Source organism: Streptomyces radiopugnans (genome assembly GCF_900110735.1).
Classification (GTDB): domain Bacteria; phylum Actinomycetota; class Actinomycetes; order Streptomycetales; family Streptomycetaceae; genus Streptomyces; species Streptomyces radiopugnans.
On record NZ_FOET01000002.1, the window covers coordinates 424583 to 482253 of the forward strand.

Sequence of the window (57671 nt, forward strand, 5' to 3'; positions counted from 1 at the left end):
CCGGCGGTGAGGATCGGGATGTAGGGCATGTCCTCCTCGATCCGGGTCTGGATGACGTCGTACTGCCTCTGGCGCTGCTCGGCCGCCTCGGGCGAGATCCTCTTCAGCTCCTTCAGCGCCCTGTCCACCCGCGGGTCGCTGTAGCGGGCGAAGTTCGGGTTCGCCGTCTCGCCGACCTTGGCGGTGGTCTCGCTGCTGAAGAAGTAGCTGTAGGTGTAGTAGGGGTCGGGCGTCGGCCCGGGGTACAGCGAGTCGATCAGCAGCTGGTACTTGCCCTGGCCACGGGCCTCGGACCACTCGTTCCAGGAGGACTGCTGGGAGGTCAGCTTGATGCCGGCCTTCTTGAGCTGCTCGGCCATGGTGTCGACGGCGGTGATGTAGTCGGTCCAGCCGGAGACGACCCGGACGGTCAGGGAGAGTTCCCTGCCGTCCTTGGCGTAGATGCCGTCCGGGCCCTTGGTGTAGCCGGCCTGCTCCAGCAGCCGCGTGGCCTTGGAGACGTTCGGCTTCATCGGGGCCAGGTTCTCCTTGAGCTTCTCCGAGACGAGCTCCTCGTTGCTCTCCACCAGCGCGAATCCGGGCGATATCTGGCTGGAGGTGCCCTGGAAGGCCAGCGAGTTGATCTGGGAGCGGTCCATGGCGTAGTAGATCGCCTTGCGCACCGCGGGGTCCGTCTGCGGGCCCTCGCAGCCCATCTCCGCGTCGGAGCAGGTCATCAGGGCGGTCTGGTTGATCGGGACGGTGACGGCCTTGTAACCCGGGTAGTTCTTCTCGACGTTCTTCATGTCCGGGACCGGGCCGGTCTGCCAGTCGATCTTCGCCGCCTTCAGGGCGTCCGCGCCGGCCTGGTTGCCCGACAGGGCGATGTAGCGGACCTGCTTGACGGCGGGCTCGCCGTCCCAGTAGCCGGGGTTGGCCTTGAGCGTGAAGGCCTGGCCCTTGAAGTCGCCCAGCAGGTAGGGGCCGGTGCCGACGGGCTTGGTGACGGTGTTCTTGGAGGGCTCCTCGAACGCCTTCCAGACGTGCTCGGGGACGATGAAGATCTTGCCCAGGATCTGCGGGCCGTCCATGTAGGACGGCTCGTCGAAGGTGATCTTCACATGGGTGTCGTCGACGGCCTCGGCCCTGCCCTTGTAGCCGGTGCCGTTCATCTCCTTGTACTTGGAGATCATGTCCAGCGTGAAGACGACGTCGTCGGCGGTGAACGCCTCGCCGTCCGACCACTTGACGCCCTCGCGCAGGGTGACCGAGAGCTCGGTGCCGTCCTCGTTCCAGGAGTACTCGGTGCCCAGCAGCGGCTCGGCCGGCTCGTCGCGGACCTGGTTGAAGTAGAAGAGCGACTCGAAGATCGTGCCCGCCCCCTCGTTCATGGTCGGCGAGAACGGGTTGAAGTTGGCCTGGTAGTCGCCCGCCTGCCCCGTGAAGACCACCAGGGTCTCGTCCTTGGCGCCGCCGCCGCTGCCGCCCGATCCCGAGCAGGCCGTGGCCAGCAGGGCGATCGCGGCCATCCCGGCCGCTGCGACGCGCGCGCGGCGGCGTCTTGCTTGCTGGAACATGGTGGATGGTTCCTCTCGTCCTGGAGGGGCACGTCCGTGTGCCGTTCGACCGCCTCGGGGGCGGCGGGTCGCTCAGTGGGGCGATTCTTAAGTCGCCGAAGAAAGAAAGTCAATACTCCTGCGGCGCCCCAGGGGCACAGAGACGCAAGTGAGACCAAGAGCTGGACGGGGCCCGGGAGGCGGCCGCCCCGGCACCGGGAGAAGTACGGGGAAGAATACGAGGGAAGACGCCTGGCGGGGGCCGTTCCCGGGAAGAGGCGCCGGGCGCCAGGGGTGTGCGGACGCCCGTCCGGGCGGGCACTTGCCCGTGTTCGATAGGCAAATAAACTAACGGTCCGTACACGCGCGGCGCGGACCGCGCGGAGCACATCGACAGCGATCCCGCCGCGGCGGGGCCGCGGGTGGAGGAACCAGTGAGCGGACCGGCTCGGGCCACGGCCCACGCGAGCAGCAGGGCGGCCGTCCTCGACGTGATCCGCGCGGCGGGCACCATCAGCCGGGTCGGCCTCATCAACGCCACCGGGTTCACCGGCGCGACGATCTCGACCGTCGTACGCCGCCTCATCGACGACGGGCTGGTGGTGGAGACCGGGCGCGCGGAGTCCACCGGCGGCAAGCGCCGCGTCCTGCTCCAGCTCAACCAGTCCTCCCGGTACGCGGTCGGAGTCCACCTCGACCACGCGGGCATCACCTACGTCCTCACCGACCTCGGCGGCTCGGTCGTCGCCCGGATGTCCCGGGCGGGCGCGGGGGCCGAGGACCCCCCGGCCGTCGTCGAGCGCATGGCCGGCGAGGTCGGCGCCCTCATCGAGGGCGTCGGCGTCGGGCGCGAACGGGTGCTGGGCCTGGGCCTGGTCTCCCCCGGCCCCCTGACCCCCACCAGCGGCATGCGGCTGACCCCGCCCCTGATGCGGCACTGGGAGGACTTCCCCCTCGACCGGGCCCTGAAGGAGGCCACCGGGCTGCCCGTGGTCTCCGACAACGACGCCACGGCGGCGGCCCTCGGTGAGCACTGGTCCGGCGGCGTCGGCGCGGCCGCGACCTTCGCCGCGCTCTACATGGGCACCGGCATCGGCGCGGGCCTGCTGGTCGACGGAATGACCTACCGCGGCGCCAGCGGGAACGCGGGCGAGATCGGCCACAGCTGCCTGGCCGTGGACGGCCCGGAGTGCTGGTGCGGGGCCCGGGGCTGCGTCGAGGCCCTGGCCGGGCCCTCCGCCGTCGTCGCCGCCGCCCGCGCCGACCGGGCACTGGCCCGCGCGGCCGGGCTGGACGGGGACTCCGGGCGCCGCCGGGCGTCGGTGACGGCGGACTTCGCGGCCGTCACCCGCGCCGCGCGCCGCGGCGAACCGGGGGCACGCGCCCTGCTGGAGCGCTCGGCGCGCTACCTGGCGGTGGCCGCCCGCACGCTGGCCAACATCATGGACCTGGAACTGCTGGTGCTGACCGGCCCGAGCCTGGCGATCGCGGGATCGGTGTACCTGCCGGTGGTGCGCGAGGAGCTGGACCGCGCGTTCTTCTCCCGCGCGGCGCACCCGGTCGCCGTCCGGCTCTCCCGGTCGGCCGCCACCGCGCCCGCGATCGGCGCCGCCGCCATGGTGCTGCAGTCGGAGCTCGTACCGCTGCGCCAGGGGCTGCGCCTGCCGGAGAACCTCAGGGACTCCGAGCCCGCCCCGGTGGAGCGGTCCAGCGCCTGAGACGGTCCGTGCCGGTCCGTACGCCGCGGCGCGGCCGGGCCCCGCGGCGGTCCCGCGGAGCCCGGCGACGGCCGTACCCCTCAGGCGGCGGTGACCCGCACCCCCTCGCCGCGGCCGGCGCGCGCGGTGCGCGCGAACAGCGAGCCCAGCGCCCACGCGCCGGGGCCGAGCGCGGCGATGAGGAGGAAGGCCCAGCAGAACATCGCCGCGGCCTCCCCACCGTTCTGTATCGGGAAGAGCGCGTCGGCCTGGTGCTTGACGAAGTAGGCGTACGCCATCGAGCCCGAGCAGAGCACCGCGGCGACACGGGTGCCGACGCCCAGCATCACCAGGCCGCCCCCGACGAGCTGGATGACGGCGGCCCACCAGGCGGGCCACTGGCCGACCCCGGGCACCTGGCCGCCGTGGGGTCCGCCGAGCACGTTGAAAAGGGTCGCCGCTCCGTGGCAGGCGAACAGCAGCCCCACCACGATCCGGTAGAGCCCGAGCACATGGTCCCTGTACCTGTCCAGCAGTTCCATCAGGTGTCCTCTCTCGGCCGTCCTGCCGCCGCTCACCGCGTCCTCGCGGGTGCCGCGACGGCCATGTCGTAAGCGAGCTGGGGGATGAACTGCCCGGCCGGCCCGGCGCAGCCGTCCGCCTCGCCGGGGAGCTTGACCCACAGGAATGCGGCGATCCTCTCGTCGCCGGTCCGGTCGGTCGTCGGGGTGCCGATCGCCCGCCCCGACGGATCGCACCACTGGCCTCCGGCGGGCCCGTTGCCGTTGCGGCTGGTGTCGATCACCGCACGCAGGTCCGGTGATCCGATCGCGTCCAGGACCGCCTTGGCGTAGGCGGTCTCGTCGGCGGTGCGGTTGTAGTTGGAGACGTTGGTGGAGATGCCGTCGGCGCTCTCGGTGATGCCGGCCGCCCTCAGCCGGGAGGCCATCTCCGCAGGCGGGTGCCAGTTCGAGTGCGCGGCGTCGAAGTACACCTTCGCGCGGGACGAGGCCGCCTTGAGCGCCTTGCCCGCGTAGGCCATCGACTCCCGGGTCCGGGCCTGCTGCTCGGCGCTCTGGCAGTTCGTCATCAGGGCCAGGACGTCCGGCTCGACGACGATGGCGGCCGGCCGGCCCTCCAGCCCGGCGGCCAGCTCGTCGATCCACTGCCGGTAGGCGGAGTGGCTGGAGGCCCCGCCTCCGCTGGCGCCGCCGCAGTCGCGGTTGGGCATGTTGTAGACCACCAGGATCGGGATCCCGCCCGCCTCCTCGGCGGCCGTGACGAGCGAGTCCACCTCGGCGCGGACCGTGCCGGTGTTGGTCGTGGTGAACCACTGGCCCTGCGGGACGGAGGCGATCCGGTCGCGGATCACGGGCGCGCGCGAGTCTCCCGGATTGGCCACCACCCAGCGGGCGGCCTGGGTGTCGGGATTGACGTAGTAGGGCGAGGCCGCGTCGGCGGTCGCCTGCGCGGCCTCGCCCGGCAGGAGCAGCGCCGCGCCGGCGGCCGCCAGCGCTGCCGCGGCCAGCGCGAGCGCGCGACCGGTCGGTGGAAGGGTCTTGCGGAGCATGCGTACTCCTCGGTGGGGGGACACGGACCGCTGTTCGCCGGCGGCCCGTCGCGACTCCGGACAGTCCGGTCCCCGCTTCCGCACGACCTGGACGGAGTGTGTCCATGCCATGTGGAAGCCCGGGGCTCGGCCGGGCGTGGGGGCCGGGAGAGCACGGTCACCGGATCGGCGGTGCGGTGCCGCGGTGGACGCCGACCGTCGGCGGCCGACCGCCGATCCGGAGCATGTGATCTGGACCACTGCATGGGAGCGCTCCCAAAGAGAGTAGCGACACTGGGGTCCGAGTCAAGGGAAACTGCACGGTAGCCGAACGGCGACGCCCGCCTGAACAGGCATGCGGCAACAGAAGGGGCATCGCGACACCTCCCGGGGACGCCGCCCCTCGCCGACACCTCCATGGGAGCGATCCCAAAAGCAGGTCCGGAGCGCCCCTCCGCCCCGCCCGGCACTTCCGGCTCCCCCCTCCCCTCACTTGTCAGGAGGAGTGCGCCGGGGGCAGGGTGGCGGTGTCCCTGACCGCCGCCGGCCGTCGCGGGCGGGGCGACCGGCGATGCGAACACGAAAACGGAGTGGTTCGTGGAAGCGATCGACCCGGCCTACGGAACGACGACGCTGCTGCTGATGGCCGCGGGCGCCGTGGCCCTGCTGCTGTTCCTGATCATGAAGGTGAGACTGCACGCCTTCGTGTCGCTGGTCCTGGTGAGCGCGGTGACCGCTGTCGCGGTCGGTTTCCCCCTGGCCGACATCCCCGACGTCCTGATGTTCGGCTTCGCCGACACCATCGGCTCGGTGGCCCTCCTGGTCGCCTTCGGAGTGATGCTCGGCCGGCTGCTGGAGATCACCGGCGGCGCCCAGGTACTGGCCGACACCCTGATCAACCGCTTCGGGGAGCGCCGGGCCCCGCTGGCGCTGGGAGCGGCCGCGCTCCTCTTCGGCTTCCCGATCTTCTTCGACGCCGGGCTGGTGGTGTTCCTGCCCATCATCCTGACCGTGGCCCGGCGCTTCGGCGGTTCGCTGCTGCTGTACGCCCTGCCCGCGGCCGGCGCCTTCGCCGCCATGCACGCCATCGTCCCGCCCCACCCGGGACCGGTCGCCGCCTCCGAGGTGCTCGGCGCGGACATCGGCCTCACCCTGCTGGTGGGCCTGCCCGTCGCGGTGGTGGCGTGGTACGTCGGCGTCCTGCTGGTCTCCCGCTTCCTCGGCTCCCGCGTCCACGTCTCCCTGCCCGACGTGGTCTTCGGCGAGGCGCGCGACGCCCACGGGCGCGGTGCGGGGGATCGCGCGGACGGCACCGGCGAGGAGCGGCTCGGCGAGCGGCCGCCGTCCTTCGGCACGGTCCTCGGCCTGCTGCTGATCCCGCTGGTGCTGATCTCCTTCGACACCGTCCTGAGCACACTGGTCACCGCGGGCGCCATCGAGGAGGGCGAGGACTGGGTGGAGTTCCTGGGCCTGCTGGGTTTCACCCCGATCGCCCTGATGATCACCGTCATCGCCGCGATCCTCGTGCTGGGGCGGCCGCGCGCCCCGATGGGGAGGGTCGGCGACATCATCGACGGCGCCCTCGGGCCGGTCTGCTCCATCATCCTGATCACCGGCGCGGGCGGCATGTTCGGCGGTGTGCTGGAACTGTCCGGCATCGGGACCGCGCTCAGCGACTCCCTGTCCGGTCTGGGCATGTCCCTGATCGTCCAGGCGTTCGTGATCGCCACCCTGCTGCGCGTCGCCCAGGGATCGGCCACGGTCGCCCTGACCACCGCCTCCGGCCTGATCGCCGGGGCGGCCCGCGCCGCGGACCTGAGCGATCTGAAGCTCACCCTGCTGGTGGTGGCCGTCGCGGCGGGCGCCACGGTGCTCTCGCACGTGAACGACTCCGGCTTCTGGCTGGTGAGCCGCTTCTTCGGGATGGACGTCAAGACCACCCTGCGGACCTGGACGGTGATGGAGACGACCCTGGGCCTGTCGGCGTTCCTGATCGCCCTGGGGCTGTGGGCGGTGGTCTGACCCCGGCCCCGCACCGGCCCGCCGCCGGTGCGGGGCCGCCACCGGTCCGTCACCCGGCCGTCACCGGTCCCCACCGGCGGCGGCCAGGTCGTCGTAGACCAGCAGGCCGTCCTCCCGCAGCCGTACCCCCGGCGTCGGCCCGTGCGGCGTGAGCCTGCCGTCGTGCATCAGGTGCAGGACGTCCGCTCCCGCGGTCAGGACCGCGGCGTCGGCGATCAGCCGGCGGTGGCAGCGCCACCACACGGACTCGGAGCACATGACCGCCGTGGCGGTCCGCGCGGCGTCCCTCAGCACCCCCTCCAGCGCCTCCCGGAAGGAGGGGTCCCGGGTGTGGGCGGCGTATCCGCGGAAGGAGGCGTTGCGCCACACGGTGTCGGGCGAGTCGGCCGGGGGCCTGCGGAAGCCGCCCAGCGATTTCTCCCAGCGGTAGCCGATGCCGTGCTCGGGCAGCCACCGCGCGAGCCTGTCGCGGGCGAGGTCCGGGTCGCGGCGGCTGCCCGGGGCGGTGCGCACGTCCACCACCAGGCCGATGCCCGCCTCCTTCAGCAGACCGGCCAGCCTCTCCCGTCCGGCCGTGCCGTGCCCCACGGTGTACAGGAGCGGAGCCGGCTTCGGGCCCTCCGCCATGGCGCCTCCCGACGTCGTCCGCCGCTCCCCACCGTCCCGCGCCGCCTTCGGCGGCCCGCGGGCGGCACATGAGCGGCACTGCGATTCCCACCCGGCTCACGGGGTAACCGTCTGTCCTCACGGTATGCGCCCCGCCGGGCCGGTACGCGGACGGCCGTCGTCATGCGCACGGGCTCCGGTCGGGGTTGAATGGCCGAAAGTAGCGTCGCACTTCCATGGAGCGAGGCAGCCGAGTGAACCCGACCACAGATCGCCACGACGCCGGCCCCGGCCCCGCGTGGGGCGGCGCGGTGGTGTTCGTGCTGGACGGGGACGGGACCGTGCTGCAGTGCACGGCCGGTGTGCTGGACCTGATCGGCCGCCCGGCCGACCAGGTCCGCGGGCGGCCGATGACGGATTTCGCCACCACCCCCGGTCCCTGGGACGGAGCGGCCGGGCACGTCGGCACCGAGCCCCTGGAGCTCTGTACGGCCCTGCGCCACCGGGACGGCACTGAGGTCGAGGTGGACGCCGAGGTGCTGCCGCTGCCCGCCGACGGCGGGGCGCGGTTCCTGGTGTGCGCCATCCCGTCCGCCGCCGGGCGGCGCTGGACGGAGGACCAGTCCCTCATCCGCGCTCTGTTCGACCAGAGCCGCATCGGCCTGGTGGTCCACGACACCGAACTGCGCACGACCCGCGCGAACCTGGGCCGGGAGTTCTTCGGCATCCCCCTGGCCGCGGACCCCTGGCAGCACGTGCCCGGCCGGAGCCTGCGGGCGATCCTCGTGCCGGAGGACGCCGCCGCGATCGAGGAGCAGTGGCGGCGGGTCCTGCGGACCGGCGAGGCGGTCATCGACTGGGAGCACTCGGCGCGGCGCCTGAACGCTCCCGACCAGGAGCGGATCCTGTCCTCCTCGGCCTTCCGGCTCGACGACAGCCGCGGCCGCGCCATCGGGGTCGCCGCGGTATTCACCGACGTCACCGAGCAGCACACCGCGCGGCGGCGGCTGGCCCTCCTGCACGCCGCCGCCGCGCGGCTGGGGCAGACCCTGGACGTCACCCGCAACGCCGAGGAGCTGACCCGCGTCCTGGCGCCCGACTTCGCGGACCTGGCCTGCGTGGACCTGGTGGAGAAGATGATCCAGGGTGACGATCCCGGCGCCTTCTCCCCCGGGACGCCGTTGCGCCGGATCGCGGTGGCCCCGGCGGGCGGCGCCTGGCCCGCCGAGATGTACCAGCGCGGGGACTCCGTCTACGCCAGGGACCTGGAGAGCGACGCCCTCCGCGACGGCCAGGCCATCCTCGTGCCCGATCTGGCCGACCTGGAGAAGCGGCTGGCCCCCGACCGGGAGCGGCAGCGGCTGCTGTTCCCGAAGTCGGCCACCTCGGCGCTGATCGTCCCGCTGCGCGCCCGTGGGAGGGTGCTGGGCGTGCTGGGCCTGTGGCGCGACCGGAGCCGGATCCCCTTCGGCGTGAACGACGTCCCCCTGGCGGAGGAGATCGCCTCCCGGGCCGCGCTCAGCGTGGAGAACTCCCGCCGCTACACATCCGAACTGCGCACCGTGGAGACCCTGCAACGCAGTCTGCTGCCCCCGGCCGGAGTGGAGTTCAGCGCGGCCGAGACCGCCGGCACCTACGTACCGGCCGGCACCGCCGCGGGGATCGGCGGAAGCTGGTACGACGTCATCCCCCTGTCCTCCACGCGGGTCGCGTTCGTCATCGGCGACGTGGCCGGGCACGGGCTGGGCGCGACGGCCACCATGGGCCGGCTGCGCACCGCCGTGCAGACCCTCGCCGACCTCGACCTCGCCCCCGAGGAACTCCTCACCCACCTCGACGACCTGGCCACCCGCCTGGCCTACACCGAACCGCAGTCGGACGGCAGCGCGGGCGGCGTCGTGGGCGCGAGCTGCCTGTACTGCGTCTACGATCCGGTCACCGGGCGCTGTGCCATGGCCAGCGCCGGCCACCCACCGCCGATCCTGACCAGCCCCGAGGGGCACACCCGCCGGGTGGACCTCAAGCCCGGTCCCGCCCTGGGGGTGGGCGGCATGCCCTTCGAGCCGATCGAGCTCCATCTGGGACCGGGGAGCGTACTGGCCTTCTACACCAACCAGTTGGTGGCCCATGACGAGGCGTCGTCCAAGGACCGGACGCGGCGGCTGCGCGACGCCCTGCACGCCGCGGTCCGGACCGGCGGCTCCCCCGCCGACATCGGACGCGCCGCCGTCGACCGCGTCCTGACCGAACCCGCGGCCGACGACATCGCCCTCCTCGTCGCCCGGGTGCGGGCACTGCCCGAAGGGGCCACCGTGGCCTGGCGGTTCACCGCGGACCCCACCGTCGTCGGCCAGGCCCGCGAGCTGGTCACCTCCCAGCTCGCCGCCTGGGGGCTGGAGGAGATGGCCTTCACCACCGAACTGATCGTCAGCGAACTGGTCACCAACGCCATCCGTTACGCCGGTTCCCCCATCGGGCTGCGTCTGATCAAGGACAAGACCCTGATCTGCGAGGTCTCCGACCCCAGCCAGACCCAGCCCCATCTGCGCCGCGCCCGTCTGACCGACGAGGGCGGCCGCGGTCTGTTCCTCATCGCCCAGCTCGCCCACCGCTGGGGCAGCCGCTACACCCCCTCGGGCAAGACCATCTGGACCGAGCAGGCGCTGGGCGCCGTCCCCGAGATCCCCCTGGACGTCTTCTGACGGCCGGAAGTGTCCCGGCCGTTCCCTGACGCGGCCTCACGGGCGTTCTCCCCCCCGGTCGTTCGGGTGGCGGCCCCGCGGGCGCCTCCGCGGGGCCGCGCGGCCGGCGCCGCACCGGAATACCGCCCTCGCAGGTGTCGGCCGCCCGTGACCGGCTACTCGGAAAGGAGAGAAGTCCCAGCAGTCCTCGACAGCGCGGCCATCCGCCGGCGCCGACGTACGGGAGACACACCCGTGGCCCACATCCCGCCGAACACCACCGCGGCCGGTCCGGTCCGCCGCCCCGCGCGCACCGCCGGCGCGCGGCGGGCCGAACGCGACCTGTGGGGACTGCTGCTGGTGGCGTGCGCGGTGCCGCTCACCGGGTCGGCGCTCGACTTCGCCCGGCTGTCCGGCGCACCGGTGGACGGCTGGTCCGGCGCGGTGCTCCCGTGGCTGCGGCTGCTGTGCTCGCTGGCCGCGGGCTGCTGGCTGGCCGGGCTGCTCGCGGAGCGCCGCGCGGCGCGGCGGCGTACCGCACTCGCCGTGGCCGCTGCCGCCTGCGCCGCACGCGTCGCCGATCTGGTGCGGGCCGGCGAGGCTCAGGGGGTGGTGGGCAGCGTCGCCACCACCGTCCTGCTGGCCTGGCTCTGCGGCGAGTTGGCGGTGCGGCACGGGGCCGGGTGGCGCGGGCTGGGAATCGCTCCGCCCGGTGCGCGCACCGCCGCCGGACGGCTGACGGCCGCGATGGTCCTCGGCGCCGTCTTCGTCCTCGCCTACACCACCGTCACCTGGATGGCGGGCCTCCAGACGGGTCTGCCGGCGGCCGCGCCCTGGCTGCCCGTTCTGGACCGCGCCCAGAGCGCGGCACTGGGCTGGAGCGGCCCCGCGGACATGGTGGCCAACATCCTGTTCACGGGCGTCGCCGAGGAGATGGTGCTGGTCGGCGCCGTCGTCGTGCTGGGCCGGGCGGCGGGCCGCCCGCTGTGGGCGGCCTGTGCGATCAGCCTGCTGCTGCGGGTGGCGGCGCACCTGTACCTGGGCGTGCCCGGCATCGCCCTGCTGCTGCTGGGATCGTGCGCCCTCCTCCTCTACCTGCGCTGCCGCAGGCTCACACCGCTGGTCGCCGGGCACATCGTCTACGACCTGACGGCCTCCTTCGCCCCTTCCCCCGAAGCGCTGAGCACCTGCGTCCTCGCCGTCCTGCTGGGCACCGGCGCCGGGTTCGCGGCATGGCTGCTGTGGTTCGCCCCTGCCGGCCCTTCCGAGGGCGGAACGTCCGCCGCCGCCGGAGGGGACGCGGTCCGAATACCCGCCTCCTCGGGTTCCGGCCGCGGCGCCGAGGCCGCCGCGGAGGCCGGACGCCCGGACGGCGCCGTTGCCACCGGCGGTCCGCGCACGTAAGACAGAAGACAACAAAAGGACCATTCTTCATACACGCCCACCGAAGGCTCAAAAGCCGGTGGAGCCGGGCGGCGGTGTTATCCACGTCGGGGCGGCCCGTCGGATGAGACCGCCCGTGGAGAGGACGGGAACCGGGATCGCGGGTGCGCGCGCCGGACAGGCGGCGCGGCCGGGGCACCGGTCGGAGCTGGTGGGTCGAGAGGACACGGGCATGGCAGTGCAGACGGACGAGCCGACGCCGGAGCAGGAGAAGAAGAAAACCGTGGGGGCGGTGGTGGTCGAATGGATGACCACCACCGACCACAAGAAGATCGGCACCCTCTACCTCATCAGCTCCTTCGGCTTCTTCACGATCGCCGGTGTGCTGGCTCTGCTGATCCGGGCCGAACTCGCCCGCCCGGGCACGCAGATCCTCTCCAACTACCAGTACAACCAGTCGTTCACGATGCACGGCGCGATCATGTTGCTGCTGTTCGCCACCCCGCTGTTCGCCGGCTTCGCGAACTGGATCATGCCGCTGCAGATCGGCGCGCCCGACGTGGCCTTCCCGCGCCTGAACATGCTTGCCTACTGGCTCTACCTCTTCGGCGGGCTGATCGCGGTCTCCTCCTACCTCACGCCCGACGGCGCGGCCGATTTCGGCTGGACCGCGTACACGCCGCTGTCGGACGACACACGCACCCCCCAGGTCGGGGGTGACCTGTGGATCATGGGCTTCGGTCTGGGCGGTTTCGGCACGATCCTCGGCGCGGTCAACTTCATCACCACGATCATCTGCATGCGCGCGCCCGGCATGACGATGTTCCGGATGCCGATCTTCACCTGGAACGTCCTGCTGACCAGTGTGCTGGTCCTGCTGGCCTTCCCGGTGCTGGCCGCCGCGCTCTTCGCCCTGGAGTCGGACCGGGTGTTCCAGTCGCACATCTTCGACCCGTCCAACGGCGGCGCGCTGCTGTGGCAGCACCTGTTCTGGTTCTTCGGCCACCCCGAGGTCTACATCATCGCGCTGCCGTTCTTCGGCATCATCACGGAGGTCGTCCCGGTCTTCAGCCGCAAGCCGATCTTCGGCTACATCGGCCTGATCGGTGCCACCCTGGCGATCACCGGCCTGTCGATCGCGGTCTGGGCGCACCACATGTTCGCCACCGGCGCGGTGCTGCTGCCGTTCTTCTCCTTCATGTCGTTCCTGATCGCGGTGCCCACCGGCGTGAAGTTCTTCAACTGGATCGGCACGATGTGGAAGGGCTCGCTGAGCTTCGAGACGCCGATGCTGTGGGCGCTCGGCTTCCTGGTCACCTTCCTCTTCGGCGGTCTGACCGGCGTCCTGCTGGCTTCCCCGCCGCTGGACTGGCACGTCACCGACAGCTACTTCGTGGTGGCGCACTTCCACTACGTGGTCTTCGGCACGGTCGTCTTCGCCATGTTCGCCGGCTTCCACTTCTGGTGGCCGAAGTTCACCGGCAAGATGCTCGACGAGCGGCTCGGCAAGATCACCTTCTGGGTGCTGTTCATCGGCTTCCACACAACCTTCCTGGTCCAGCACTGGCTGGGCGCGGAGGGCATGCCGCGCCGGTACGCCGACTACCTGGCGGCCGACGGCTTCACCGCGCTGAACACGGTCTCCACCATCGGCTCGTTCCTGCTGGGCATGTCGTTCCTGGTGTTCTGGTACAACGTCTGGAAGACGGCGAAGTACGCGCCGAAGATCACGGTGAACGACCCGTGGGGCTACGGCCGCTCGCTGGAGTGGGCGACCTCCTGCCCGCCGCCGCGGCACAACTTCGTCACCCTGCCGAAAGTTCGCTCGGAATCCCCGGCGTTCGACCTGCACCACCCGGACGTCGCGGCCATCGACCAGGCCGAGAACGTCGGCCGCAGGGACATCGCCGACGTCACTCCGGAGCGGAGGGGCGACATGGGGTGACCGCCGGGCCGGATCAAAAGATCCTCAAACGGTGTAATCCAGGCATCCCCGGGAACGCGATCCCCACATGGGCGCACGCCGCCGACCAGCGCTTCGACCTTTCGGGAGGACGAGATGGCCACGCACGGGAAGAACAAGACCGGCGCCGCCCGGGACGACGAGCTCAAGCAGGAGATGGAGGGCGAGCTCCGCGCGGGCCGGTCCCTCCGCATGGAGGAGGACCACGAACTCCAGCCCTCGGGCGAGGACCAGCCCGACGTGGACCGCGCGCCGAACACCGTGCTCACCGGCGGCACCCCTCCGGGGATGGACCAGAACGACGTCGAGGTGCGCAGCGAGCTGGCCCGGCACCTGGGACTCGGCCTCTACCCGGCCGACCGCGACGCGGTGCTCGACAAGCTGCGCGAGAACAACGCCCCCGACCGCCTGCTGGGCCTGGCCGGGAGGCTGCCGGCCGGACAGGAGTTCCGGAACGTCCAGGACATCGCCCGGGCGCTCGGCCTGGGCGTCGAGGACACCAGCCACCGCACCTGACGGCGACGGCCCGGGGGCGACTCCGGCCCGGGGCGGGAGGACGCCGCGTTCACCCGGAGACCGCATCCGCCCGGAGCCCGAGGGCTCCGGGCGGATGCGGCGTCTTCCGGGAGGGGTGACGGCGCACCGCGGCCGTTGCCGGCGATGCCGGCGGTGGCGGTGGCAGTGGCAGTGGCGAACAGAGCCGGGCGACCGGTGACACCGAGACACGGAGAGACGGAGGAGAAGGGCGGACATGAGCGACCAGGAGCAGCAGGACCCCACCCGGCAGCACCCGCAGCCGGAGTTCCCCCAGCAGGACCAGCCGCACCCCGGCCTGACCGGGCGGATGGAGCCCGAGCCCGACCACGGCGAGTCGTCCTACCGGGGCAGCGGCCGTCTGACGGACCGGAAGACGATCATCACCGGCGGCGACTCGGGCATCGGCCGCGCCGTGGCCCTCGCCTTCGCGCGGGAGGGCGCGGACGTGCTGTTCACCTACCTCGCCGAGGAGGAGAAGGACGCCCGGGAGACGGCTCGGCTGGTCGAGGAGGCCGGCCGGAAGGCCGTGCCCCTGCTGTGCGACATCCGCGAGGAGTCCGAGTGCCGCCGGCTGGTGGACCGGGCGGTGGCGGAGTTCGGACGCATCGACGTCCTGGTGAACAACGCGGCCTTCCAGATGGCGCAGTCCGAGGGCATCGAGGGCATCAGCACCGAGCAGTTCGACCGGACGATGCGCACCAACCTCTACGGCATGTTCTGGCTGTCCAAGCTGTCGCTGCCCCACATCCCGGCGGGCGGCAGCATCATCAACACCACCTCGGTGCAGGGCTACAAGCCCAGCCCCCACCTGCTCGACTACGCCACGACCAAGGGCGCCATCGTCGCCTTCACCCAGGGGCTCGCCCAGAACCTGGCCGAGCGGGGCATCCGGGTCAACGCCGTCGCGCCGGGGCCGGTGTGGACTCCGCTGATCCCCTCGACGCTGCCCGACACCTCGGAGTTCGGCAAGCAGTCCCCGCTGGGCCGGCCCGCCCAGCCCGCCGAGATGGCCCCGGCCTATGTCTTCCTGGCGTCCCAGGAGGCGAGTTACATCACCGCCGAGATCGTCAACGCCACCGGCGGGACCCCGCTGCCCTGACGTTCCGTCGGCAGGGCCCACGGACCTGACGGGTATTCGTCAAGTGCACCCGCATGGCCGTATTCCTTCCGGGTAGGCGTGAGACAACGACACAAAGCGTCACATACCAGTCATCACAGCGAGAGAAGGGATGCTGGATGTCTCACGTCGAGGAGTCGATCGAGGTCCGCGTACCGGTGCGCACCGCGTACAACCAGTGGACCCAGTTCGAGAGCTTCCCCGAGTTCATGGAGGGCGTCGAACGGGTCGAGCAGAAGAACGGCACGCTGACCCACTGGGTGACGAAGGTCGCCGGCGCCGAGCGGGAGTTCGACGCCCGTATCACCGAGCAGATCCCGGACGAGCGGGTGGCGTGGACGACGGTCGACGGCGAGGCCAAGCAGGCCGGTGTGGTCACCTTCCACCGGCTGGACGACAGCACGACCAAGGTGATGCTCCAGATGGACCACGACCCCGAGGGCGCGACGGACACCGTCGGCGACAAGCTCGGTGTGGTCCGCCACCGCGTCAAGGGCGACCTGAAGCGGTTCAAGGAGTTCATCGAGAAGCGTGGCGCGGAGACGGGCGCCTGGCGCGGCCAGGTCTGATCCGGTCCTCCGGACCGCGAGAGGGCTCCTCACCCCCCTGTCATGTGGCCGCGGCCCGTGACCACCTCCCAGGTGGTCACGGGCCGCGGTTTTCCCGTGCGCGGGGGCGTCACGCGTCCCGTCCGTCCCGGCGGGGACGGAAAGAGGAGAGGAAGGGAGAAGAGGGGGGACGGGGGACGAGAGGGAAAGGAGAAGGGGGCGTACGGCATGCCGTACGCCCCCTTGGCACTCGGGCTCACTCCCCCGGCCGCTCCGGGGGCTCCGCGTCCCCGGCCGGCTCCGGCGGGGACCAGTCCGCCGGATCGGGCGCCAGCCTGCGCACCACCGGGGCCGCCGCGGCCCCCAGCAGCGTCGCCGTGGTGATCGAGCCGAGGGTGATGCCCCAGGCGACGGGGCCGAGCGGGGTGCAGCCGAAGAACTGGCTGACCCCCGGCGTCTGGATGACCCCCACCAGGGCCGCCGCCGAACCGATCCCGGCCGTCAGCACGTTGCGGTCCAGCCCGCCGGTGAGCAGCGTCTGCGCGAGCTGGGTGCCCACCACCGAGGCCAGGGCCACCGTCCCGGCGCGCCGGCCCCGCCCGGTGAGCCTGGCCGCGCCCCAGGCCAGCCCGGCGCCGAGCGTGGTGGTGGCGCCGCGCAGCAGCACCTCCTGGCTCAGGCCGGCCCCCAGGGAGCGGTCCGGGCCCTCGCTCAGCAGTCGCTCACCGGCCTCCGTCGCCGGTTCGCGCACCGCGATGGCCAGCGCCGGGGCGAGGTCGGTGAGGAGGTTGACGAGCATGATCTGGCGGGCGTTCAGGGGGGAGCTGCCGGTCAGGGCGGCGGCCAGCACGCTGAAGGCGACCTCGCCGAGGTTCCCTCCGACGAGAATGGCCAGCGCGTCGCGCACCGAGCCCCACATCGCGCGCCCCTCCAGCAGCGCGGCGATGATCGTCTCCAGCCGGTCGTCGCCGACGACCAGGTCGGCGGCCGCGGTCGCGGCGGGCGTGCCGCGCCGCCCGAGCGCGATGCCCACGTCCGCCAGCCGGATGGCCGGGGCGTCGTTGGCGCCGTCCCCGGTCATCGCCACCACGCGGCCGATGCGCTGGTACGCCTGGACGATACGGACCTTGTGGTGAGGGCTGCACCGGGCGATGACGTCCAGTGTGGGCAGCAGTTCGTCGAGCTCCTCGTCGCTCAGCTCGTCGATCTCGGCGCCCGTGCACACCTTCTGGTCGGGGTCCTCGCTGACGGTGGCGGCGATGGCGTCCGCGGTGGCGGGGTGGTCGCCGGTGAGCATCACCGTCTGCACGCCGGCCGCCCGCAGCCGCGCGGTGGCCGGCGCGGCCGAGGAGCGCACCGGGTCGGCGAGGGCGACGAAGCCGAGGAACGTCAGGTGGGCGACGGCCTCGTCGGTGAGGTCCTCCCCCTCGCGCAGCGGGCGCTCCGCCACGGCCAGCACCCGCCGCCCGGCGCCGGCGAGTTCCTCGGCCGCGCCGGTCAGGCGCTCGCGGGCCGCCGCGTCGAGTTCCTGCTCCTTTCCGCCGTCCTTGCCGCCGCCCTCCCGCAGCCGGGTGCAGCGCTCCAGCACGTTCTCGGGCGCGCCCTTGACGCTGAGCAGCGTTCCGCGCGAGGTGCGGCCCACGGTGGCGTGGTAGGCGCGGGACGGCTCGAACGGCAGGGCGTCGGTGCGCCGCCACTGCGAGGCCCCCTGGCGTACGGCCACCTTCGCGCGCCGGGCCCCGGCCACCACCGCGCGGTCGGTCTGGTGCTCCATGGGTTCGGAGGTGCGGGCCGGCGGGGTGGCGCGCAGCGCGGCGCCCAGGATCTGCTTGCAGGCGGTGTCGAGCCGGTCGGCGGGCAGTTCGCGCCGGCCGTCGCTGACGGCGGCGAGCTGCAGGTCGCCCTCGGTGAGGGTGCCGGTCTTGTCGAAGCAGAGCACGTCGGCGCGGCCGAGCGCCTCGATGGTGCGGGGGTTGCGCACCAGCGCGCCGTGGTCGGCCAGGCGGCGGGCGGCGGCGAGCTGGGCCGCGTTGACCAGCAGCGGCAGCCCCTCGGGCACGGAGGCGACGGCCAGGTTCACCGCGGAGGCGAGCGTGTTCGCCAGGGGGCGGCCGTGCAGCAGCCCGGACCCGGCGACCGCGGCGGCCGAGCCGAGCGCCAGCGGCAGGCTGGTCTTCGTCAGGGCGTGCAGCCGCGACTCCACCCCGGTGTCGGGGGCCTTCTGACGGGCGGTCGCCAGGCTGCGCCCGACCTCGGTGGCCGATCCGGTGGCCACCACGACGGCCACCGCGGTGCCCGCCGAGACGGTGGTGCCCTCGTAGAGCATCGAGCGGCGGTCGGCGATCTGCGCGGCGACCACCGGTGCCGGGTCCTTGGCCACCGGCAGGGACTCACCCGTCAGCGAGGACTCGTCGACCTCCAGCCCCTCCCCCCGCAGCAGCCGGCAGTCGGCGGGCACGACCTCCTGGGAACGCAGCACCACCACGTCCCCGGCCACCAGGTCCCCCGCGGCCACCAGGCGTTCGACCCCGCCGCGCCGCACCCGCGCGCCGATCGCCGAGCGGGCGAACAGTTCCTCCAGCGCCTTGTCGGTCCTGACCCGCTGGACGGCGCCCACCAGGGCGGACGCGCCGGTGATACCGGCCACCAGCGCCGCGTCGGTCCGCGAGCCCACGGCCGCCGACAGGGCGGCGCCCGCCGCGAGCACCGGGGTGAGGGGGTTGGCCAGCTCCTCGATGAACGCGGTCGGCAGGCCGATGCGGGCCGGCTGCTCGGAGGTGGTGTCCCGGCCCGCCCGGCGCTCGGCCTCCTCCCTGCTCAGTCCCTCGTCGGCGCTGCCCAGCCGCTCCAGTACGCGGGCGGCGGGCATCAGATGCCAGGGCGTGGTCTCCACCGGCGGGGTGACCGGGCGGGACAGCAGCTGCCGGGCCCGCCAGGTGCCCAGGCAGAACGCGGCGGTACCGGCGGCGGTTCCCGCCGCCGCGCCGCGGGCCGTCGCCCGGTTGGCGGGCCCCTGGAGGGCGGCGACGGCGCCGACGCCGCTGCCGCCCGCGGCCAGGAACCGGCTCTCCCGGTCGACCTGGGCGGCCACCCCGACCGCCTCCACGATCAGGCCGGCCGCTTCCAGGTCGGTGCCGATCAGGATGTGCGCGCCCCAGGCCGGCGGATCGCCGTCGCGGTGGACGCCGATTCCGCAGTCCGAGGCGGCCAGCGCCCGCCGGTCGCCCGACAGCAGCAGCACCACCGCGCCGTCCGCCTGCAGCCCGCGCAGCGAGGCGGTGAGGCGGTCCCCTCCGGGGACGACGGCGTCGGCGAAGCCGAAGGCCGGCTCAGGGCGGGCACTGGCCAGGACCACGCGGACCCCGGCGCGGCGGGCCGCGGCCGCCACGGCGTCCGCGCCCGGAGCCTTCTGCCGGGCCAGGCCCGCGACGGCCATCAGCCGCCTGCCCCGGGCCAGGCCCAGGACGCTCTCGCTGCCCTGTCTGCGCAGCCGGGCCGCCGCCCGCGCTCCCCTGCGCCCGGTCAGCTCCAGCTCCTCCAGCGGCCCCAGGACCCAGCCGTCCTCGTCGCGGTGGGTCCCGCCGACCCTCTCGGGGACGAAGAGCGCGAAGAGCCGCTCGGCGGCCTCCTGGGGATCGGCCCCCTCCAGCGGCACCAGGTCGGCCAGTTCGTGGTGGCTGCCGCTGAGCGCCTCCTCGTCCAGCACGACGGTGTCCGTCTGGCCCAGCCTCCGCAGCACGCTCCGGTCCATGACGGTCGTACCCCGCAGGGCCAGGGCGCGGCCGAGCGTGGTGGCGAAGCCCTCCCGGCCCGCGTCCGGGGCCTTGGGCACGCCGGAGAGCGCCACCGCCAGCCCGCGCCGCGGTCCGGTGAACGGCGCGGCCGCCGCCCCGGCCGCGGCCGTCAGCGCCATCGAGCGCTCGACGTAGCGGTCGACGGCGTCGGGGGGCGGAGGTACGGGCCGCTCCACCGCGACCGGGCCGGCCGCCGCGTCCCCGGGGCTGCCCACCAGCCTCGCCTCGGCCTCCTCCCACGCCCTGCGGTAGGCCCCGGCCTCCCGCCACTGCGCCATGCGCTCCACGACGTCGAGCACGAGGCCGCCGCCGCGCGTTGCCACGCCCTGGGTCAGGGCCGTGAGGACCGGCAGCAGGGAGTCGGCCTGCTGCGGGTCGTGCAGGCCCTGGGCGACAAGCCGCCGCAGCCGCGGGTGGCGGGCGACGGCTCCGGTGAGGGAGGCCACCTCGGGCGGCAGCGGCGTCCAGGGGGCCACCCGGTTGAGCGTGGACAGTCCCAGCCCCACCACGTCGGCGGCCAGGGCGGTGACGGACTGGCCGGTCCGCGGCCCCTCGCAGGGGTGGTGCGGCTCATGGCACCACTCCTCGTGCTCCTCGTCCGCGCAGGGGACGTGCCCCTCGGCGCGCTCCACCAGCGCCACCAGTTCGCGTTCGGGCGGCGGCGGGGACTCCAGCGCCACCACCACCCGCCCCGACGGCGCGTTCACCCGCGCCCACAGCACCCCGGGGTGCCGCTCCAGGAGGCGTTCCACACGCCGGGCGGTCCGTTCGCCCTCGGGGGTGTTGATCCCGTGGACGGTGATGTAGCAGCGTCCCGGCCGGGACCACACGGCCCGCCGCGACACTCCCACAAGCTGTCCGGCCAGCCGGCCGGCGGTGCCGACCGCCTCGCGCGCCCCGGCCGTCACCCCCTCCGGCACCAGACCGACCAGCGGCGGCACCGGCAGACGAAGACCCGACACACCCGGCAGACCCGACAGCAACGACATCGACCGTGCCCTTCCGACCGCGGTTTGGCAGACACCCGGCACCACCGGCGGGAGCCGGGTGCGGCCGGACGGCTGGACCCGGGCTCGCGCCGCGGGGGGTTACAGGCTCCGGATAACCCCTTCCGCCCTGCTCACACCTGCCGGTTCCGGGGCGGCCGCCGCGGCCGGCTACTCCGACACCGCGGTGACCGCCGCGAGGAGACCGGCGTAGAGGACCAGGCCGGCGAGGAACCAGGGGAAGCTCGACCTGCGCCCGGAGGGGATCTCCTCCTTGAAGACGTTGAGGAGGATCGATCCGGCCAGCGCGGCGGTCAGCACACTGACCAGCAGGGTGCTGGTGGGCGCCAGAACCGCCGACAGACCCCAGCCCAGCAGCAGTGCGGCGGCCAGGGCGTACCGGCCGCCGCGCCGGAACCGCCCGTGGTAGTGCTCCTCCAGGGACCGGTCGGTGAGGACGAAGTGCAGGCCCATCGCGACGGTGAACAGCAGCGCGAACACCACTCCGGTCCGCAGCCGCAGGGCCATGGTGTAGGTGATCAGCGCGTTGTAGACGAGGAACGAGCCGAGGTGCAGCCGGTAGACCCAGGCGCCGGGCTCGCGCCCGCCGCCCACGCTGCTCCCCGCGTCCGCGTCGCGCCGCTCCCGCGCCCCCCGCCCGCCGTGCCGGTCGGCCAGCCGCTCCAGACCGTAGAAGCAGGTGAACCCGGCCAGGGCGACCGTGAAGACGCCCAGGTCGGTGAGCGGGGTGGGGCGCAGCACATCGCTCAGCGCCTCGCCGATCGCCTCGCTCCCCTCGGCGAGTTCGGGCAGCAGGTGCAGGAAGACGTACGCCACGGCCAGACCGCCGGCGAACGAGCCGGTGGCCCGTTCCGGCACCAGGGGCAGCTTGCGGATCCGCGGAGCCGTCAGGTGCAGGAGCGCCAGGAGCAGCGCGATGCCCAGCGAGGCCGCGACGCTCTCCCCGATCGACAGCTCCACGTGTACCTCCCTCTCGCCCGGCTTCGCGTTCCGTCCCCGGCTTCCCGGCACCGAGCAGGACATACACGGGCAAGTGGGCACCTCGGCGACGTGTCGTCCCGCCCCGAGGGGGAACCCCGGTGCGTCGAGACAGACGCACCGAGACTGCAACCGAGACAGCAAGCGCGGCCCGGTCCGCCGGGCCGGCGGGATGGACGTCTATGACCAGCGGGTACATGGGTCCCGAGGACTTCGGCCGGGATCCGCTCGGAGAGTTCCTCGCGCGCTTCCTGGGCGCCTCGTCGTCGGGCGGGCAGCGGCCGGGGCCCCGGTACTTCGACTTCGTGCGGCTGATGAGCGAGCCCGCCCGGCAGCTCGTCTCCTCCGCGGCGTCCTACGCCGCGCAGCACGGCAGCACCGACCTCAACACCGAGCACCTGCTGCGGGCGGCGCTCACCACCGAGCCGACCCGCGCCATGGTCTCCCGCGCCGGCGGCGATCCCGACACCATCGTCTCCGAGATCGACCGGCACGCCGGGGACGGTCCGCCGCGCTCCTCCATCTCCGTCAGCCCCGCCGTCAAGCGCGCACTGATGGACGCCCACCAGGTCGCCCGCTCCTCCGGTTCGTCGTACATCGGCCCGGAGCACGTGCTGGTGGCCCTGGCCGCCAACCGGGACTCCGCGGCCGGCCAGATCCTCAACGCCGCCCACTTCGATCCGCGCTCCGGGCTCCCCGAGGGGCCGCAGCCAGGCGGCCCGGGCCCGGCCGGCGAGCGCCAGCCCGCTCCCGGAGGACGCCCGGGGGGAACCGGCACACCGAACCTGGACAAGTTCGGCCGCGATCTGACCGAGTTCGCCCTCGAGGGACGCATCGACCCGGTGATCGGCCGCGACGAGCAGATCGAGCAGACCATCGAGATCCTGGCCCGGCGGGGCAAGAACAACCCGGTGCTGATCGGCGAGGCGGGCGTCGGCAAGACCGCCATCGTGGAGGGCCTGGCCCAGCGCATCGCCGACGGCGACGTGCCGGACAACCTGCTGGGCCGCCGCGTCGTCCAGCTGGACTTCGCGGGCGTGGTCGCCGGCACCCGCTACCGCGGCGACTTCGAGGAGCGGCTCAGCGGCATCATCGAGGAGATCCGCGCCCACACCGACGAGCTGATCGTCTTCATCGACGAACTGCACACGGTGGTGGGCGCCGGGGGCGGCGGCGAGAGCGGCGCGATGGACGCGAGCAACATGCTCAAGCCGGCCCTGTCCCGCGGCGAGCTGCACGTCATCGGCGCCACCACGCTGGAGGAGCACCGCCGCCACATCGAGAAGGACGCCGCGCTGGCCCGCCGCTTCCAGCCCGTCCTGGTCCCCGAGCCGGACACGGCCGACGCCGTGGAGATCCTGCGGGGGCTGCGCGACCGCTACGAGGCGCACCACCAGGTCCGCTACAGCGACGAGGCGCTGCTGGCGGCCGTGGAGCTGTCCGACCGCTATCTGACCGACCGCTTCCTGCCGGACAAGGCGATCGACCTGATGGACCAGGCGGGCGCGCGGGTGCGGCTGCGCTCGTCCACCCGGGGCACCGACGTGCGCGCCCTGGAGCGCGAGGCCGAGCAGCTGCGGCGGGACAAGGACCAGGCGGTGGCCGACGAGGACTACGAGCGCGCCAGGGAGCTGCGCGACCGACTCGCCGAGGTGGAGCGGCAGGCCGCCGAGGGGGGCGGGAGGCAGCCGGTGGGCGACCGTATCGCCGAGGTCGGCGTCGAGGACATCGCCGACATCGTCTCCCGGCAGACCGGCATCCCCGTCAGCACCCTCACCCAGGAGGAGAAGGCCCGGCTGCTGGGCCTGGAGGAGCACCTGCACCAGCGGGTCGTGGGCCAGGACGAGGCGGTCTCCGTCGTCGCCGACGCCGTGCTGCGCTCGCGGGCCGGGCTGTCCAGCCCCGACCGCCCGATCGGCAGCTTCCTCTTCCTCGGCCCCACCGGCGTGGGCAAGACCGAGCTGGCCCGCGCGCTGGCGGAGGCGCTGTTCGGCACCGACGACCGGATGGTGCGCCTGGACATGAGCGAGTACCAGGAGCGGCACACCGTCAGCCGGCTGGTCGGCGCTCCCCCGGGGTACGTCGGCCACGAGGAGGCCGGCCAGCTCACCGAGGCTGTGCGCCGCCACCCGTACTCGCTGCTGCTGCTGGACGAGGTGGAGAAGGCGCACCCGGACGTCTTCAACATCCTGCTCCAGGTCCTCGACGACGGGCGGCTGACCGACTCCCAGGGCCGCACGGTGGACTTCACCAACACCGTCATCGTGATGACCAGCAACCTCGGCTCCGAGGCCATCACCGGACGCGGCGGCACGCTGGGCTTCTCCCCCGGCGCGGCGGGGGGCGAGGCCGAGGAATCGGCCCGCCGCGAGCGGGTGCTGCGCCCGCTGCGCGAGCACTTCCGCCCGGAGTTCCTCAACCGCATCGACGAGATCGTGGTCTTCCGCCAGCTCTCCGACGAGCAGCTGCGGCGGATCACGGACATGCTGCTGGACGAGACGCGGCGGCGGCTGCACGCCCAGGACGTGGAGGTCGACTTCACCCCGCAGGCCGTGGAGTGGCTGGCCCGGCACGGCTACCAGCCGGAGTACGGGGCCCGGCCGCTGCGCCGCACCATCCAGCGGGAGGTGGACAACCAGCTCTCGCGGATGCTGCTCGGCGGCGAGCTGGCGCCGCACACCCGGCTGCGGGTGGACGTGTCGGACGGCACCCTGGTCTTCCACCGGGACCAGGCCGCCGCGCCGACGGTGCGGTAGGCGCCGCCCACCGGAACCCCTGCGGCGGCCGCCGTCCCCACCCCGGGAACGGCGGCCGCCGCAGGGGTTCCGGTGGGCGGCCTCAGTGGCCCTTGCCCCGGCCGGTGAGGGCGTCGCGGAGCCGGTCGACCATGCCCGCGCCCGCGTCCATGACCTTGTTGGCCGGCGGGGTGTCGGGGGCCGAGGGGTGGGGGCGCGTGGGGGCCGTCTTCTTCGCGGTGCGCGCCTTGTCGCCCAGCTTGTCCAGCTGCTCCTGGGTCGCCGCCTGGCGCAGCCGCGGGAAGAGGTTGCGCTCCTCGTCGGCGATGTGGGAGCGGATCTCGGTCATCAGCTCGGCGACGAGCCGGTCGAACTCGGGGTCGTCGGCGCCGCGCCCCTCCATCGCCTTCATGGTGCGCTCCGCCGCGGAGTGCTCCTCGATCTCCTTGTCGGCGATCTCGTCGCCGTCCGGCAGGAGTTCCCGCACCGCCGGGTACAGGTACTGCTCCTCGGCGACGGAGTGCCGCACCAGCTCCATGACGGCCTGGTCGGCGAACTCCTTGCGCCGCGCGTCTCCCACGGGCATGGCCTCGATCCTGCCGAAGAGCTCCTCGACCTCCCGGTGGTCCGTGCTCAGCTCCTGGATGATGTCTCCGCCGTGTCCCATGGCCGGTGTCTTCCTTTCGCCGTCTGTCACAGGCGTCCGCCGAGGAGGCGGACACAGGCAACGTGTGCCCGGAGTCCGAGGTGGCTAACGCCCTGTGACCCGCCGCCGTGCGCTCCCTGCCCCGCCGGGCCCCGGACGCGTCCGGACACGCCGACGCGGGGCCTGCGGCCGGGAGGCCGGGCCCCGCGTCGCCGTGCGCGCCGCCCGGGGCGGACGCCGGCCGTCCGGCTCACTTCTGGGTCAGCATGCCCTCGCGCAGGCGCGCCAGCGCCCTGCTCAGCAGACGTGAGACGTGCATCTGCGAGATCCCCAGCTCGGCCCCGATCTCCGACTGCGTCATGTCGCCGCCGAAGCGCATCTGCAGGATGCGCCGGTCGCGCTCGTCGAGCTGCTCCATCAGCGGCTTGAGGGCGTGGAGGTTCTCCACCTTCTCCAGGGCCGGGTCGACGTCCCCGAGCTGGTCGGCCAGCGGGGTGTCCTTGCCCTCGTCGCCCACGGGGAGGTCCAGGGAACCGGCGACGTAGCCGTTGCTGGCCACCTGCCCCTCGATGACCTCCTCGACCGTGACGTTCATGAACTCCGCCAGCTCCTCGGTGGTGGCGGAGCGGCCCAGCCGGCGGCCGAGTTCCTCGTTCGCCCGGGCCAGCTCGATGCGCAGCTCCTGCAGCCGCCTGGGTACGCGTACGGCCCAGCTGGTGTCCCGGAAGAAGCGCTTGATCTCCCCCACGATGTACGGAACGGCGAAGGAGGTGAACTCCACCTCGCGGCTCAGGTCGAAACGGTCGATGGCCTTGATCAGGCCGATGGTGCCGACCTGGACGATGTCGTCCATCGGCTCCGCGCGGTGGCGGAAGCGGGAGGCGACGTAGTTGACCAGCGTCAGGTTGAGCTCGATGAGGGTGTTGCGCGCGTACTGGTACTCGTGCGTCCCCTCCTCCAGCACGCGCAGGCGCTCGAAGAACAGCTTCGACAGCTGCCGGGCATCGCGGGGGGCGACCTTGCCCGCGTCCTCGATTCTCGGCAGTTCGGGCAGATCAGTGGAGGCGGTCTCCTGCTCCTGGTCCGGCAAGACGTCACCGCTCGTCAGCTGAACCTCGGGGCTCAGGCTACGCATCATGCCCTCCTCTTTTGATCTGTCATGTGCAGCACGGCGCGTACCCGGCCCCGAACAACTCACACGCCCATCCGGGTGAGGTTTTACCTACGTACACACGATGTCTGTTAATCACCCGGGGTAAATGCCACCATAACGGATTTACTTCTCACAGCATATAGCCGTGAATGGCATGTTCCCGGTGGCGGACGGGCCGCCGGAGCCGCTCGGCCTCCCGTCCGCTCGCGTGACCACCGGCGCACGGAGGGCGAGAGGTCCTAGGTTGTGCATGGCGGCCGGCCCGGCCGCCGCCACACAGGGCACAGGATCAGGAGGGTCCCATGACCGACGGCCAACCCCGCACCGACCGGGACGCGCTGTCCGCGATCGACCGCAGCATCCCGCACTCGGCGCGGATCTGGAACTACTGGCTGGGCGGCAAGGACAACTACACCGCCGACCGCGAGGCGGGCGACCAGTACCAGGAGATCTTCCCCGGAATCGTGGAACTCGCCCGCGCCTCGCGGGGATTCCTCTCCCGCGCCGTGACGCACCTGGCCGGCGACCTGGGCGTGCGGCAGTTCCTGGACATCGGCACCGGCCTGCCGACCGCCGACAACACCCACGAGGTCGCCCAGCGGACCGCCCCCGAGTCGCGGATCGTCTACGTCGACAACGACCCCCTGGTCCTGGCCCACGCCCGGGCCCTGCTGACCTCCACACCCGAGGGCGCCACCGCCTACATCGACGCCGATCTGCGCAGCCCCGACACCATCCTGGCCGAGGCCGCCCGGACCCTGGACCTCGACCGCCCGGTCGGCCTGATGCTGATGAACATCCTGGGCCACATCGAGGACTACGACGAGGCCAGGTCGATCGTGAAGCGGCTGATGGCGGCGCTGCCGTCGGGCAGCTGCCTGGTGAGCAACGACGGCACCGACGGCAACGAGGCGTTCAACCGCGCTCAGCGGTTCTACAACGAGATGGCCGGGGTCCCCTACATCCTCCGCGCCCCCGAGCAGATCGCCGGGTACTTCAGGGGCCTGGAGGTACTGGAGCCGGGCGTGGTGCCGGTCTCGCAGTGGCGGCCGGAGGCCCCGCCGACCGGAGCGCCGCTCTCCGGCGGCCTTCCCCCCGCCGTGGACGAGTACGGCGGGGTCGGCGTCAAGCCGTGACGTGCGGGAGGGGAAGCCGCGGCCGGGGCTGGGCGGCGGCTCAGCGCCTGGCGTGGCGGCCCCGGCCGCGCCTCGCCTCCGCGGGCGTGTCGGCCGCCACCGCCTCGGCCACGCCCCGCAGGGGGATGGTGGCGTCGTCCAGGAGGGCGTCGGCGGCGGGCGCCGCCCCGCCCGGCCCGCGCCGGGCACGCAGGTACTCGACGACGATCGGGAGCACCGAGAGGAGCACGATCAGGATCAGGATCAGGTCGATGTTGTCGCGGACGAACCGCACCTGTCCCAGCGCCGCGCCCAGCAGCGTCACGCCCGCGCCCCACAGCACCCCGCCGAGGACGTTGAAGATCAGGAAGCTGCGGTAGTCCATCCGGCTGACGCCGGCGATGACCGGTGTGAAGGTCCGCACGATCGGCACGAAGCGGGCCAGCACCAGGGACTTGGGCCCGTGCTTCTCGAAGAACTCGTGGGCCTTCTCCACGTTCTCCCGCTTGAAGAAGCGGGAGTCCGGCCGCCTGAACAGAGCCGGCCCCACCTTCCGGCCGAACAGGTAGCCCACCTGGTCCCCGGCGACCGCGGCGATGACGATCAGGGTGCACACCAGCCACAGCGGATAGTGCAGGTACTGGTTGGTGGCGACCAGCAGACCGGTGGTGAACAGCAGCGAGTCACCGGGCAGGAAGAAGCCGATGAGCAGCCCTGATTCGGCGAAGACGATGCAGAGGATGCCGATCAGACCGAAGGTCTGGATGAGGTGGTCCGGGTCCAGCCAGGCCGGACCGAGCGCGAGAGGGGTCACTGGGGACGTGCTCCTGAGACGGTTGCATGCGCCGGGGCGAGACCTCGGGCGCACGCGCCGCCCGGGAATCGTGGTGCCGGACGGCACCTGTGGCTGGAACATACAGCGTGTTCGGCGGCCGTCCGGTTCCCGTCCCGGGGGACGGACGGCCGAAATCCGTCCGGAGCACAGGGGCCGGTGACCGGCGACGGCACCGCCCGCACGGGGCGGGCGGTGCCGTGGAGCGGGCCGCGGGAGGCCTCCCGCGGCCCGCTCGGCCTGCTAGGGGAGGTACTTCTCGACGGCGGCGGCTCCGTGCTCCTCCAGCTCCCTGCGCGCCTTCTCGATCCGTTCCGGCGTGGGCTCGCGGCCGGACAGCATGACCAGATCCTCCGGGTCCACCGGCTGCTCGCTGCCGGTGCGCAGGTGCGTCGGCCGCGGCGCGGAGGACTCTTCCTTGTCGTGTTCACCCTTCACAACGAGCCTCCTCTGCTCGGTTCCACCCCCGTGAGCGGGGTTGTCTGCTGCGTACCCCCACATTCCCGGCTGATTCGCCCCGGGCGGTACGCACGGTCACGGGCCGGTCCGCTCCGGGCTCGCCCCCGAGGCGCGCCCGACGGCCCTGAGCCGGTCGCGGCCCAGTCTCGCCAGCGCCCCCGCCCCCGCGGTGTAGGCCAGCGAGAGCACGGCCGCCGCCTGCGCCGGGTGCAGGGCGGACTCCAGGGTCCGCAGCGCCGCCCGGTGGGCGGAGCCCACCGCCAGCAGTGCGCACACCCCGGCGCCGCCCAGCAGGGCGCCGCCGGCGCCCGCCTGCCGGGCGGCGGTCCGCAGCCCGTCGCCGAACCCCTGGAAGCGGTCGCGGAAGAGCTCGGACGCCTCCCGGGTCACCTGCTCCACGGCGTCGGCGATGTGCTCGCCCGCGGTTCCGCTCTGCGGCATGTCTCCCTCTCCCTCCGGGCCCGGTCCGCCCGGTGCTCGTGTTCCCGCCGCGCCCGGCGGCGCGGCGTCCCCACGACGCCCCGTACCCGCCGCGGTCCGTCCGATGCCCGTCCCCGCCCGGGCGTGCGCCGGGCCCCCGGCGGCTCCGGCCGGGGGCCCGGCGCACGCGGTCCCGGGCTCAGTCCCGGCCGCTGGGGTTGTCCTCCGGGAACTTGCGGGTGTCTCGCGGCTCGACGTAGGGCTCCTCGTCGGCCGGATGCCCCGCCTCGATGGCCCGGCCGCGTTCGATCTCGGCGTTGAGCTCCTGGCCCAGCAGGATCACGATGTTGGTGATCCACAGCCAGATCAGGAAGATGATCACGCCCGCCAGGCTGCCGTACGTCTTGTTGTAGTTGCCGAAGTTGGCGACGTAGAAGGCGAAGGCGGCCGACGCCAGGATCCACAGCAGCACGGCGAGCAGGCTGCCGGGGCTGACCCAGCGGAAGCGGCGCTTGACGTTGGGCGCGGCCCAGTACAGCAGCGCGATCATGAAGGCGACGAGCAGGACCAGCACCGGCCACTTGGCGATGCTCCACACCGTCAGGAAGGTGTCGCCCAGGCCGATGACGTCGCCGGCCCGCTGTGCGATGTCGCCGGTGAAGACCACCGCGATCGAACTCAGCGCCAGGATGACCAGCAGGACCAGGGTGATGCCCACCCGTACCGGCAGCGTCATCCAGATCGGGCGCCCCTCCTCGATGTCGTAGATGGCGTTGGAGGCACGCATGAAGGCGGCGACGTATCCGGACGCGGACCAGATCGCCAGGGCGAGACCGATGACCAGCGCGAACCCGGCGGCCCCCTGGTTGTTCTGGAGCTGCGTCAGCATGCTCTCGAGGATGTCGCGCGCGGCGCCCGGCGCGATGCCGCCGAGGTTGTCGATCAGTGGCTGGATCGCGGACCTGCCGATCACGCCCAGGATCGACACCAGCGCGAGCAGCGCGGGGAAGATCGACAGGACTCCGTAGTAGGTGAGGGCGGCCGCCCAGTCGGTGACGTTGTCGTCCTTGAACTCGGCGACCGTACGCTTCAGCACGCTCTTCCAGGACTTCTTCGGCAGGTCGGTGGGCTCCTCGGGGGTCTGCCCGGTGGAACCGCCCTGCTGCTGACTCTTGTGCTTCGACATGTGGTGGCACCTCACCGGCTCCCGGCCCGGCCGCCCCCCCCCCCCCCCCCCCCCCCCCCCCGCGAGGGAGGGGGGCGGCCGCCGCGGGGCCTGTCTCAGTGCGCCGAGCCGGGGCTCTGGCGGCGGGTCTCGTCGGCCACGCTCTGCCCGGACTGGCGGGCCTGTCCCTTGACCTCCCCCGCCTGCCCGCGCGCCTCGTCGGCCGTGGTGCGGGCGGCGTCCGAGGCGGTCTCCTTGACCTGCTGGGCCGCCTGCTGGCCGGACTGCCTGGCGTCCTCCTTCAGGTGCTCCACCGACTCCATCGCCGCTTCCTTGACCGGCTCGGCCAGTTCGCCCGCCTTCTCGGAGAGCCGGCCCACCGCCTGCTCCTCCTTGTGCGAGCTGCGCAGCATCGAGGCCGCCAGCATCCCGGCGCCGAAGGCGATCACACCGGCGGCCAGCGGGTTGCCCTGGGTCTTGCGCGCGGCGTGGTGGGGGGCGGCCTTGACGGCCTCGCCCGCCTGGCCGGCTCCCTCGCGCGCCTTGTCCGCGGTGTGTCCGGCGCTCTCACGGACCGACTGCGTCGTGTCCGAGGTGGTTCCCATGACTCGCTCCCGTACTACGGTCATCCTGCCCTTCGCCCGCTCCTTGCGGCGGCGGACGGCGTGGCGGGGGTTGGCGTGGTCGGCAAGCCTGCCGACATCCTCCGACAGCTCCTGCCGGGTGGTGTCGATCTGAGCCCTCAGCTCGTCGGGTGACGTGCCCATTCGGCGTCCTCCTTGAGGGTCTGGACGGTGCGTTCCGGCTTGGGGTGGACCTGCTTCATCCTCGAGCGGCCCATCACGTACATCACGGCCGCCGCCACGCCCCACAGAACGGTGACGATGAGCGCCGCCCAGCCCCAGTCCATGACGTTGGCCAGACCGAAGGTGAGCGCCAGGGAGGCGAACAGGATCGTCATGTAGCCGGCGAGCCCGGCGCCGCCGTACATGCCGGCGGCCTTGCCGGCCTTGGCCGCCTCCTCGCGGATCTCGGCCTTGGCCAGCTCCACCTCCTGCCGGAAGAGCTTCTGGGCGTCCGAGGTGACCGCGGAGAGCAGCTCGCCGATCGAGGCGTCGTCCTGCGCCCTCCTGTCCCGGACCTCCGGCTCGGTGTCCGGCCGATGAGCGGTGTACGCCATGTCAGCCCACCTCCGGACGGCGGGGGACGTCGGGGGTCCCGTAGGTGCCGGTGGCCCCGTAGCCACCGGTGCCGGTGGTGCCCGGAGTGCCGCCGTAGGAGGGCTCTCCGTAGCCCGGCATCTGCCGGATCTCTCCGCCCGGGCCCGTGGCGACCGCCGTGCCCTGCGGCGGCGGGTAGGCCTCGTAGCCCTGGGCCTGGGCCGTACCGGAGCCGTCCTGCCCCTGCTGGGCCGTCTTGGTGCCCGCCTTGGCCACGCGCCCGATGGCGAAGCCGGCCAGCGCCGCACCTGCCAGGAACGCGCCCGGGCGGCGGCGCGCGAAGGACTCCACGCCCTCGACCAGGCCGCCCACACCCCGCTCCTCCAGCATGTCCGCCGCGCGGCGGCCGCCGTCGGCGGCCTGGGCCACCAGATTCCGCACCGGGGAGTCGGACCGGGTGTTCTCCGCCATGCCCGACAGGTCGTCGGCCCACTGGCGTATGGTGTCGGCCGTCCTCCTGGTCTGCGTGTCCGCCTCCTGCGTGGCACGCTCCCTGAGGTGGCCCGCCACGTTGACGACCTGGTCGCGGGCCTCGCCCGTCACGTTGCGCGCCTGCTCCTTGGCGCTGCCGGCCACGGTGCCCGCGGCCTCCTTCGCCCGGTCGGCCGTGGCCCGGGTCTCCTGCTTCGCGGCCTGGCCTGTCTGCTGTGCGGGGCCGTTGCCCGCGGTCGGAGATTCACTCACCGGTGCCTCCAGTTGGTCTTACGGAATTTGCCTTTTGCGTTATATGTGACTAGTGGCTCACAAAGGGCGAAGTACCCGGCCTTCGACCCGGCATTCACACAACATTCCCTTTTGACTGGTGCACCGGCGGCACACCGGCGCGACCAGGGCCCGCGCGGAAGGGACATCTCCGAACGGGCCCTGGCGTGAAGGCGGGAGCCGGCGGCTCAGCGGCGGCGGCGCCGCTTGTCGTCGGCGGTCTCCTCCTCGATGCGCTCCTTGCGCACCTGCCCCTCGACGGTCTCCTCCTCGGTGCGCTCGTCGGTGGTCAGGCGCACCCGCTCCACCGGGTGCACCTCGGTCTCGACCACCGGGCGCTCCTCGTGGAGGGTCACCTCGTGCTCGGCCTCGGTGATCTCCGGGCCGCTCAGGGCCTCGTCCCTGTTCTCCGCGGTGATGGGCTCGCGCTCCACGCGGACTTCCTCGCGCCGCACGGGCACCGTCTTCTGGACGTCCTCGGTGACGACGTACTTGCGCAGCCGGGCCCTGCCGGTCTCCTGGCGCTCGACACCGACGCGCATCTCCTCCTCGGAACGCGTCATGGCGTCGTCGCGGCCACGGGTTCCGCCCGCACCGGTGCGGTCCCCCGCCGTGCCGGCAGTGCCCGCCGCGGCGGCCGTACCGGCGGTGCCCGCCGTCCCCGTGTCGGTGCGGCGGGTCTCCTCCCGCCCGTCGCCGCCCCAGGCCACGCCGTAGTAGTCGTACAGCCGGCGCTCCTCCTGCTCGGACAGGTGTCCGCCCTGGTCCACGTCGACGTGGGGCGCGCCCTTGACCTGGTCCTTGGAGTACGGCACCTCCAGGTGGTCCTCCACCATGGCCGCGTCGTGGATCGGAACGAAGGTCTCATGGCTGCCGAAGAGCCCGGTGCGGACGCTCGCCCACTCCGGCTGGCCCGTGACGTCGTCGAGGAAGACGTGCCCAGCCTCTCCGATCTTCTTGCCTTCGGCGTCGTAGACCTGGTGGTCCAGCACCTCGGGTATCTGCTCCTTGGTGATCATGAGGCTCTCCTCGTTGCCGGTTCCTCTGACTCCAAGGCTGCGGGTAACCACCCGAAAGGCCCTGGAAACCGGCAAAAAGAGCAAACATGGACAAAGATGAAGAGTTCTCCTTCCTCTCGCCGAAGCGCCGGAACTTCCCCTCACCCGCCCGTGTAGCGGCGGGAACGCCGGGTACACCGACCGCCGTCGACCCGAGCGGGCCGAAGGGAGACGCCGAGTGCCGCTCCGGCTTGAGGACTACGCCCTGCTGGGCGACACCCGCACCGCCGCGCTGGTGGGCTACGACGGCTCGGTGGACTGGCTGTGCCTGCCCCGGTTCGACTCCGAAGCGTGCTTCGCCGCCCTGCTGGGCCGCCCCGAGCACGGCCGCTGGCTGCTCGCCCCCCGTGACCGGGCCCGGCCGCTGGCCCGCCGCTACCGCGGCGACAGCGCGGTGCTGGAGACCGAGTACGCCGGCCCCGAAGGCCGGGCCCGGGTGATCGACTGCATGCCCGTCGACGGCGACCACCCCTCGGTGGTACGCGTCGTCGAGGGCCTGGAGGGGCGGGTGCGGATGCGTTCGCTGATGCGCCTGTGCTTCGACTACGGCAACACCCCGGCGTGGCTGCGGCCCGAGGGGCGCAGACTGCGCGCCTACGCGGGACCGGACGTGGTCGTCCTCGACTCCGGTGCGGACTTCACCGTGGAGGACGGCGACTGCACCGCGGACTTCTCCGTCGACGCGGGCGAGAAGGTGGGCTTCCGGCTGGCCTGGAGAGGGCTGCGCCACGGGGAGCCGGAGCGGCCGGACACCGCCGGGCTGGTCCGGACCGTGGCCGCCACCGAGCGGTGGTGGCGGGAGTGGGCCGGCCACTGCACCTACTCCGGCGAGTACCGCGAGGCGGTGGTGCGCTCCCTGGTCACGCTCAAGGCGCTGAGCTACTCGCCCAGCGGCGGCATCGTGGCCGCCCCCACCACCTCCCTGCCCGAACAGCTGGGCGGGGTGCGCAACTGGGACTACCGCTACTGCTGGCTGCGCGACGCCACCTTCACCCTCATGGCGCTGCTGGGCTCCGGATACGAGCGGGAGGCGGTGGCCTGGCGCGACTGGCTGCTGCGCGCGCTGGCCGGCGACCCGCGGCGGATGCAGATCATGTACGGCATCGAGGGCGAGCGCATGCTGCCCGAGACGGAGCTGGACTGGCTGCCCGGATACGAGCACTCCCGCCCCGTGCGCATCGGCAACGCCGCCTCCGGACAGCTCCAGCTGGACGTCCACGGGGAGCTCATGGACGCCCTGCACCAGGCCAGGGTCCGGGGCGTACCGCCGGACCCGGACGCCTGGCGGGTCCAGTCCGTGCTGATGGATTTCCTGGAGTCGCACTGGCGCGATCCCGACAACGGCATCTGGGAGGTGCGCGGCCCCCGACGGGACTTCACCCACTCCAAGGTGATGGCCTGGGTGGCCGCCGACCGGGCGGTGAAGGCGGTGGAGCGATTCGGCCTGGAAGGGCCGGCCGACCGGTGGAGGCGCCTGCGGCAGGAGATCTTCCGTGAGGTCTGCGCGTACGGCTACGACGCCGACCGCGCGACCTTCACCCAGTACTACGGCTCCGCCGAACTGGACGCGTCGCTGCTGCTCATCCCGTCCGTGGGCTTCCTGCCCGCGAACGACCCCCGGATGAGGGGCACCGTGGCCGCGATCGAGCGGGAGCTGCTCAGGGACGGCCTCGTGCAGCGCTACACGATGGGCAGCCGCACCGACGCCGTGGACGGCCTGCCCGCGGGCGAGGCGGCCTTCCTGCCCTGCACCTTCTGGCTGGCCGACAACTACATCCTCCAGGGCCGCGTACGCGAGGGGCGGGAGCTGTTCGAGCGGCTGCTGGGCCTGCGCAACGACCTGGGCCTGCTGTCGGAGGAGTACGACACCGGGCACCGGCGGCTGGTCGGCAACTTCCCCCAGGCCCTCTCCCACATCCCGCTGATCGACACCGCGCAGAACCTGGCCGGGGGCCTGGGCCCGTCCAGGTTCCGCTCCGGCGGCGAGGGTCCCTGATCCCGCCCCGGTGAGCCCGGCGAGCCCGGCCCCGTCCGTCCGGCCGGTTCAGTGCCGGGTGAGCTCTATGACCGTCTTGACGTCGTCCGGCCGCCGCTCGAAGGCCTGCGCGAAGGACTCCAGCGGCACCCGGCGGGTGATCAGCGCGTCCAGCCAGCCCCGGTCCGCCTCGGCGAGGGCGGCGGCCGCGGCGGCGTAGTGCCGCCGGTTGGCGTTGACCGAGCCGACCACCGCGGAGTTGTCCAGCACCAGTTCGCGGTTGAGGTACCCGGCGTCCACCTCCAGGGTGCGCCCGGCGGGCGACAGCCCGGTCAGGCAGAGCACGCCGTAGGGGTCCATGGCCGACATCACCCCGAAGACCACCGGTGCGGCGCCGGTCGCCTCGATCACCACGTCCGGCCGCACCCGCTCCATGACCCGCTCGGCGTCCTCGCAGTGGTACTCGGCGCCCAGCCGCCGGACCAGTTCGGGCTTGGGTCCGCTCTCCACCCGGTCCAGGACGTGGACCTCCAGACCGCGCTGGTGCCCGAGCAGCGCGGCGAGCAGCCCGATCGGCCCCGCCCCCGTGACGAGCACCGAGTGCGGGGCGAACCAGGACCTCCCGCCGATCCGCTCCACCTGGTCCCAGGCCTTGGCCACCACGGTGGTGGGCTCCATGAGCACCCCGACGTGCTCCAGTCCGGGGTCCAGGCGCACCGCGTAGTCGGCCTCGACCGTCCAGGAGGTCGAGGCGTATCCGTCGAGCCCCTTGATGCCGCGCTCGGTGAACATCCCGTTGCGGCACATGTCGAAGTAGCCGTGGGCGCAGGCCCCGCACGGCACGGGGTCGGGCCGGCGGACGACACCGACCACCAGGTCGCCCGGCACCCAGCCGCTGTCCGGCGGCGCCTGGCGCACCCGGCCCAGGGACTCGTGGCCGATGACCAGGCGCTCACGGTCCGGCGGCGGGGCTCCGTGACCTCCCGAGACGATCTCCATATCGGTGCCGCACACTCCGACGGCCAGGCCGTCCACCAGCAGCTCCCCCTCTCCCGGTTCGGGATCGGGGAGGGTGTCGAGCCGCAGGGAGTTCTTCCGGTCGGGAGCCACGGTCAGCGCCTGCACGTCCACTCCATCCGTCGGGCGGGGTCCGGTGCTTCTCGCTGTACCCCCGGCCGCGGCGGGCACGCGTCACACTGGGGGCATGTGCCGCAGCATCAGGACACTCCGACCGCCCATGGCGCCCGAGGTCGGCGACGAGGACATCCGCGCCGCCGCCCTTCAGTACGTCCGCAAGGTATCGGGCTTCCGGGCGCCCGCCGCCCACAACCGCGCCGCGTTCGAGCGCGCCGTCGAGGCGGTGGCCGAGGCGACCCGGGAACTCCTGGACGACCTGGAGGTGCGCGGCGGGGGCGGCGGCCCGCCGCGCACCTCCACGCGTTCCTGACCCCTGGTCACGCCCTCCCGGAGCGGGGGACGCCAACGGCCGTTGGCCTAGACTCGCCGCCATGCAGCCGACCGACACCGCCCCCGGCGGCCGTCCCCGCCGCTCCGACGCCACCCGGGCCGCCATCCTGGATGCGGCCCGTGAGCGCTTCGCCTCCGACGGCTACGAGCGCGCCACCATCCGCGCCATCGCCCGTGACGCGGGCATCGACCCCTCGATGGTGATGCGGTACTACGGCAACAAGGAGGGGCTGTTCGCGGCGGCCAGCGAGTTCGACCTGCGCCTTCCCGACCTTGCCGCCGTGCCCCGCGAGGAGGCCGGGGCCGTGCTGGTCGGGCACTTCCTGGAGCGCTGGGAGGAGGACGGCGCGCTGACCGCGCTGCTGCGCGTCGGCGTCACCAATCCCGCGGGCGCCGAGCGCATGCGCGCGGTCTTCCAGGAGCAGGTGGCCCCCGCGGTGGCGGCCGTCTGCCCCGACCCGGACCGGGCGGGGGTCCGCGCGGCCCTGGTGGCGTCGCAGATCCTGGGCATGGCCGTGAGCCGGTACGTGCTGCGCTTCCCGCCCGCGGCCGGAATGCCGCGGGCGGAGGCCGTCGCCTGGCTGGCGCCGACGGTGCAGCGCTATCTGACGGCGGGGTCGCCCTGACGCACCCATACGTCAACACCCGTTGGCCAACATCTGTTGACTTGGCACCGGCTCGCGCGCCATGCTGTCACCAGACGTTGGCCAACGAGTGTTGGCATCAAGCGGAAGAGGTGCTGCCCCATGAGCGGACCCGCCCGGACCACCGTCCCCGCACTCCCGGACCGGACCGACGTCGTCATCGTCGGCGCCGGCCCCACCGGCCTGGCCCTGGCCGCCCACCTGGCGTCCGCGGGCGTCGGCTTCCTGCTGCTGGACCGGCGGCCGGAGGGCGCGGGCACCTCGCGTGCGGGCGTCGTCCACGCCCGCACGCTGGAGACGCTGGAGCCGGTGGGGGCCGCCGCCCCGCTGGTCGAGCGCGGCCTGCGGCTGACCCGGTTCGGCATCCGCCGGGGACGGCACCGGCTGGCGACCGTCGCGTTCGACGGCCTGCCGACCCCGTACCCCTACGCGCTGCTGCTTCCGCAGTACGAGACCGAGGCCGTCCTGCTGGACCGCGTACGCGCCCTCGGCGGCTCCGGCGCCGTACGCCGCCCGTACACCGTGACCGGTGTCGGACAGGAGCCCGGCGGGGCGGTCGTCACGGTGGACGGCCCGCGGGGGACGGAGACGGTGCGGGCGGCGTACGCCGTCGGTGCCGACGGGATGCGCAGCACGGTCCGCGAGGCGGCCGGCATCGGCTACCGGGGCGGGCGCTACGCCCAGTCCTTCGCGCTGGCGGACGTGCGGATGGAGTGGCTGCCCGGCCGCGAGGAGGTGTCCATGCTGCTCGGCCCGGACGGGCCGATCGTGGTGGCGCCCCTGCCCGGGGACGTCTTCCGCGTGGTGGCCGCCGTGCGCGAGGCGCCCGGGGAACCGGACGCCGCGTTCGTGCAGCGGGTGCTGGACGAACGCGCGGGCGGGCAGGGGCGGGTCGGCGAGGTGCTGTGGAGTTCGCGCTTCCACGTCCACCACCGGATCGCCGACCGCTACCGCGCCGGCGGGATCCTGCTGGCCGGCGACGCCGCCCACGTCCACAGCCCGGCCGGGGGCCAGGGCATGAACATCGGCATCCAGGACGCCTGCGCCCTCGGCCGGGCGCTGGCCGACGTCCTCACCCGGGGCGCGGACCCCGACACCCGGCTGGACGCCTACGAACGGGAGCGGCGGCCGGTGGCCGAGCGCGTCATCTCCTTCACCGACCGGCTCACCCGGGCCGCCACCGTCCGGTCCCTGCCCGTCCGCGCCGGCCGCGACGCGACGCTGCGCCTGCTGGGCCTCGTCCCGGCCTGGCGCACCCGGCTGGCCGCCGAGCTGGCCGGGCTCCGCTCCTGACGGGGCCCGCGGACAGGGGCCCGTCAGCGCTCCCCGTGGCCGCCGTGCTCACCGTGCTCACCGTGCCCGCCGCACTCGCCGTGCTCACCGTACGGGACCAGCCGGGCCAGTGCGCCGGGCAGTTCGCCGGTGTGCACCACGCCCAGCCGCCGGGTGGCGCGGGTGAGGGCGACGTAGAGGTCGTTCAGGCCGCGCGGCGAGGCGGCCGCGATCTCCTCCGGTCCGACGAGCAGGACGGAGTCGAACTCCAGGCCCTTGGCCCGCGCGACGTCCAGCACCGCCACCGTGCCCTCCAGCCGCACATCCCGCCCGGTCTCCGCCCCGGGCACGGCCGCCGCCACCGCGCGGCCCAGCTCCGCCAGCCGGGCGCCGGGCACGATCACCGCCAGCCGCCCCTCCCCCACCGCGACCGCCTCCTTCGCCGCCAACTCGCCCAGCCGACAGGGCAGTTCTTCCGGCGACACACGCAGATGCCACGGCCGGACACCGGTGGAGCGCACCGGCCGCGGTGGCTCGGCGGCCGTACCGAGCGCGGCCAGCACACCGGCGGCGACCTCCGCGATCTCCGCGGGGGTGCGGTAGTTGACCTCCAGCCGCTCCAGCCGCCACCGGTCCCCCACGTGCGGGGCGAGCGCCTCGCCCCAGGACGCCGCCCCGGACCGCGCTCCCGCCTGGTCGACGTCGCCGACCAGGGTCATCGACCGGCCGGGGCAGCGCCGCATCAGCAGCCGCCAGTCCATCGCGGACAGCTCCTGCGCCTCGTCCACGACGACATGGCCGAAGGCCCAGGTCCGGTCGGCCGCCGCGCGCTCGGCCGGAGTGCGGTGATCGCCCTCCTCGTGGCGCTCGGCCAGCAGCCCGGCGTCCAGCAGGTCGTGGGCCGTGAGCATCTCGGCCTCCTCGCCGGCCTCCAGATCGGTGGAGCGGGAGCCGTGGGCGGTGTCCAGCGCCTCCTGGGCCAGGGCGGTCCGCTCGCGGCGCTCGGCCTCGGCGGCGGCGCGGGCGGCCCGGTCGTCCTCCCCCAACAGTTCGGCGGCCTCGTCCAGCAGCGGTACGTCCGCCGGGGTCCACCGGCTTCCGGGGGCGCGCTCCAGCAGCGCGCGTTCGGCGGGCGCGAGCCGGGGGGCGGCGGACGCCAGCCGGCCGGGCGAGGCGTACAGGTCCGCCAGCAGGCGCTGCGGGGTGAGGGAGGGCCACATGGCGTCGACCGCCGCGCGCACCCCGGCGTCCGCCGCCAGTTCCCGGCGGATGCCCTCGATCTCCTCCTCGCCCAGCAGCTCGGCGTCGAGGTCCTCGCCGGGCACGGGGGCGGGCTCGGCGAACGGCTCGCCGTCGTCCCCGAGGACACCGAGCACCGACTCCGTCAGCTCCTCGGCGACCCGTCGGGCGAGGGCGTCGACGACGAGCCGGACGAACACCGGCCGCGCCCGGTTGTGCGGCAGGCCGGTGGCGCGGGCCCGCTCCAGCGCCCGCAGGCACTCGGCGCGGCCGAGCCGTACGGTCTCGCGGCCGTGGACGGCCTCCAGCCCGCCCTCGGGAACGTGCTGCCGGTCGCGCACGGCGGCGGCCACGACCTCCGCCATGACCGCCCGGCCCTTGACCTCGGCCGTGCCGGGCGGCTCCTCTCCGCCGGCCGTGACGCCGGGGTAGAGCTCACCGACCGTGGACAGCAGCACGCTGGTCTCGCCGAGGGAGGGCAGCACCTCCCCGACGTACCGCAGGAAGACCGGGCTGGGGCCGACGACCAGCACCACGCTCCGGGCCAGCCGCTCCCGGTGGGTGTACAGCAGGTACGCCGCCCGGTGCAGGGCGACGGCGGTCTTCCCGGTGCCGGGGCCGCCCTGTACGACCAGCACGCCGGCGTGGGGGGAGCGGATGACCCGGTCCTGTTCGGCCTGGACGGTCTCGACGATGTCGCCCATCCGGCCGGTGCGGTCGGCGCTCAGCGCGGCCAGCAGGGCGGCCTCGCCCACGAGCGCGCCGTCACCGCCGTCCGGCCCGAGCAGCTCGTCCTGGACACCGGTGACCGTCCGGCCGCTGGTCCGGATGTGACGGCGGCGCCGCACACCCTGCGGGGAGATTCCGGTGGCGGTGTAGAAAGGGCGCGCGGCGGGGGCCCGCCAGTCGATGAGCAGCGGTTCCCCGTCCGCGTCCTCGCCCGGAATTCCGAGCCGTCCGACATAGCGCCGTCCGCCGTCGAGCAGATCCAGCCGGCCGAAACACAGCCCGTTCTCCGCGGAGTCCAGACGGCTGATTCCCGCCCGGTGGCGGGCGGCGGCCACATCCCTTTCCAGCAGGGCCTGGTGGCCGGTCCCGGCCTGCGACAGAGCCGTCTCCAGCCGCCCGGCCTCCCGCTCGCGCAACTCGTCGAGCCTGCGGTACAGGCGGGCGACGTAACGCTGTTCCCCCTCGATTTCCTGCCTTGACAAATTACTCCCCCATTCGCTATTATCAAATCAGTCGAGTCTCGCCTTTTCTTCTTCGAAAAAGACGCGAGTCCGCGAATATAGCGAATGCGGGGTTCGTTCATCAACCCCGGTCGCTTTCCTTTTCCCTTTCGTGCGGAGCGGCACGGATCCCCGCCCCTCGGCTCAGGCCAGCAACGCGTGCAGTGAGGCGGTCATCGCCGCGACGAACGCGTCCCCGGTGGCACCGTCCACCCGGTCCAGCGACAGGTAGGGGTTGAGGTCCTCCAGCTCCACGAGCAGCAGTTCCCCCTCCGCCGTGCGGCAGGCGTCCACCCGCTGGATGCCGTGGTCGATGGTGTTCCAGTCCACGAACCGCTGGGCGAAGGCGAGGTCGCCCGCCGTGGGGGCGTACGGCTCCAGCTCCCACCGCCGCGCGGGGTCGGGCGCGTAGAGGGCGTACTGGAAGGAGCGGTCTACGAAGTAGAACGAGACCTCGTGGCGGAAGCCGATCCTCGGCTGGACCAGCAGGCCTGCGTCCAGTCCGAGGGCGAGCCCGGCCAGCCGGTCCGCGGGAACGACCTCCATTCCGATGGAGTCGGCGCCGAGCTCGGGCTTGACGACGTACTCGGCCGCCGGCGGCAGCCGGTCCAGGTCCTCGCGGCGGTCGACGGTGGGGATGACCGGCTCCCCCGCCGCGCTCAGCTCGGTCAGGTACCGCTTCCCGACCATGTCGGCCCTGCCCGACAGCTCGTTGAAGACCCGGGCGCCCCGCTCCAGCGCCCGGGCGCGGAAGTCCTCCCAGGCGTCCCGGTGGTGCAGGACGGGACCGCTGTTGCGCACGACCACCGCGTCGAAGGCGTCCATCAGCGCCGCCGCGTCGCGCGGGTGGCAGAGCGCGATCCGGAAGTCGTCGCCCAGACGGGCCGACAGGCGGACGTCCTCGTCGCCGTAGCGGCGGCCCCGGGCCTCGTAGGAGAGGTCGGTGACGTAGAGCAGTGCGGGCTTGCGGCGCATGGTTTCCGTTCCCTGTCGCGTGTCGGCTCCCGAGAAGCTACCTCCCGGCCGCCGGAGGCCGGCCGGCCCCCCTCCGCCCGGTGCGTACCCCGGACGGAGCAGAGGAAATGTGCTGAATCACCCTTCCGCCGCTTTCGACACCCCGGACGCTCTGTGAAGCTTGAGGGACACACGGTGACAAACCCATCGCCACACAGGGAGTTGACCCATGGTGCTGTCGATCTCCGGTGTCCTGCTGTTCGGAGTGATCGTCTTCCTGTTCTTCCGCAAGGACAACCTCAAGCTCTCCCACGCCATCGTGTGCGCGCTCTTCGGGTTCTACCTGGCGGGATCGGCGATCGCACCCGGTATCCAGGCGGGCGGGGCCACCCTCGCCAACCTCATCGGGAACATCCCCTTCTAGGGCCCTTCGCGGAGCGGCCTCCCCCGGCGCGGCCTCCCTGGTACGCCCACCGGAACCCCCACACCCACGACCCTCAGGACTTCGAGCCCCAGGGCTCCGGACGGCAGGAGATTCGGCGTGGCCTGGCGGCCCTTCCCCCCGGCACTCACCCCGCTGCACGCTTCCCATCCCCACCCCCACCACGTACCGGACCTCACCCCGCCGGACCGCGGGCGGGACCTGCGGCGGGCGGCCGCGGACCACGCCCTCGACGCACTGCACCTGCCGGCCGTGGCCGCCCGCGGGCTGGCCCGGCTCGCCTCGGCGGTGCGGCGCCGCTGGGAGCGCACCCCCCGGGATCGGCGGGGCCCGGCGCTGTTCGCCGTGGCCACCTGTCTGCTGGTGCTGTGGCTGACCCCGTACGGGCCGCTGCTGGGGGCGGTCGCGCTGGCGGGCGCCGCGATCCGGCAGGGCCGCGACCGGCCCTCGGACACCGCCGGAGGCGAGCCGGGCGAGGCCGAGCGCGCACGGCTGCAGACCCTCTACGAAGCGCTGGTGCCGCATCTGTCGCTCACCGACGACCCCCGCCCGCAGCCCCTGTACGCCCACGACGGCGACTGGCGGCGGGCCTTCACCGACTTCGCGTTCACCGAGGAGGGCAGGCTGGCCCGGCTGCGGCTGCGCTACCCGCCGCACTTCGGCGACGGCGACCCGGAGGCCCGCGCACACCTCCAGGAACTGCTGTGCGCCAAGGCCGGCCGGGGCAGGGAGTACCACTTCGCCTGGGAGGAGGAGGTGGGCGAGCTGACCCTGACCGCACTGCCGCCGCTGCCCGCCGGCGTCTGCGCGCAGCGCTTCGTCACCGCTCCCGGCGAGACCGTGCTGGGCTTCACCGACCTGCACACCGTCCGGCGCACGGTGCCGGTGGTCGACGAGGGCGGCGAGCGGCGGGACGTGCCGCCGGTGGTGTGGCGCACGGGCCCGCGCTCCACCGAGCCGCACCTGCTGGCGCTGGGCCACCCGGGGTCGGGGACGACCACACTGCTGCGGTCGATCGCGCTCCAGGCCCTGCGGCAGGGCGAGGTGCTGGTCGTGGACGGCGGCGGGGCGGGCGAGTACGCGTTCCTGGCCGGGCGCGGCAGGGTGGCGGCGGTGGAGTCCACACCGGCCGGCGCGCTGTCGGCGCTGGAGTGGGTGGTGCGGGAGACCGAGCGCAGGCTGCTGGCCGCCAACCGGGTCCGGCAGACCGGACGGGACGCGCCGGAGGACGTCTGCCGCCCGCTGTGGGTGCTGGTGGACCGGCCCTCGGTGCTCAGCCACCTGGCCCGCGCCGAGGGACAGCGCGACCCTCAGGACCTGCTCCAGGTGCCCCTGCGGTACGGGCGGGCGGTACGGGTGACCGTGGCGCTGGCCGACCAGTTCGAGGGTGCGGGGGAGCTGACCGGGGCCGTCCGCGCGTACACCCGGGCGCGGGTGGTGCTCGGTGCGGCGACGCCGCAGGAGGTGCGGGCGGTGCTCGGCGAGGCGCCGTCGACCACGCCGCCGCCCGAGGTGCCCCCGGGACGCGGTTACGCCCGGCTGGGCTCGGGACCGGTGCACCGCCTCCAGGTGCCCGCCGCCCCGGACCCCTTCGACGAGGAGGCGGCCGAGCCGCAGCGGCGGGCGGTCCTGGAACTGCTGCCGGAGCCGGTGGCCGGCCCGCCGAAGGCCCCGGCCCGGCGGGCGGTCCGCTGAGGGTTCCGGCCCCGCCGGGCCGCCGCCGGAGTCCGGACGGCGGTCCGGACGGCGGTCCGGGGGGAGCGGTCCGGACGGCGGTCCGGGGGGAGCGGTCCGGACGGCGGTCCGGGGGGAGCGGTCCGGACGGCGGTCCGGACGGCGGTCCGGACGGCGGTCCGGGGGGAGCGGTCCGGGGGGCGGTCCGGGGGGCGGTCCGGGGGGGTCAGGCGACGGCGCTGCGCGGGATGTCCCCTCCCGCGCTCCGCCCGTCGGCGACCAGCCGCGCGGCCGTCGCCAGCCGGGACGCGGCCTCGGCGGCCACGGGGCCGCAGACCGTGAACGGCAGCCGCACATAGCCCTCGAACGCGCCGTCCACTCCGAAGCGCGGCCCGGAGGGGACCCGCACCCCCAGCCGCTCGCCCGCCTCGGCGATCCGCGAACCGGACAGGTCGCCGGTGCGCACCCACAGGGTGAGGCCGCCGCGCGGGACGGTGAACCCCCAGTCCGGAAGGTGCTCCCGGAGGGCCTCGGTGAGGGCGGCGCGGTTCTCCCGGGCCCGCTCGCGGTGGACCTCCATGGCCCGGTCCCAGCCGCTGTCCCCACCGCCCGAACCGCCGCCCTGCCCGCCGTTCTGTCCGAGGTCCTCCGCCAGCAGCCGGGCAACGGCGAGCTGCTCCAGCACCGGGCTGCCGAGATCGGCGTAGACACGGGCCGCGACCAGACTGCGGATGGTCTCGGGGGCGGCCCTGACCCAGCCGATGCGCAGCCCGGCCCAGATGGCCTTGCTGGCCGAGCCGACCGTGACGACGGTGGAGCCGCCCGGGTCGAACGCCGCGACCGGGCGGGGCATCGGCTCTCCGGGCGGGGCGTCGAGGTCGAGGCCGGACATGGTCTCGTCCGCCACCAGGACGGTGCCCGCGGCCCGGGCGGCGGCCACCAGCTCCCGGCGCTGCTCCTCCCCTGCCAGCGCGCCGGTGGGGTTGTGGAAGTCGGCGATGACGTACGCCATCCGCGGCGCGGCGTCCCGCAGCACCCGGCGCCAGGCGGGCAGGTCCCAGCCCGTGAGCCCCTCCCCCATCGCGACGGGCACCAGCCGGGCGCCCGCCTCGCTCAGCAGCCGCAGCACGTTGGCGTACGAGGGGTGCTCGACGGCGACGCGCTCGCCGCGCGGCGCGAACAGCGCGCGGATCGCGGCCACCGCGCCCATGGCACCGGTGGTGATCATGATCTGCTCGGGCATCGTCGGGACGCCGCGGGCGGTGTAGCGGTCGGCCAGGGCCTGGCGCAGTACCGGCAGCCCCGCCGGGTAGTCGCCGTGGGTGTGGGCGTAGGGCGGCAGATCGGCCAGGGCCCCCTGGAAGGCGCGGGTGAGCCAGGGCTCGGGGGCGGGGAGGGCGGCGCAGCCCAGGTCGATCATGGTCCCGGCGGCGTCGGGCGGCAGGGGCGCCAGTCCGCCCGACGGCAGGGGGTTCCCGGCGGGCAGGGCCGTCCAGCTTCCCGCGCCGCGGCGCGACGCCAGGAATCCGTCACCGCGCAGCGCCTCGTACGCGGCGGCCACGGTGGTGCGGCTGACGGACAGGGCGGCGGCCAGTTCCCGCTCGGCGGGCAGCCGGGCGGCGACGGGGACGCGGCCCTCCAGCACCAGCAGGCGGACTCCGTCGGCGAGGGCCCGGTAGGCGGGCGTCCGCCGCGCTCCGCCGGCCTCGGCGCGGTGGGAGGACAGGAGGCGGGCGAGCTGGGGCGCTCCTACCGCCGAGGTCCACTGAGCCATCGGTTGAGTCCACCTTCTCGGAATTGGCCGTGTTCGGGAACCGCTTACGGGCCACAGAGTGTCACGCATCGGTCCAACGCGCCAGAAAGGACGGCTCCTTGTCCGTTTCCAGAGGTTCCGGGGACTCAGGCGGTTCCGCCGTGCGCCCCGGCCGCCGACTCCCCGACCGCCTCGCCCGCCGCCTCGTAAGGCTCTACACCGGCCTGGTGCTCTACGGGGCCAGTCTGGCGCTGATGGTCCGCGCCGACCTCGGCCTCGGTCCGTGGGACGTCTTCCACCAGGGCGTCTCCGGGCACACCGGGCTGACCATCGGCACCGTGGTGATCATCACCGGCGCGGCCGTGCTGCTGCTGTGGATACCGCTGCGGGAGCGGCCCGGCCTGGGCACCGTCTCCAACGTGGTCGTGGTGGGCCTGGCCATGGACGCCACCCTGGCCCTGCTGCCGGAGCCGGGCGCGCTCGCGGTACGGGCTCCGCTGCTGGTGGGCGCGGTGGTGCTGAACGGGGCGGCGACCGGCCTGTACATCACGGCGCGTTTCGGACCGGGCCCGCGCGACGGCCTGATGACCGGTCTGCACCGGGTCACCGGACGCTCGGTGCGCCTGGTGCGGACGGGCATCGAGGTGGTCGCCCTGGCCACCGGCTTCCTGCTGGGCGGCACCGTGGGCGCGGGCACGGTGCTCTACGCCCTGGCGATCGGGCCGCTCTCCCAGTTCTTCCTGAGGGTCTTCGGCGCGCCCCCCTCCCCCCGGGCGGGCGGCGGCCGGGGCGGTTCGGGAGACAGCGCGGGGGACGGACCGGGAGACGGGCCGGGAGAGGCCCCGGGAGACGGGTCGGCGGACCGCCCGCAGAGGCGCCTGCGGCGAGTCATACTGCGTCCATGACGGCACCGGCCCCCCGCGCACCGCGCCCCGACCACCCCTTCTTCGACCACCCCGTCCCCCTGGCCTTCGCCCACCGGGGCGGCGCCGCGCCGGGAGCGGAGAACACCCACGGCGCCTTCGCGCGGGCGGTGGAGCTGGGCTACCGCTATCTGGAGACCGACGTGCACGCCACGGCGGACGGAAAGCTGGTCGCCTTCCACGACGCCACGCTGGACCGGGTCACCGACGGCAGCGGGGCGATCGCCTCCCTGCCGTGGGCACAGGTGCGGCGGGTCCGGGTGGGCGGCGGCGAGCCGGTGCCGCTCTTCGCCGACCTGCTGCGCGCCTTCCCCCGCGCCCGCTGGAACATCGACGTCAAGGCGGACGCCGCGCTCGCCCCGCTGCTGGATGTCCTGGACCGCGCCGACGCCTGGGACCGGGTGTGCCTGGGGGCCTTCGACGAGTCCCGGGTGGCCCGGGCCCGGCGCCTGGCGGGCCCGCGGCTGGCCACCTCGCTGGGCACGCGCGGCGTCCTGGGCCTGCGGCTGCGCTCGTACCGCCTGCCGGGCGCGGTCGGCCGCGGCGCGCTGTGCGCGCAGGTCCCGGTGCGGCACGGCGGGATACCGGTGGCGGACCGGGCGTTCGTCCGCCACGCCCACCGCAGGGGCCTGCAGGTGCACGTGTGGACGGTCAACGATCCGGAGCGGATGAGGGCGCTGCTGGATCTGGGCGTGGATGGCATCATGACCGATCACATCGAGACACTGCGCACGGTGCTGGCCGAGCGAGGAGCCTGGATCTGACGTCCGGAGGCCACGGCGTCCGGCAGCCGCCGGACGGCCCGGGCCGCTCCCCCGCCCGCGGCCCCGCGTCGGCGCACGGGACGGACGAGGGGGCGCGGGTGGGCACCGAGACCGTGGCGGGAGCCGGGGACACCGGGGACGCCGGGAGAACCGCGAAGAGCGCGGGCGACGCGGAGGGCTTCGCCGGGGCCGCCGAGCGGCGCCGCGAGCAGCGCGGCTGGTACTTCTACGACTGGGCGGTCTCCGTCTTCTCCACCAGCGTGCTCACCGTCTTCCTCGGTCCCTATCTGACCTCGGTCGCCGAGGCCGCGGCGGACGGCGCCGGTTACGTCCACCCCCTGGGCATCCCGGTACGCGCCGGCGCGTACTTCGCCTACGCCGTCTCCGTCTCGGTGCTGCTGTCGGTGCTGGTGATGCCGCTGGCCGGGGCGATCGCCGACCGGTCGGGCCGCAAGAAGCCGATCATGGGCGTGTTCGCCTACCTGGGGGCGGCGGCCACCACGGGGATGTTCTTCCTGGAGGGCGACCGCTACCTGCTGGGCGGGGCGCTGCTGGTGGTGGCGAACGTCTCCTACGCCACGGCCGTGGTGGTCTACAACTCCTTCCTGCCCCAGATCGCGACCCCCGGGGAGCGGGACGCGGTCTCCTCCCGCGGCTGGGCCTTCGGCTACGCCTCCGGCTCCCTGGTGCTGGTGGCCAACCTGGCGCTGTTCCTCGGGCACGAGTCGCTGGGGGTGAGCGAGGGCACGGCGGTGCGGATCTGCCTGGCCTCGGCGGGCCTGTGGTGGGCGGTCTTCGCGATCATCCCGCTGCGGCGGCTGCGCGAGCGGCCCGCCGCCCACACCCCCGCCGGCGCGGCCCCCGGCGGAGGTGTGTCCCTGCGGGGCGGCTGGCGGCAGCTCGCCGGGACGCTGCGCGACCTGCGCCGCTACCCGCTGACCCTGATGTTCCTGCTGGCCTATCTGCTCTACAACGACGGCGTGCAGACGGTGATCACCCAGGCCTCGGTCTTCGGCGCCGGGGAGCTGGGGATGGACCAGACCACCCTCATCGGCGCGATCCTGCTGGTGCAGGTCCTGGCGGTGGCGGGTGCGCTGCTGCTGGGGCGGCTGGCGGTGCGCTACGGCGCCAAGCGCACGATCCTGGGCTCGCTGGTGGCGTGGACGGCGACGGTGGGCGCCGGGTACGTGCTGCCCGCGGGCGAGCCGGTGTGGTTCTTCGTGCTGGCCGCGGCGATCGGAATGGTGCTGGGCGGCACCCAGGCGCTGTCCCGGTCGCTGTACGCGCAGCTGGTGCCGCCGGGCAAGGAGGCGGAGTACTTCTCGCTGTACGAGGTGAGCGACCGCGGCACCAGCTGGCTGGGACCGCTGGTGTTCGGCCTCACCTACCAGCTCACCGGAAGCTACCGGGACGCGATCATCTCTCTGGTGATCTTCTTCGTTCTGGGTTTCATCCTGCTGCTGCGGGTACCGGTCAGACGAGCGGTGGCGGCGGTGGGTGCCGCTGCGCCGGATCGGATTTAGGCCATCGGCCGAAGGGCGGGTAGTGTACGCCTGCAACTCGTCGGATGGACCGTTACCGCACGCCAAAGATAGGCGAACGTTACGTTACGCCCCGCGTGGGATGTGACAAAGCGGGCGGCTGCGGGTACCGCATATCCGACGAGGCAGCGGCACGACGGGCGACGCATGTCCCAGATCGGGAATCTTCACCGCCGACCGGACGTTGACCGGATGACGACGACAGCGACACCTGTCCTGTGGGCGACAAGCCCGGGAGGCACGATTCATGAGTGAGCGAGCTCTGCGCGGCACGCGACTCGTGGTGACCAGCTACGAGACCGACCGCGGTATCGACCTGGCGCCGCGCCAGGCCGTGGAGTACGCATGCCAGAACGGTCATCGGTTCGAGATGCCGTTCTCGGTTGAGGCCGAGATTCCGCCGGAGTGGGAGTGCAAGGTGTGCGGCGCCCAGGCACTCCTGGTCAACGGTGAGGGGCCCGAGGAGAAGAAGGGCAAGCCCGCGCGTACGCACTGGGACATGCTCATGGAGCGGCGCACCCGTGAGGAGCTGGAGGAGGTGCTGGCCGAGAGGCTGGCGGTCCTGCGCTCCGGGACCATGAACATCGCCGTGCATCCGCGGGACAGCAAGCGCAAGTCCGCCTGACGGCGGCACGCGGCGCCGCGGCACATCGGGAGCACGTGGGCGAGGGTCCGACCACCGGCCGGTGGTCGGACCCTCGCCCACGTGTGCCTCCGGGCGGGCCCGGCGGGGCTAGCGCGCTCCCCCGCCCTCCCCGCCGCGGGCGTCGCGCTCGTCGTCGCGCACGACCTCCCCCTGGACCACCTTGCCGTCGGGCCGGTGGATGCGGAACTGCTCCTCCGCCGTACGCGCCTGCCGCAGGGTGTCCTCCAGGGAACCGGGGGCGAAGCCGGTACCGCGGCCGAGCCTGCGTTCCACACCGCGCCGCAGCAGCGCGGCCGTCGGCGGGAAGACGCACAGCAGCCCGGCCGCGTCCGAGATCAGGCCGGGCAGCATCAGCAGCAGGCCGCCGAGCATGGCCAGCCCGTGTCCGCCCCTGGCGGGCTGAGCCTCGGGGCGCGGTTCGGCACCCGGCTGGAGGCTCTCGACGGTCTCGACCAGCCCGCGCCAGGCACGGCGCCCGGCGCGCTTGACGACCGCGGCGCCCAGCACCGCCCCCGCGACCAGTACGGCCAGGACGACCAGTCCGCTCGTGGCGTCCGCGAGCAGGGTCAGCAGCCAGATCTCCAGGATCACGAAGGCGGCCAGTCCCAGGGGGACGAAGCTGCGCCGGGGCCGGCGCCGGGGCCCGGCGCCGGAGGGTCCCGGGCCTCCCGGCCCGGGCCGGGAGTGCTGTGGAGGGGGCTCGTACGGGTACGGTGCGCCGGTCGTCATGTCATCCAGTGTGCCTGCGGCCGAGCGCCTGGTTCACACGGGACCGCACCCCCCAGGCGGTGACCCGCCACAGGGCCTCGGCGACGATGTCGCGGTTCATCTTGCTGTCGCCGCGCTCGCGCTCCACGAAGGTGATGGGTACCTCGACCACCTGGTACCCGGCCTGCACGGCGCGGTGGGCGAGGTCCACCTGGAAGCAGTAGCCCTGGGAGGCCACGTCGTCCATGCCCAGCCCCAGCAGGGTCTCCTTGCGGAACGCCCGGTAGCCGCCGGTGACGTCCCGCAGGGGCACGCCCAGCAGCAGCCGGGAGTAGGTGCTGCCGCCGCGCGAGAGGAACTTGCGGTGGCCGGGCCAGTTGACCACCCGCCCGCCCGGCACCCAGCGCGAACCCAGCACCAGGTCGGCGCCCTTGAGCGCGGTCAGCAGCCTGGGCAGCTCCTCGGGCTGGTGGGAGCCGTCCGCGTCCATCTCGACCAGGACGTCGTAGCCGTTGTCGATGCCCCAGCGGAAGCCCGCCAGATAGGCGGCGCCCAGCCCCTCCTTGCCCTCCCGGTGGAGGACCTCGACCTGCTCGTCCTCCGCCGCCATCTCGTCGGCGACCTTCCCCGTGCCGTCGGGGCTGTTGTCGTCGGCGACCAGGACGTGGGCCTCGGGGACGGCGGTGCGCACTCTGGTGACGATCGGCCGGATGTTGTCGACCTCGTTGTAGGTCGGGATGATCACGAGGATCCTGCCGAGCGGATCCTTCCGGCGCTGCCGCGCGTCGTTCACTGCTGCTGCCTCTTCTCGTCCGTCCTGTTCACCCCGTGTGCCCGCCCCCGTCGGCCGGTCGCGAAGGCCGCGGCGCAGGACAGGACGCCCACCATAGCGAGCACCCACTCCGGTACGGAGCCGATCCGGTCGGCGGGGGTGATCTCGTCGCGCAGCGGGAGGTCGGCGGTGATCACATCCTGTGTGAACTCCTCCGTACGCTGCCCGATCGTGCCGTCGGGGGCGACGACCGCGCTGATGCCGCTGGTGGCGGCGGTGACCACGGCCCGCCCGTGCTCGACGGCCCGCAGCCGGGACATGACCAGCTGCTGCTCGGGCTGGCCGGTGTTGCCGTAGGTGGCGTTGTTGGTCTGGATCACCAGGGCGCGGGCGCCGTCGTTGACGGTGTCGCGCACGATCTCGTCGTAGGCCACCTCGAAGCAGATGACGTCGCCGAGCCGGGCGGGGCCGACGTCCATCACCCCGGTGTTCTCACCGGGCCAGAAGTCGCGCGGGACGCGCTGGAGGCGGGTGACGACCTTGCTGAGCTGGTCCCGGTAGGGAACGTACTCGCCGAAGGGCACCGGGTGCTGCTTGGTGTACGAGGCGCCGGGGCCCGTCTCCGGGTCCCAGACGATGCCCTGGTTCTCCACGTACCCCTCGCGGTCGGGGTGGTCGACGAGGGCGCCGACGAGGATCGGGGCGCCGACGGCCTTCGCGGCCCGGTCGATGGCCGCGTACGCCTCGGGGTACCGGTAGGGGTCCAGGTCGGAGGCGTTCTCGGGCCAGATCACCAGTTCGGGCCGCTCGGCCCGGCCCGCCTCCACGTCCTCCGCCAGTTCCAGGGTGGCCTCGACGTGGTTGTTCAGGATCAGCATCGGGCGGCCCAGGAAGTCCATGCCGGGCTGCTGGACGTTGCCCTGGACGACGGCGATGCGGACGGTGTCGGCCGCCGCGTCGCGGACCGGTACGGCCTGGCCGGCCGCGGTCACGGCGACGGCGAGGACGGCCGCCCCGGCGGCGGCGAGGGCCGGGCGCGCCGTACGGGGGCCGCCCGTCGCCGGGGCGGCGGTCTCGCCGGCCGCGGCGGTCCCGGTCGCCTCGGCCGCTCCGCGCCGCCGGCGGGCGGCGGTGACCGCCGCGGCGGCCGAGACGGCCGCCCCGGCCAGCAGGGCGCCGGTCAGCGCGACCGCGAAGGTCACCAGGGGTGCGCCGCCCAGTGCGGCCAGCGGCAGGAACGGCGAGTCGGTGACGGCGAAGGCCAGCCGCCCCCAGGGGAAACCGCCGAAGGGGATCCGGTCGCGCGCCCACTCCTCGGCGACCCACAGGCAGGCGCCCCACAGCGGCCACAGCGGCAGCCGCGAGGTCGCGGCCAGCGCGGCGCCCAACGGGACGAAGAACAGCGACTCCACCAGGGACAGGCCGAGCACCGCGTCCCAGCCGATGACGTGGAGCCACTTGAGCAGCACGAAGAAGAACGGCAGTCCCATGGCGAGGCCGAGCCAGGCCCCCTGCCGGGCGGTACGCCCCCGGGTGAGGAGGGCGAGGGCGGCGACCGCGGCGATCGACAGCGGCCACAGGCCGTACGGGGGGAAGGCGGCGGCCAGGGCGGCGCCGCTCACCGCCGCCGCCACCGTGCGCCACGCCCCGCGGCGTGCCGACCGGGCCAGGCGGACGGGGAGCCGGGGCGCCGGGGCGGGCCCGGCCGGGTCGGCCGCGCCGGCCGGGGCTACCCGGGGGGCCTGGGCTGCCGTACGGCGGCGCGGTGACTCGTCCGGACGGTCGGCGGCCGCGCCGCCGGTCTCGGCTTCGGCGGTGGTCTCGGGACCCGATGGCACGGTCGCGGCCTTTCTTGCAGATCGTGCGGTGACGAGCCCGACCGTACAACGCCCGGCGGCTCCCATGGGGGCGGGGTGGGACGGATGCGGAGATTCCACACAGGGGCGGACCAGGGGCAGGAGCAGGGATCTGCTCGGGATCGGGGCCCGGCGCCCTTCGGGCCGACCTGGGACCCGCTGGCTGCGGATCGGCCGAAAGTCGTTGTCTACTGAGCCTCCGGGCCCCCACCCGGGTCACACCCGCCGACCAGCCGGGATCCCTCCGTCTCCGTGCCGCGGACGCTGGATCTGGCTCCCGGCCGTACGCCGGTGCGACGCACCGCCCATGACCCAGCTCGTTCGACGACTGTGCGCGGAGGATCCCCGGTCGGACATCCTGTGGTGGACCCGGCCGAACCTACCCGCCGACCTCCGCCGCCTGTCAACACCCCCACGACCTGCGGCGTTTCTTCAAAGTAGCAGGTCAGTGCCGAGAGAGCCGCCGCGGGACGGCGAACAGCGGGGACGTCGTTCGGCGGTATGGGCCCGTCCTCCATCACCCGTTCGGGTGTTCGTAGACCGTCCGTCCCCCGACCACCGTCCGCAGGCAGACGGGCAGCGGGCGGTCCGGGCCGAGGTCGGGCAGGCCCGGGGTGCCCGAGCGCGGATCGGTGGACCAGGCGGCGATCCGGCCGTCGGGCACCTGCACCACCAGGTCGCCGGTGCGCCAGACCGCGTAGTCGGCCGGTGCTCCGGGGACGAGGACGCCGGCGTCGTCGCGGCCGATCGCCCGCCAGCCGCCGCGGGTGTGGGCGGTGAAGGCGGCGCGGACGGAGATCCGGTGCTCGGGGGTCCGGTGGAAGGCGGCGGCGCGCAGGGTGCCCCAGGGGTCGAGCGGGGTGACGGGGCTGTCGGAGCCGAGCGCCAGGGGCACACCGGCGCGCAGCAGGGCGGCGTACGGGTTGAGGGTGCGGGCGCGTTCGCGGCCCAGGCGCCGGGCGTACATGCCGTCCTCGCCGCCCCAGGCGGCGTCGAAGGCAGGCTGGACGGAGGCGGTGAGGGCCAGTTCGGCGAAGGCCGCGATGGTGGCCCCGGTCAGCATCTCGGCGTGCTCGACGCGGTGCCGGGCGGCCCGCACCCGCTCCAGGCCGACCCGTTCGGCGGCCGCGCGCACGCCCTCGGTGACGGCGGTGAGGGCGGCGTCGCCGATGGCATGGAAGCCGGCCTGGATCCCGGCCTCGGTGCAGGCGGCGACGTGGGCGGCGACGGCTTCTGCGTCCAGGTGGCCGGTGCCGCGGTGGCCGGCGTCGGCGTAGGGCTCGTGCAGATGGGCGGTGTGGGAGCCCAGGGAGCCGTCGGCGAAGAGGTCGCCCGCGGCGCCGAGGGCGCCGAGCTCGCGCACCCGCCGCGCGCCCTCGGGGGAGGTGATGTGCTCGGCCCAGTAGCCGAAGACGCGGGGCCCGGGCTCGGCGGCGGCCAGCTCCAGCAGGCCGGTGAGGTCGTCCTCGCTCGAGATCTCCGGTCCCGCGCACTCGTGGAGGGTGCCGATGCCGCGGGAGGCGGCGTGGCGCAGGGCGGCGCGCTGGGCGTCGGTGCGCTGGGCCGGGGTGACGGAGGCGTGGGCGACGGCGCGCACCGCGTGGTGGGCGTCGCCGGTCAGGGCGGCGTCGGGGGCGTAACCGGGCAGGTTCGTGACGTCGGCGGCGCCGGGGACGAGATCGAGCAGCGCGGTGGTGACCAGCGCCGAGTGGACGTCGACGCGGGTGAGGTAGAGCGGCCGGTGGCCGGCGGCCTCGTCGAGTTCGGTGCGGGAGGGGAGGCTCTGCCCGGACCAGGCGCTGGCGTCCCAGCCGTGGCCGAGCAGGATCCGGTCGTCGGGGCGGGCACGGGCGTGCTCCCGCACGCGCTCCAGGACCTCCGCCGGGGAGCCGGCGCCGGCCAGGTCGAGGCCGGTGAGGGCCAGGCCGGTCGCGGTGGCGTGGACGTGGGAGTCGGTGAAGGCTGGGGTGACGAGCGCGCCGTCGAGGTGGACCACCTCGTCGACGCCGTCGGCGAAGGTGTCCGCGGCCCCTTCCGAGCCGACCCAGGCGATGCCGTCGCCGTCGACGACCATGGCGGTGGCGAAGGGGTCGGCGGGGCTGTGGACCTCGCCTCCGCGCAGGAGGACGGTGCGGGGGCGGTCGGGGCCGTCGGGGCGGTCGAGAGGGGCCGTGCTGTCGCTCATGGCTGCCAGTCTCCACCTCTCCCGCCGCCCTCGGCCGCCGGGGTCGCCCGTACGCGGCACGCGGCCCTCACACGCGGGGCGGCCGGGCCTCGTAGGGGGTGGACAGCACGACGGTGGTGCGGGTGGAGACCCCGGCGAGGGAGCGGATGCGCGCCAGCAGGTGCTCCAGTTCGATGGGGGTGGCGACCCGGACCTTGAGGATGTAGTTCTCGTCGCCCGCGACGCTGTGGCACGCCTCGATCTCGGGCACCTCGGCGAGCCGGTCGGCGATGTCGTCCGGGGCGCTGGGGTCGAACGGCTTGACCGAGATGAAGGCCGTCATGGGCAGTCCCACCGCCTCGGGGTCGACGATGGCCGCGTAGCCGCGGATGACACCGCGCTGCTCCAGCCTGCGGACGCGCTGATGCACCGCCGAGGTCGACAGGCCGGTGGCCCTGCCCAGGTCGGTGTAGCTCATCCGCCCGTCCTTGACGAGCAATTCCACGATGCGACGATCCAGCTCCTCCACGACAGGCAACCTACTGCGCCGGGCGCACCACGGCACACCGATCGGCCTGCCGGCGACCCCGGGGCGCGGGCGTGTGACGAACGCCACATCCGCGCTCCCGTGTCCGGGAAGGCGCGGAGATTACGGACGGGCGGCGCAGGGAAATGCTTGCTGTGGCCGGGACTCCCTCGATCGGACACCCGGCAGCCCGTCCAAGGGGGATTGCATGCGCAAGGTGAAGTCGCTCCACGCCGGTCACCCGGACACCGAGGCCCACGAGGAGAGTGCCGAGGCCTACGACGCCTACGAGACCTACGAGATCTTCCGGGTGGTCTGCCCGGACTGCGCCCGGCCGATAGCGCTGCTGGCGGACGAGGAGACGCTCCCCGAGCACGCCCTGTGCCCGACTCCGTGGAACCCCTTCGGCCTGACGGTGTGCCAGGGCTCGGGGCGTCCGGTGGAGGACGCCGGACCCGAGGGCTCCGGGCACGAGACCCGCGAGCAGGACGCCGCGACGCTGCTGACGCTGCCCGAGGGGCTGCACTGGCGGATGCAGCCGTTCTCCCACGTCGGCGGCCCGGGCACGCACCCGATGCGCGTTCCGCGCGGGCGGCACCCGCGCCACTGACGGCTCCGCCTGGTCGCGGACGCGGCAGTCCCGGCCCGGCAGTCCGGGTACCGAACCGGAGCGAACCGCCCGGCCGGGCCGGCCCCGGGGAAGCGGAGCCGGAGTCCGGCACGTACCGGGGCGTCCCGCGCGCCCCTCGGCGCGGGTGGACGCGGGCACATCGCCGCGCCCCGGCGCGGGGCCCCGGTCCGGAGCCTGCGGTCCGAGGCCCGCGGTCCGCGCCCGGGGCCGTCCGGCGGCGCGGACCGCCGATGCCCTCAGCGGCTCTCGGGCCCCGCCAGGTGGCGTGCGATGACCACCCGCTGGATCTGGTTGGTGCCCTCGACGATCTGCAGCACCTTGGCCTCCCGCATCAGGCGCTCGACCGGGTAGTCGCGGGTGTAGCCGTAGCCGCCGAGGAGCTGCACCGCGTCGGTGGTGACCTTCATGGCCGCGTCCGTGCAGAACAGCTTGGCCATCGCGGCCTGCCGGGCGAAGGGCTCCCCGGCGTCGCGCAGCCGGGCCGCGGCCAGGTACAGGGCGCGTCCGGCCTCGATCTGGGTGGCCATGTCGGCCAGCATGAACCGCACGCCCTGGAAGTCGGAGACGGGGCGGCCGAACTGCTCGCGCCCGGCGGTGTAGGCCAGCGCCTCGTCGAGTGCCGCCTGGGCGACCCCGATCGCACAGGCGGCGATCCCGAGCCGGCCGGAGTTGAGGGCGTCCAGGGCGATGGTGAAGCCCTGCCCCTCCTCGCCGATCCGGCGGCTGTCGGGGATGCGCACTCCGTCGAAGTGGACCTGCGCCGTCGGCGACCCGCCCATCCCCATCTTGCGCTCGGGGGCGGCGGCGCTGAGCCCCTCGGCGTCGCCCGGGACGAGGAAGGCGGTGATGCCGCGCGGGCCCTCTCCCCCGGTGCGGGCCATGACGGTGTAGAAGTCGGCGATGCCGCCGTGGGTGATCCACGCCTTGGTGCCGTCGAGCACCCAGTCGTCGCCGTCGCGGACGGCGCGGGTGCGCAGCGCCGCGGCGTCGGAGCCGGAGGACGGCTCGGACAGGCAGTACGCGCCCAGCAGCCCGCCGGTGAACATCGCCGGAAGGTGCTCGGCGCTCTGCTCCTTGGAGCCGTAGTGGGCGAGCGCGTGGCAGGCGAGGGTGTGGACGCTGACGCCCAGGCCCACGGTGAGCCGGGCCGCGGCCAGCTCCTCCAGGATCTGCAGGTACACCTCGTAGGGCTGGTCGCCGCCGCCGAACTCCTCGCCGTAGGGCAGCGAGAGCAGCCCGGACTCCGACAGGAGGGTGAAGGTCTCGCGGGGGAAGCGGCCGGACTCCTCCTCGTCGGCCGCGGCCGGCCGGATCTCGCGCTGGGCCAGGTCGCGCACCAGGGTGAGGAGATCGCGGGCCTCCTCGGTGGGCATCCGGCGTTCCACCGGCTGGGGGCCGTACTGGGTCATCGCGGCGCTCTCCTCCCTGTCGGGGGCTGCGGCGGCGGGCGCTCGGGGTGGGGCGCCGCCACCGGTGAGTGGTGGCCCCAGCCGATGCCGCTCCTCGGGTTGCGAGAGCGGCTGACCAGCGGCTGTGGCGATTGGAGTATGCCCGATCGGCGGCCCTGCG

The 57671-nt window shown here is 73.8% G+C and carries 47 protein-coding genes (1 of these 47 cut by a window edge); 21 read left to right on the forward strand and 26 right to left on the reverse strand.

The window, feature by feature from the left end; all coding sequences use genetic code 11:
* On the reverse strand, positions 1 to 1556 hold the 5' portion of the coding sequence (locus BMY40_RS06710; protein ID WP_093656436.1) for an ABC transporter substrate-binding protein. The gene continues 133 nt to the left of window position 1, outside the view; only the first 1556 of its 1689 coding nucleotides appear in the window; the start codon lies at positions 1554 to 1556; its stop codon lies off the left edge, out of view.
* A 413-nt stretch (positions 1557 to 1969) separates the two neighbouring features.
* On the opposite strand from BMY40_RS06710, the gene BMY40_RS06715 reads away from it, so the two are divergent.
* Positions 1970 to 3253 carry an ROK family transcriptional regulator gene (locus tag BMY40_RS06715; RefSeq protein ID WP_093656438.1) on the forward strand — a complete coding sequence of 428 codons (1284 nt, stop codon included), beginning with the start codon at positions 1970 to 1972 and terminating at the stop codon, positions 3251 to 3253.
* An 80-nt stretch (positions 3254 to 3333) separates the two neighbouring features.
* Here BMY40_RS06715 and BMY40_RS06720 read toward each other — a convergent pair whose 3' ends face one another.
* Both BMY40_RS06720 and BMY40_RS06725 read right to left on the reverse strand, forming a co-directional pair.
* The gene (locus BMY40_RS06720; protein ID WP_093656440.1) at positions 3334 to 3774 is read right to left on the reverse strand and encodes a DoxX family protein; all 441 of its coding nucleotides are present in this window, start codon (positions 3772 to 3774) and stop codon (positions 3334 to 3336) included.
* 32 nt (positions 3775 to 3806) lie between these two features.
* Positions 3807 to 4802: a glycoside hydrolase family 6 protein gene (locus BMY40_RS06725; protein WP_093656442.1), complete on the reverse strand. Its 996-nt coding sequence runs from the start codon at positions 4800 to 4802 to the stop codon at positions 3807 to 3809.
* Positions 4803 to 5378: 576 nt separating this feature from the next.
* Between BMY40_RS06725 and BMY40_RS06730 the strand changes: the two genes are divergently transcribed.
* Positions 5379 to 6803: a GntP family permease gene (locus tag BMY40_RS06730; protein WP_093656444.1), complete on the forward strand. Its 1425-nt coding sequence runs from the start codon at positions 5379 to 5381 to the stop codon at positions 6801 to 6803.
* Between the two features lie 60 nt (positions 6804 to 6863).
* On the opposite strand, the gene BMY40_RS06735 is transcribed toward BMY40_RS06730, so the two are convergent.
* Positions 6864 to 7430: a DUF488 domain-containing protein gene (locus BMY40_RS06735; protein WP_093656446.1), complete on the reverse strand. Its 567-nt coding sequence runs from the start codon at positions 7428 to 7430 to the stop codon at positions 6864 to 6866.
* A gap of 233 nt (positions 7431 to 7663) precedes the next feature.
* Here BMY40_RS06735 and BMY40_RS06740 point away from each other — a divergent pair, with 233 nt between their 5' ends.
* From BMY40_RS06740 to BMY40_RS06765, 6 genes are all read left to right on the forward strand, one after another.
* Positions 7664 to 10111 (forward strand): SpoIIE family protein phosphatase, encoded by a 2448-nt coding sequence (locus BMY40_RS06740; protein WP_245769901.1) that lies wholly within the window; start codon positions 7664 to 7666, stop codon positions 10109 to 10111.
* 234 nt (positions 10112 to 10345) lie between these two features.
* Positions 10346 to 11494, forward strand: a complete 1149-nt coding sequence (locus tag BMY40_RS06745) for a CPBP family glutamic-type intramembrane protease (protein WP_093656448.1) — start codon at positions 10346 to 10348, stop codon at positions 11492 to 11494.
* Positions 11495 to 11705: 211 nt separating this feature from the next.
* Complete coding sequence (gene ctaD, locus BMY40_RS06750) at positions 11706 to 13418, forward strand: aa3-type cytochrome oxidase subunit I (RefSeq protein WP_093656449.1); 1713 nt, start codon at positions 11706 to 11708, stop codon at positions 13416 to 13418.
* A gap of 114 nt (positions 13419 to 13532) precedes the next feature.
* Positions 13533 to 13952 carry a DUF2795 domain-containing protein gene (locus BMY40_RS06755; RefSeq protein ID WP_093656452.1) on the forward strand — a complete coding sequence of 140 codons (420 nt, stop codon included), beginning with the start codon at positions 13533 to 13535 and terminating at the stop codon, positions 13950 to 13952.
* Between the two features lie 235 nt (positions 13953 to 14187).
* Entirely contained in the window at positions 14188 to 15072 is an 885-nt protein-coding gene (locus BMY40_RS06760) for an SDR family oxidoreductase (RefSeq protein ID WP_093656454.1), read from the forward strand.
* A 137-nt stretch (positions 15073 to 15209) separates the two neighbouring features.
* Positions 15210 to 15659 (forward strand): SRPBCC family protein, encoded by a 450-nt coding sequence (locus BMY40_RS06765; protein ID WP_093656456.1) that lies wholly within the window; start codon positions 15210 to 15212, stop codon positions 15657 to 15659.
* A gap of 235 nt (positions 15660 to 15894) precedes the next feature.
* Here the strand turns inward: BMY40_RS06765 and BMY40_RS06770 are convergent, their stop codons facing one another.
* A complete protein-coding gene (locus tag BMY40_RS06770) occupies positions 15895 to 20421 on the reverse strand; it encodes a cation-translocating P-type ATPase (RefSeq protein WP_093656458.1) in 4527 nt (1508 codons plus the stop codon).
* Between the two features lie 168 nt (positions 20422 to 20589).
* A complete protein-coding gene (locus tag BMY40_RS06775; protein ID WP_093656460.1) occupies positions 20590 to 21399 on the reverse strand; it encodes a hypothetical protein in 810 nt (269 codons plus the stop codon).
* A 200-nt stretch (positions 21400 to 21599) separates the two neighbouring features.
* On the opposite strand from BMY40_RS06775, the gene BMY40_RS06780 reads away from it, so the two are divergent.
* On the forward strand, positions 21600 to 24173 hold the full coding sequence (locus BMY40_RS06780; RefSeq protein WP_177213904.1) for an ATP-dependent Clp protease ATP-binding subunit: 2574 nt from the start codon (positions 21600 to 21602) through the stop codon (positions 24171 to 24173).
* A gap of 82 nt (positions 24174 to 24255) precedes the next feature.
* On the opposite strand, the gene BMY40_RS06785 is transcribed toward BMY40_RS06780, so the two are convergent.
* Both BMY40_RS06785 and BMY40_RS06790 read right to left on the reverse strand, forming a co-directional pair.
* Positions 24256 to 24819, reverse strand: a complete 564-nt coding sequence (locus BMY40_RS06785; RefSeq protein ID WP_093656462.1) for a hemerythrin domain-containing protein — start codon at positions 24817 to 24819, stop codon at positions 24256 to 24258.
* Between the two features lie 229 nt (positions 24820 to 25048).
* Positions 25049 to 25933 (reverse strand): RNA polymerase sigma factor SigF, encoded by an 885-nt coding sequence (locus BMY40_RS06790; protein WP_093656464.1) that lies wholly within the window; start codon positions 25931 to 25933, stop codon positions 25049 to 25051.
* A gap of 320 nt (positions 25934 to 26253) precedes the next feature.
* Between BMY40_RS06790 and BMY40_RS06795 the strand changes: the two genes are divergently transcribed.
* A complete protein-coding gene (locus BMY40_RS06795) occupies positions 26254 to 27087 on the forward strand; it encodes an SAM-dependent methyltransferase (RefSeq protein WP_093656466.1) in 834 nt (277 codons plus the stop codon).
* Positions 27088 to 27127: 40 nt separating this feature from the next.
* Here BMY40_RS06795 and BMY40_RS06800 read toward each other — a convergent pair whose 3' ends face one another.
* From BMY40_RS06800 to BMY40_RS06835, 8 genes are all read right to left on the reverse strand, one after another.
* Complete coding sequence (locus BMY40_RS06800) at positions 27128 to 27880, reverse strand: DedA family protein (RefSeq protein WP_093656468.1); 753 nt, start codon at positions 27878 to 27880, stop codon at positions 27128 to 27130.
* 261 nt (positions 27881 to 28141) lie between these two features.
* Complete coding sequence (locus BMY40_RS06805; protein ID WP_093656470.1) at positions 28142 to 28336, reverse strand: hypothetical protein; 195 nt, start codon at positions 28334 to 28336, stop codon at positions 28142 to 28144.
* A 96-nt stretch (positions 28337 to 28432) separates the two neighbouring features.
* A complete protein-coding gene (locus BMY40_RS06810) occupies positions 28433 to 28798 on the reverse strand; it encodes a phage holin family protein (protein ID WP_093656472.1) in 366 nt (121 codons plus the stop codon).
* 178 nt (positions 28799 to 28976) lie between these two features.
* A complete protein-coding gene (locus BMY40_RS06815) occupies positions 28977 to 29963 on the reverse strand; it encodes a YihY/virulence factor BrkB family protein (RefSeq protein WP_093656474.1) in 987 nt (328 codons plus the stop codon).
* Between the two features lie 95 nt (positions 29964 to 30058).
* Entirely contained in the window at positions 30059 to 30709 is a 651-nt protein-coding gene (locus tag BMY40_RS06820; RefSeq protein ID WP_093656476.1) for a DUF3618 domain-containing protein, read from the reverse strand.
* Positions 30685 to 31122 (reverse strand): phage holin family protein, encoded by a 438-nt coding sequence (locus BMY40_RS06825; protein WP_093656478.1) that lies wholly within the window; start codon positions 31120 to 31122, stop codon positions 30685 to 30687. The genes BMY40_RS06820 and BMY40_RS06825 overlap by 25 nt, the downstream gene beginning before the upstream one ends.
* A gap of 1 nt (position 31123) precedes the next feature.
* The gene (locus BMY40_RS06830; RefSeq protein ID WP_093656480.1) at positions 31124 to 31846 is read right to left on the reverse strand and encodes a hypothetical protein; all 723 of its coding nucleotides are present in this window, start codon (positions 31844 to 31846) and stop codon (positions 31124 to 31126) included.
* A 206-nt stretch (positions 31847 to 32052) separates the two neighbouring features.
* Positions 32053 to 32883, reverse strand: coding sequence for a DUF2382 domain-containing protein (locus tag BMY40_RS06835; RefSeq protein ID WP_093656482.1), 831 nt, complete (start codon positions 32881 to 32883; stop codon positions 32053 to 32055).
* A 217-nt stretch (positions 32884 to 33100) separates the two neighbouring features.
* On the opposite strand from BMY40_RS06835, the gene BMY40_RS06840 reads away from it, so the two are divergent.
* The gene (locus tag BMY40_RS06840; protein ID WP_093656484.1) at positions 33101 to 34918 is read left to right on the forward strand and encodes a glycoside hydrolase family 15 protein; all 1818 of its coding nucleotides are present in this window, start codon (positions 33101 to 33103) and stop codon (positions 34916 to 34918) included.
* A 48-nt stretch (positions 34919 to 34966) separates the two neighbouring features.
* On the opposite strand, the gene BMY40_RS06845 is transcribed toward BMY40_RS06840, so the two are convergent.
* Positions 34967 to 36022 (reverse strand): glucose 1-dehydrogenase, encoded by a 1056-nt coding sequence (locus BMY40_RS06845; protein WP_093656824.1) that lies wholly within the window; start codon positions 36020 to 36022, stop codon positions 34967 to 34969.
* A gap of 79 nt (positions 36023 to 36101) precedes the next feature.
* On the opposite strand from BMY40_RS06845, the gene BMY40_RS06850 reads away from it, so the two are divergent.
* The 3 genes from BMY40_RS06850 to BMY40_RS06860 all read left to right on the forward strand — a co-directional run bounded on the left by BMY40_RS06850 (position 36102) and on the right by BMY40_RS06860 (position 38301).
* On the forward strand, positions 36102 to 36344 hold the full coding sequence (locus tag BMY40_RS06850) for a DUF2277 domain-containing protein (protein ID WP_093656486.1): 243 nt from the start codon (positions 36102 to 36104) through the stop codon (positions 36342 to 36344).
* 61 nt (positions 36345 to 36405) lie between these two features.
* Entirely contained in the window at positions 36406 to 36990 is a 585-nt protein-coding gene (locus BMY40_RS06855; protein WP_093656488.1) for a TetR/AcrR family transcriptional regulator, read from the forward strand.
* Positions 36991 to 37110: 120 nt separating this feature from the next.
* On the forward strand, positions 37111 to 38301 hold the full coding sequence (locus tag BMY40_RS06860) for an FAD-dependent oxidoreductase (RefSeq protein WP_093656490.1): 1191 nt from the start codon (positions 37111 to 37113) through the stop codon (positions 38299 to 38301).
* Between the two features lie 23 nt (positions 38302 to 38324).
* Here BMY40_RS06860 and BMY40_RS06865 read toward each other — a convergent pair whose 3' ends face one another.
* Together BMY40_RS06865 and BMY40_RS06870 are read right to left on the reverse strand one after the other, a co-directional pair.
* Positions 38325 to 40730, reverse strand: a complete 2406-nt coding sequence (locus BMY40_RS06865) for an ATP-binding domain-containing protein (RefSeq protein WP_093656492.1) — start codon at positions 40728 to 40730, stop codon at positions 38325 to 38327.
* Positions 40731 to 40892: 162 nt separating this feature from the next.
* Complete coding sequence (locus tag BMY40_RS06870; protein WP_093656494.1) at positions 40893 to 41723, reverse strand: ATP-grasp domain-containing protein; 831 nt, start codon at positions 41721 to 41723, stop codon at positions 40893 to 40895.
* Positions 41724 to 41931: 208 nt separating this feature from the next.
* Between BMY40_RS06870 and BMY40_RS06875 the strand changes: the two genes are divergently transcribed.
* Positions 41932 to 42126 (forward strand): hypothetical protein, encoded by a 195-nt coding sequence (locus BMY40_RS06875; RefSeq protein WP_093656496.1) that lies wholly within the window; start codon positions 41932 to 41934, stop codon positions 42124 to 42126.
* Positions 42127 to 42279: 153 nt separating this feature from the next.
* The gene (locus tag BMY40_RS06880; RefSeq protein WP_093656826.1) at positions 42280 to 43839 is read left to right on the forward strand and encodes a hypothetical protein; all 1560 of its coding nucleotides are present in this window, start codon (positions 42280 to 42282) and stop codon (positions 43837 to 43839) included.
* Between the two features lie 205 nt (positions 43840 to 44044).
* Here BMY40_RS06880 and BMY40_RS06885 read toward each other — a convergent pair whose 3' ends face one another.
* Entirely contained in the window at positions 44045 to 45592 is a 1548-nt protein-coding gene (locus BMY40_RS06885; protein WP_093656498.1) for an aminotransferase-like domain-containing protein, read from the reverse strand.
* 140 nt (positions 45593 to 45732) lie between these two features.
* On the opposite strand from BMY40_RS06885, the gene yczE reads away from it, so the two are divergent.
* The 4 genes from yczE (at position 45733) to BMY40_RS06905 (ending at position 49424) form a co-directional block, all read left to right on the forward strand.
* On the forward strand, positions 45733 to 46476 hold the full coding sequence (gene yczE, locus BMY40_RS06890) for a membrane protein YczE (protein ID WP_459076286.1): 744 nt from the start codon (positions 45733 to 45735) through the stop codon (positions 46474 to 46476).
* Positions 46473 to 47258 carry a glycerophosphodiester phosphodiesterase family protein gene (locus tag BMY40_RS06895; protein WP_093656500.1) on the forward strand — a complete coding sequence of 262 codons (786 nt, stop codon included), beginning with the start codon at positions 46473 to 46475 and terminating at the stop codon, positions 47256 to 47258. The genes yczE and BMY40_RS06895 overlap by 4 nt, the downstream gene beginning before the upstream one ends.
* A 98-nt stretch (positions 47259 to 47356) precedes the next feature.
* Positions 47357 to 48781, forward strand: coding sequence for an MFS transporter (locus BMY40_RS06900; RefSeq protein WP_177213905.1), 1425 nt, complete (start codon positions 47357 to 47359; stop codon positions 48779 to 48781).
* Positions 48782 to 49046: 265 nt separating this feature from the next.
* Positions 49047 to 49424 (forward strand): RNA polymerase-binding protein RbpA, encoded by a 378-nt coding sequence (locus BMY40_RS06905; RefSeq protein WP_093656502.1) that lies wholly within the window; start codon positions 49047 to 49049, stop codon positions 49422 to 49424.
* A gap of 108 nt (positions 49425 to 49532) precedes the next feature.
* On the opposite strand, the gene fxsA is transcribed toward BMY40_RS06905, so the two are convergent.
* From fxsA to BMY40_RS06930, 5 genes are all read right to left on the reverse strand, one after another.
* Positions 49533 to 50174: an FxsA family membrane protein gene (fxsA, locus tag BMY40_RS06910; protein WP_093656504.1), complete on the reverse strand. Its 642-nt coding sequence runs from the start codon at positions 50172 to 50174 to the stop codon at positions 49533 to 49535.
* Between the two features lies 1 nt (position 50175).
* Entirely contained in the window at positions 50176 to 50946 is a 771-nt protein-coding gene (locus tag BMY40_RS06915; RefSeq protein ID WP_093656506.1) for a polyprenol monophosphomannose synthase, read from the reverse strand.
* On the reverse strand, positions 50943 to 52763 hold the full coding sequence (lnt, locus tag BMY40_RS06920; protein WP_245769903.1) for an apolipoprotein N-acyltransferase: 1821 nt from the start codon (positions 52761 to 52763) through the stop codon (positions 50943 to 50945). Before lnt ends, BMY40_RS06915 begins: the two co-directional genes overlap by 4 nt.
* Before the next feature lie 535 nt (positions 52764 to 53298).
* Positions 53299 to 54966 carry an amidohydrolase gene (locus tag BMY40_RS06925; RefSeq protein WP_093656510.1) on the reverse strand — a complete coding sequence of 556 codons (1668 nt, stop codon included), beginning with the start codon at positions 54964 to 54966 and terminating at the stop codon, positions 53299 to 53301.
* A gap of 67 nt (positions 54967 to 55033) precedes the next feature.
* Complete coding sequence (locus BMY40_RS06930; RefSeq protein WP_093656512.1) at positions 55034 to 55474, reverse strand: Lrp/AsnC family transcriptional regulator; 441 nt, start codon at positions 55472 to 55474, stop codon at positions 55034 to 55036.
* Between the two features lie 205 nt (positions 55475 to 55679).
* On the opposite strand from BMY40_RS06930, the gene BMY40_RS06935 reads away from it, so the two are divergent.
* Positions 55680 to 56081, forward strand: coding sequence for a hypothetical protein (locus BMY40_RS06935; RefSeq protein ID WP_093656514.1), 402 nt, complete (start codon positions 55680 to 55682; stop codon positions 56079 to 56081).
* Positions 56082 to 56338: 257 nt separating this feature from the next.
* Here BMY40_RS06935 and BMY40_RS06940 read toward each other — a convergent pair whose 3' ends face one another.
* Positions 56339 to 57511 carry an acyl-CoA dehydrogenase family protein gene (locus BMY40_RS06940; protein WP_093656516.1) on the reverse strand — a complete coding sequence of 391 codons (1173 nt, stop codon included), beginning with the start codon at positions 57509 to 57511 and terminating at the stop codon, positions 56339 to 56341.
* Positions 57512 to 57671: the final 160 nt, after the last annotated feature.

Bases quoted from the DNA above. Each gene is read 5' to 3' on its own strand.
- BMY40_RS06720 (WP_093656440.1), bottom strand. From the start codon at position 3,774: ATGGAACTGCTGGACAGGTACAGGGACCATGTGCTCGGGCTCTACCGG.
- BMY40_RS06875 (WP_093656496.1), top strand. From the start codon at position 41,932: ATGGTGCTGTCGATCTCCGGTGTCCTGCTGTTCGGAGTGATCGTCTTC.
- BMY40_RS06885 (WP_093656498.1), bottom strand. From the start codon at position 45,592: ATGGCTCAGTGGACCTCGGCGGTAGGAGCGCCCCAGCTCGCCCGCCTC.
- BMY40_RS06855 (WP_093656488.1), top strand. From the start codon at position 36,406: ATGCAGCCGACCGACACCGCCCCCGGCGGCCGTCCCCGCCGCTCCGAC.
- BMY40_RS06940 (WP_093656516.1), bottom strand. From the start codon at position 57,511: ATGACCCAGTACGGCCCCCAGCCGGTGGAACGCCGGATGCCCACCGAG.
- BMY40_RS06760 (WP_093656454.1), top strand. From the start codon at position 14,188: ATGAGCGACCAGGAGCAGCAGGACCCCACCCGGCAGCACCCGCAGCCG.
- BMY40_RS06825 (WP_093656478.1), bottom strand. From the start codon at position 31,122: ATGGCGTACACCGCTCATCGGCCGGACACCGAGCCGGAGGTCCGGGAC.
- BMY40_RS06780 (WP_177213904.1), top strand. From the start codon at position 21,600: ATGACCAGCGGGTACATGGGTCCCGAGGACTTCGGCCGGGATCCGCTC.
- BMY40_RS06810 (WP_093656472.1), bottom strand. From the start codon at position 28,798: ATGCCGCAGAGCGGAACCGCGGGCGAGCACATCGCCGACGCCGTGGAG.
- BMY40_RS06755 (WP_093656452.1), top strand. From the start codon at position 13,533: ATGGCCACGCACGGGAAGAACAAGACCGGCGCCGCCCGGGACGACGAG.
- BMY40_RS06835 (WP_093656482.1), bottom strand. From the start codon at position 32,883: ATGATCACCAAGGAGCAGATACCCGAGGTGCTGGACCACCAGGTCTAC.
- BMY40_RS06735 (WP_093656446.1), bottom strand. From the start codon at position 7,430: ATGGCGGAGGGCCCGAAGCCGGCTCCGCTCCTGTACACCGTGGGGCAC.
- ctaD (WP_093656449.1), top strand. From the start codon at position 11,706: ATGGCAGTGCAGACGGACGAGCCGACGCCGGAGCAGGAGAAGAAGAAA.
- BMY40_RS06895 (WP_093656500.1), top strand. From the start codon at position 46,473: ATGACGGCACCGGCCCCCCGCGCACCGCGCCCCGACCACCCCTTCTTC.
- BMY40_RS06770 (WP_093656458.1), bottom strand. From the start codon at position 20,421: ATGTCGTTGCTGTCGGGTCTGCCGGGTGTGTCGGGTCTTCGTCTGCCG.
- BMY40_RS06820 (WP_093656476.1), bottom strand. From the start codon at position 30,709: ATGGGCACGTCACCCGACGAGCTGAGGGCTCAGATCGACACCACCCGG.
- BMY40_RS06815 (WP_093656474.1), bottom strand. From the start codon at position 29,963: ATGTCGAAGCACAAGAGTCAGCAGCAGGGCGGTTCCACCGGGCAGACC.
- BMY40_RS06905 (WP_093656502.1), top strand. From the start codon at position 49,047: ATGAGTGAGCGAGCTCTGCGCGGCACGCGACTCGTGGTGACCAGCTAC.
- BMY40_RS06765 (WP_093656456.1), top strand. From the start codon at position 15,210: ATGTCTCACGTCGAGGAGTCGATCGAGGTCCGCGTACCGGTGCGCACC.
- BMY40_RS06725 (WP_093656442.1), bottom strand. From the start codon at position 4,802: ATGCTCCGCAAGACCCTTCCACCGACCGGTCGCGCGCTCGCGCTGGCC.
- BMY40_RS06935 (WP_093656514.1), top strand. From the start codon at position 55,680: ATGCGCAAGGTGAAGTCGCTCCACGCCGGTCACCCGGACACCGAGGCC.
- BMY40_RS06790 (WP_093656464.1), bottom strand. From the start codon at position 25,933: ATGCGTAGCCTGAGCCCCGAGGTTCAGCTGACGAGCGGTGACGTCTTG.
- BMY40_RS06850 (WP_093656486.1), top strand. From the start codon at position 36,102: ATGTGCCGCAGCATCAGGACACTCCGACCGCCCATGGCGCCCGAGGTC.
- BMY40_RS06860 (WP_093656490.1), top strand. From the start codon at position 37,111: ATGAGCGGACCCGCCCGGACCACCGTCCCCGCACTCCCGGACCGGACC.
- BMY40_RS06795 (WP_093656466.1), top strand. From the start codon at position 26,254: ATGACCGACGGCCAACCCCGCACCGACCGGGACGCGCTGTCCGCGATC.
- BMY40_RS06785 (WP_093656462.1), bottom strand. From the start codon at position 24,819: ATGGGACACGGCGGAGACATCATCCAGGAGCTGAGCACGGACCACCGG.
- fxsA (WP_093656504.1), bottom strand. From the start codon at position 50,174: ATGACGACCGGCGCACCGTACCCGTACGAGCCCCCTCCACAGCACTCC.
- BMY40_RS06925 (WP_093656510.1), bottom strand. From the start codon at position 54,966: ATGAGCGACAGCACGGCCCCTCTCGACCGCCCCGACGGCCCCGACCGC.
- BMY40_RS06870 (WP_093656494.1), bottom strand. From the start codon at position 41,723: ATGCGCCGCAAGCCCGCACTGCTCTACGTCACCGACCTCTCCTACGAG.